Here is a 56,900-nt window from a genome sequence, read left to right as displayed (position 1 = left end):
GATCACGGTGAACAGCCCGCCGGTGATGGCGCTGATGGCGAAGAGGTAGAAGGCAAAAACGCTCATGTCTCATCGTCCCTTTTGTCGTCCAGGACCTCTTGCGCCAGCTCCAGCGCCCGGGTCATGGCCGGGATGCCGGCAAAGACCGACATCTGTCCGATCGTTTCAACGATCTCTTGTTTCTTCGCGCCCGCCTCGAGTGCGTGGCGCACGGTCTGGCGCAGGGCGGTATCCGCCTGTGCGCCCTGCATGGTCAGCCCCGCCAACGTCAAAAGCAGGCGGGTCTTGGCATCCAGACCGTCCTTGTTGACGGTCTTGCCGAACATCAGTTCCATGGCCTCTTTGGGCATGGTCGGCCACAGCGCCTCGAACCCTTTCATGGCCTCGGCAGGCGAGAAATGCTCAAGCGCCGGATTGAACGCTTTTGCCATCTCATGGGCCTGGGCCATCATGGCCTCGAAGGGGTTCTTTGGCGTCTCGGTCATGGTCCTATCACCGGTAGGGTGCGTCGATTTCCAGGTTGCGGGCGATTTCGGCTTCCCAGCGTTCCCCGTTCGAAAGCAGCTTTTCCTTGTCGTAGAACAGCTCTTCGCGGGTTTCGGTGGCGAATTCGAAGTTCGGCCCTTCCACGATGGCATCCACCGGGCAGGCTTCCTGGCAGAAACCGCAGTAGATGCATTTGGTCATGTCGATGTCGTAACGCGTGGTGCGGCGGCTGCCGTCCTCGCGCGGTTCGGCATCGATGGTGATCGCCTGCGCCGGGCAAACGGCCTCGCAGAGTTTGCAGGCAATGCAGCGTTCCTCGCCGTTGGGGTAACGGCGCAGGGCGTGCTCACCACGAAAGCGCGGGGACAGCGGGCCCTTTTCGTGCGGGTAGTTCAGGGTGGCCTTGGGGGCGAAGAAATACTTCAGTCCCAGTTTGAAGCCGACCCAGAAATCCTGCAGCAGGAAGTATTTGGCGGCGCGGGTGTAATCGATCTGCGTCATGATCAGCCCCCTGTTGTCCAGCGTGCGAAAGCACCCCAGAACCAGTCGAATTTTGCAGCGAAGGAGACGAAGACCACCCAGACGAGGCTGAAGGGCAGGAAGACCTTCCAGCCAAGGCGCATCAGCTGATCATAGCGATAGCGCGGGGTGATCGCCTTCACCATTGCGAAGAGGAAGAAGAAGAAGGCCATCTTGCCCACCATCCACAGAACACCGTCCGGCAGGCCGGGGATCGGGGAAAGCCAGCCGCCAAAGAACAGCAGCGTGGTCAGGGCGCACATCAGGAAGATGGCGATATATTCACCGGCCATGAACAGAAGGAAGGGCGTGGCCGAATATTCCACCTGATAGCCAGCCACCAGTTCCGATTCCGCTTCGGGCAGGTCGAACGGCGGGCGGTTGGTTTCCGCAAGCGCCGAGATGAAGAACAGGAAGACCATCGGGAAATGCGGCAGCCAGTACCAGTTGAACAGGCCCGCATTGCCATCCTGCGCGCGCACGATGTCACCGAAGTTCATCGAACCGGTCGACAGGATCACACCGATGATGATCAACCCGATGGAGACCTCGTAGGAAATCATCTGCGCGGCAGAGCGCAAGGAGCCAAGGAAGGGATATTTCGAGTTCGACGCCCAGCCGCCCATGATGACGCCGTAGACCTCGAGGCTGGACACCGCAAAGACGTAGAGGATCGCGACGTTGATATCGCTCAGCACCCAGCCATCGTTGAAGGGGATCACCGCCCAGGCGATCATCGCCAGCACGAATGAGGTGAGCGGCGCCAGGATGAAGACGGCGCGGTCCGCACCGGCGGGGATCACGACCTCTTTCACCACGTATTTCAACGCATCGGCCACCGATTGCAGCAGGCCATAGACGCCCACCACGTTGGGGCCCCGGCGCATCTGCACCGCCGCCCAGATCTTGCGGTCCCCGTAGACCAGGAACAGGAGCGAAATCATGACAAAGGCAACAACTGCAAGAACTTGCGCCAATATCAGAACGGCGATGCCGCCTGGGGTGTTAAAGAAGTCAGCCATAGGTCCTCACACCGTGGGTATTCCGTTTGCCTTGCAGTCCGCCACCACGACTTCGGCGTCGATGGTGCGCAGACCGCGCGGGAGGGCAGGCGAGATGGTGTAGACAGCATCTGCAGTCTGATTGCCACCCTCTTGTTTCATTTTTGTACGCACGTGACGCGCAAACCCGTAACCCCGGATCAGCGCATATTGCGCGGCGGCACATTCGGCATAGTCATCCAGCTCCGCCTTAGCGCGGGCGCCGGACATCGTGACGTTGAACTGCACCAGATCGCCGCCCAGCAGGCTGGTCTTCACCCCTTTGTATTGGGGAGAAGTCTCACCGGTGCCGGGCGCCTGCGCACAGGCCCCCAGCATCAGGGACGATATGAGTGCCGCGCGGATCACTCTGCCGCGATCTTGTCTGTGTTGCGGGCCTTCGCATTGGCCGAAAGTTCGGCCATCAGCTGCGACGCACGCGCAATCGGGTTGGTCAGGTAGAAATCCTTCACCGCAGGCAGGAAGTCCGCCTTGCCCAGCGGTTCGCTCTCCAGTGCCACGACTTCGTTCTCGGCAACCTCGCCCACTTTCGCCAGATGCGGCACCTCTGCGACCAGCGCCTTGCGCAGCTGCGCCAGCGAGTCATAGGGCAGTGTCGCTCCGAGTTCGGCGCTGAGCGCGCGCAGGATGGCCCAGTTCTCTTTCGCGTCACCCGGAGCAAAGCCGGCGCGGAACGCAAGTTGCGGGCGGCCTTCGGTGTTGACGAAGAGACCGTTCTCCTCGGTATAGGCGGCGCCCGGCAGGATCACATCGGCGCGATGCGCGCCGCGGTCACCATGGCTGCCCTGATAGATCACGAAGGCACCCGGATCGATCTCGACCTCATCGGCGCCGAGGTTGTAGATCACCTCTGCCCCGTCGATGGCCGCAGCCATGCCGCCCTCGGTCACGGCCCCGATATCCATGGCGCCCACGCGGGCTGCTGCGGAATGCAGCACCAGCACCTTGGCGCCGGATTTGGCGGCCAGCTCCTGAACCTTGGCCATCACGGCCAGACCGTCCGCCTCGCGCAGGGCGCCCTGGCCAACGATGATCACCGGCGCCTTATCCGCGATGTCATGGGCGTTCTGGGCCGCGGCCTCCAGCGCGGCACGATCGGTGCCGATATGCTCGTAGTCATAGGTCAGATCCGCAGCGACGCCGATCAGACCAACGTTGGCCCCATTCAGCCAGGCCTTGCGGATCCGGGCGTTCAGCACCGGCGCCTCGTCGCGCGGGTTGGTGCCGACCAGCAGGATCGCCTGTGCCGCATCGATATCCTCGATCGCGGCGGTGCCCACATAGGCAGACCGGTTTCCGATCGCGAGACGGGCATTGTCGGTGCGGCACTCCACGGCGCCCCCCTGCCCTTCGATCAACTGTTTCAGCGCGAATGCCGCTTCGACCGGAACCAGGTCGCCGATCAGACCGGCAACCTTCTTGCCCTTCATCGCAGAGGCAACCGCGGCCAGGGCCTCGGGCCAGGTGGCGGGCTTCAGCTTGCCGTCGACGCGCACGTAAGGACGATCCAGACGCTGGCGGCGCAGGCCGTCCCAGACGAAACGGGTCTTGTCCGAAATCCACTCTTCATTCACGCCGTCGTTGTTGCGCGGCAGGATGCGCATCACTTCGCGGCCCTTGGTGTCGACGCGGATGTTGGAGCCAAGCGCATCCATCACGTCGATGGTCTCGGTCTTGGTCAGTTCCCAGGGGCGGGCCGTAAACGCATAGGGTTTCGAGGTCAGCGCCCCGACCGGGCACAGGTCGATGATATTGCCCTGCAGGTTCGAATCCAGTGTCTCGTTCAGGTAACTGGTGATTTCTGCATCTTCGCCGCGACCGGTCTGGCCCATCTGGGTGATGCCCGCCACCTCGGTGGTGAAACGCACGCAGCGGGTGCAGCTGATGCAGCGGGTCATGGCGGTGCCCACCAGCGGGCCGAGGTCCAGGTCATCCACCGCGCGCTTGGCTTCACGGAAGCGGCTGAAATCAACACCATAGGCCATCGCCTGATCCTGCAGGTCGCACTCGCCGCCCTGATCGCAGATCGGGCAATCCAGCGGGTGGTTGATCAGCAGGAACTCCATCACGCCTTCGCGGGCCTTCTTCACCATCGGTGAATTGGTCTTCACCACCGGCGCCTGACCTTCGGGACCGGGGCGCAGGTCGCGCACCTGCATGGCACAGGAGGCTGCGGGTTTCGGCGGGCCACCGACGACTTCGACCAGACACATACGGCAGTTGCCGGCAATGGACAGACGCTCGTGATAGCAGAACCGCGGGATCTCTACCCCGGCGACTTCACAGGCCTGGATCAGGGTCATCGCCCCGTCCACCTCGATCTCGGTTCCGTCAATGTTGATCTTGCGGAGGTCAGACATGGTCTATTTCGCCCTCAGTAACACGCCGATCGCGCTGTTTTTCTTGATTTCCGCGCGACCAAACGCACAGAACGTTTCCGGTTTGTCGTAAGAGACGCCACGACTGTTAAAAAGCGCCTCACCCTTTGCCCGCATCCGGGCCTTTTCACTGTCCGAGCCGATGTAGGCACGGATTTCCTGGTCGGAATAGCCAAGCTCGTTGGCCCGCGCGCGCAGGCGGCGCAACTCTGCCACCCCCTTCCAGAACCGGGCGGCAAGGCTGTCGCAATGATCGGCGACCTCCTTGGCAACGGCCACGGCAAAGAGCGGTTCTTCAATCTCGGCCACGCTGCGCAGAGGCGGTTTTGCCAGCAGCGCCGACGGGGTCAGTGCCACGACGGCAGCGGACAACAGCGACAGGACAATCTGTTTCATGCATCTCTCTCCAGAAAAGGAGTGTGCAGTGAACAGACCGAAGCATCCGCTATGCAATAACGGTGCGCCGGAGCCGGGATATGACACTGTTGCACTCACGAGTCACAGGTCCCGTGGAAAACGGCGGTATCCCCCTCAAGGCGCAGTTCCGCCTCGGGATCATAGGGATCCACGTCCCAGATGATTTCGGAGGTGCCGTAGCCAGCCTCGGTCAGGCAATAGGTGACGCCTGCGTGATGGGCGGCCAGCCGCGCACCTTTGTAGGACTGCGACGCTTTGGAGACTTCCACACGGAAGTCCGCCCGCGTGACTTTCTTGTCCACGGCTTTGGCCTTCGCCTTGAAGGGCACGCCATCGTAGAGCACGCGATCGCTTGACCCACGGCCACAGCCAGCAACGCTGGCAGCGATCAGCACAAGAACAGGTACGAGCTTCATTTTAGTCATCATCACAGATCCTCTCCCCAAAGGCGAAACGGGGCGCAGGATCCCTGCCCCGGTTGACGCAGATGGCCCAAGCGCCCGCGACCGATGTCAGCGGTTGCGCCCGCTGCGGTCCGATCTTGCCTGTCGCTGTGGATGGGGAAGTAAACCATGAGCCTAACGATCTGCCTATCTCTACCGCTACTCGGCCGCCATCGCGCCGATGCTGCCCGATTTCTGCGCCTTGATGCGGTCTTCGATTTCTTCGCGGAAGTTCTTGATCAGGCCCTGGATCGGCCAGGCCGCCGCGTCGCCAAGGGCGCAGATGGTGTGGCCTTCGACCTGTTTGGTCACATCCCACAGCATGTCGATCTCTTCCAGCTCGGCCTCACCTTTGACCAGGCGGTCCATGACGCGCATCATCCAGCCGGTGCCTTCACGGCAGGGGGTGCACTGGCCGCAGCTTTCGTGCTTGTAGAACTTCGACAGGCGCCAGATCGCCTTGATGATATCGGTCTGCTTGTCCATGACGATCACTGCCGCGGTACCAAGGCCAGAGCCCAGCTCGCCGCGCAGGTAGTCGAAATCCATGATCGCGTCGCGCATGTTTTCACCGCGCACGCAAGGCACGGACGAGCCGCCGGGGATCACCGCCAAAAGGTTGTCCCAACCGCCACGAATACCGCCGCAATGCTTTTCGATCAATTCCTCGAAGGAGATCGACATCGCCTCTTCGACGACGCAGGGGTTGTTCACATGGCCCGAGATCGCAAACAGCTTGGTGCCCGCATTGTTGGGGCGACCAAAGCCTGCAAACCATTCGGCGCCGCGGCGCAGGATGGTGGGCACCACGGCGATGGATTCAACATTGTTCACCGTGGTCGGGCAGCCATAAAGACCCGCACCCGCCGGGAACGGCGGCTTCATGCGGGGCATGCCCTTCTTGCCTTCAAGGCTTTCGATCAGCGCGGTTTCCTCGCCGCAGATATAGGCGCCGGCACCGTGGTGCAGGAAGACGTCAAAGTCCCAACCGGAACCAGCAGCGTTCTTGCCCAGAAGGCCCTTGTCATAGCATTCGTCGATGGCCGCCTGCAGCGCCTCGCGCTCGCGGATATATTCCCCGCGCAGGTAGATATAGCAGGTATGAGCATTCATCGCGAAAGACGCGATCAGCGCGCCTTCGATCAGCGTGTGCGGATCGTGACGCATGATTTCGCGGTCCTTGCAGGTACCGGGTTCGGATTCATCGGCGTTGATCACCAGATAGGCCGGGCGGCCATCGCTTTCCTTGGGCATGAAGGACCATTTCAGGCCGGTGGGGAAGCCCGCACCGCCACGGCCGCGCAGACCGGAATCCTTCATGGTCTGGATGATCCAGTCCCGCCCCTTTTCGATCAGACCGGCGGTGCCATCCCAATGGCCGCGCGCCTGAGCGCCTTTGAGCGTCCGCTCATGCATACCGTACAGGTTGGTAAAGATCCGGTCCTGGTCCTTCAGCATGTCTGCCTACCTTTGGTTGTCCTGGCGCATGCGCCAGAGTTGAACGATGTTGACCCCTGCATAGATCATCCCCGCCAGTGCGAGGAAATCGAACAGAAGCGCATAGCGGCCCGGCAATCCGATGGCCGGACCAATGAACAGGGTCAAAGCGAGCCAGGCCAGCATGGTCCCGGCAATCACAAGGGAAATATGGCGTCCCTTGGCGGCAATGGCTTTGTTCTGTTCGGCGCTCATTGGGTCCCAATCTCAGTGCCCCGCCCCGGCTATCCGGGGCAGATGGCGTATTAATCTTCGTAGCGGCCGTCTTCCTTGGCCTTCTTGGCGAATTCGGTCTCTTCCCCGGAGGCCAGCTGTGCGGCCTGGGCGATCCAGCCATCGCGTTCGATGCGGCCCTTGAACTTCAGGCGGCTATCGACCCATGCGACTTCGGCCTCGGTCCATTTGGCGATCTGGTCAAAGTGGAAGAAGCCCAGCTCGTTCAGGGTCTGCTCCAGCTTGGGGCCGACGCCCTTCAGCAGTTTCAGATCATCCGCCTGGCCACCGCGCGCCGCTTTCAGCGTCTCGGGTGCGGCCTCTGCCACGGGTTCTGCGGCTTCGGCTTTCTTGGCGGGCGCCTTCTTAGCCGGTGCCTTCTTCGGCGCGGGCTTGGCTTCGGCAGCCTGTTTGGCAGCGGGTTTCGCAGCCTCAGGTGCCTTCGGGGGCTGGCCCTCGGCGGCACGGCCCGCGACCACACCGTCCTTGCCGATCCACGGCGTCAGGATCGGCACCTCGTCGCCCTGGATGCGCTTGACGCTGTCCCCCAGATCGACCGCCAACTGCGCAGAGGCGTTATACTGCGTCTTGCCGCTGTCATATTCGGTGAGCGAGGTCAGGCCCGATTTCGGCTCTGCCGCGTAACGGCCATTCTGCGGCCCAGGTACAACCGGTTTACCTGCCGCCAGATCGTCCAGGATCTTGGTAAAGCTTTCGGTGGTCAGGTCCTCGAAATAGTCCTTGCCGATCTGCGCCATGGGGGCGTTGGTGCAGGAGCCGAGGCATTCGACCTCTTCCCACGTGTATTTGCCATCCGCCGACAGGGTAAAAGGCTTCTCGGCAATCTTTTCCTTGCAGACCGCAATCAGGTCCTCGGCGCCGCAGATCATGCAGGAGGTCGTGCCGCAGATCTGCACATGCGCCACCGAGCCCGTGGGCTGAAGCTGGAACATGAAATAGAAGGAGGCCACTTCCAGAACGCGGATATAGGCCATGCCCAGCATGTCGGCGATATATTCGATCGCGGGCTTGCTGACCCAGCCTTCCTGTTCCTGCGCACGCCACAGCAGCGGGATCACGGCAGAGGCCTGGCGGCCTTCGGGGTATTTGGTCACTTGCGCTTCGGCCCATTTCTGGTTGTCGGGCGTGAAGGCAAAGCTATCGGGCTGTTCGGAATGCAGACGACGGAGCATTAGCGGTCAATCTCTCCAAATACGACGTCCATGGTGCCGATGATGGCAGCCACGTCGGCAAGTTGGTGACCCTTGGCCACATGGTCCATGGCTTGCAGGTGCAGGAAGCCCGGCGCGCGCAGCTTGGCGCGGTAGGGTTTGTTGCTCCCGTCCGCCACAAGGTAGACGCCGAATTCGCCCTTGGGCGCCTCGACGGCGGCGTAGACTTCGCCTGCAGGCACGTGGAAGCCTTCGGTGTAAAGCTTGAAGTGGTGGATCAGGCTTTCCATCGAGGTTTTCATGTCACCGCGTTTCGGCGGGGTCAGCTTGCCACGGCCCAGCACGTCGCCGGTGGCTTCGCGCAGCTTGTGGATGGCCTGACGGATGATCGACAGAGACTGGCGCATCTCTTCCATGCGGACAAGGTAGCGGTCATAGCAGTCGCCGTTCTTGCCGACCGGGATCTGGAAGTCGAATTCGTCGTAACACTCATAGGGCTGCGCGCGGCGCAGGTCCCATGCGAGGCCCGATCCCCGCACCATCACGCCGGAGAATCCGTAGTCCTGGATCTCTTCCTCGCTGACGACGCCGATGTCGCAGTTACGCTGCTTGAAGATGCGGTTCTCGGTCAAAAGCCCGTCGATATCAGAGAGAACATTGGGGAATTCGATCGCCCATTCCTCGATATCGTCGATCAGTTCATCCGGCAGATCCTGATGCACGCCGCCGGGGCGGAAGTAGGCCGCGTGAAGGCGGGCACCACAGGCGCGCTCGTAGAAGATCATCAGCTTCTCGCGCTCTTCAAACCCCCACAACGGCGGGGTCAGCGCGCCAACGTCCATCGCCTGCGTGGTGACGTTCAAGAGGTGGTTCAGGATGCGGCCGATTTCCGAGTACAGAACCCGGATCAGCGAGGCCCGGCGGGGCACTTCGACACCGCAGAGCTTTTCGATGGCCAGACACCATGCATGTTCCTGGTTCATCGGCGCCACATAGTCGAGGCGATCGAAGTACGGCAGGTTCTGCAGGTAGGTGCGGCTTTCCATCAGCTTTTCGGTGCCACGGTGAAGCAGGCCGATGTGCGGATCGCAGCGTTCGACGATCTCACCGTCGAGTTCGAGCACCAGACGCAGCACGCCGTGCGCGGCCGGGTGCTGCGGACCGAAGTTGATGTTGAAGTTGCGGATCTTCTGTTCGCCGGTCAGGGCGTCGTCGAAACCTTTGGAGCCGTCCATCATTTCGCCCCCTCTTTTTCATCGCCGGGCAGGATGTATTCGGCACCCTCCCACGGGGACATGAAGTCAAACTGGCGGTATTCCTGCACCAGGCTGACGGGTTCGTAGACCACGCGCTTTTGCGCCTCGTCATAGCGGACCTCGGTATAGCCGGTGGTCGGGAAGTCCTTGCGCAGCGGATGGCCGCGGAACCCATAGTCGGTCAGGATGCGGCGCAGGTCCGGGTGGCCGGTGAAGAGGATCCCGAACATGTCGAAGACCTCGCGCTCGAACCAGTTGGCCGAGGGGTGCACATCGACGATCGAGGGCACCATTTCATCCTCGCGCACAGAGACCCGCAGGCGGATACGCTGGTTCTGGTACATCGATAGGAAGTGATAGACCACGTCGAACCGCTTGGCTCGTTCCGGGTAGTCGACCGCGGTGATGTCCACCAAGGTGGAAAACTTGCAGGTCGGATCGGTCTTCAGGAACTCGACCAGCTCGGCGATATTGGCGGGCGCCACATCCACGTTCAGCTCATCGTGGGTGACATCCCAGGACAGCACGCATTCGGTGCGCTTGGCGGCGATCTGCGATCCGAGTTCGTTCAGTGCTTCAGTCATCATCCATTCTCCAACCAAAGCCGTTCAGCGGACCAGGGTGCCGGTGCGGCGGATCTTGCGCTGCAGCTGCATCAGACCATAAAGCAGCGCCTCTGCCGTCGGCGGGCAGCCGGGCACATAGACATCCACCGGAACGATGCGGTCACAGCCGCGCACAACCGAGTAGCTGTAGTGATAATAGCCGCCACCATTGGCGCAGGAGCCCATCGAGATCACGTAGCGCGGCTCGGGCATCTGGTCGTAGACCTTGCGCAGCGCGGGCGCCATCTTGTTGGTCAGCGTCCCGGCCACGATCATCACGTCCGACTGGCGCGGAGAGGCGCGCGGCGCGATGCCAAACCGCTCGGCATCATAGCGGGGCATCGAGGTGTGCATCATCTCGACCGCGCAGCAGGCCAGACCAAAGGTCATCCAGTGCAGGGAGCCGGTGCGGGCCCAGTTGATGATATCCTCGGCCGAGGTCAGCAAAAACCCCTTGTCCTGCAGTTCAGCGTTCAGGGCCTGGGTCACGACTTCCTTGTCGATGCCCGCCGTGTTGGCTCCGGTCATCACTCCCATTCCAGGGCCCCCTTCTTCCATTCATAGGCAAAGCCGGCTGTGAGCACGCCCAGGAACACCATCATCGACCAGAAGGCCACATCGCTGAGATCCGCAAAGCCCACGGCCCAGGGGAACAGGAAGGCGATTTCCAGATCGAAAATGATGAACAGAATCGACACCAGGTAAAACCGCACATCGAATTTCATACGGGCGTCATCGAAAGCGTTGAAACCACATTCGTAAGCGCTGACTTTTTCCGGGTCGGGGTTGCGCACCGCCAGCACAACGGCCGCCAGAATCAAAACAATTCCAAGACCGATGGCGACAGCCAGAAACACGAGGATCGGTAGGTATTCCCGCAACATCTCTTCCACGAGTGGCTCCTTTCCGCGCGCGCGAAATCTCGCGCGTCGTCAATTGGCGTGTTGACTTGGGCCGTGTCTACTCCCCTGCCCCCCTACCGTCAACACAGGCATTTGGTTTGGATTACCCTTACTTTAACAGCGCGGCGCAGGCACATCACATTGCCGCGCAAACGCATCAACATATGCGTATTTGTCTATATATTTCAAAAGATAAGCGCGCCCGAATTTCGGACGCGCCTGATCAAAATGCTCAACTTTTCTAGGTCGTGCACAGCCCGCGCAAATCCCCCGCAAAACGGGCCTTCGGAGCCTGTCAGTGCGGCTCCGAAAACGGTTTCTCAGGACTGCCAGCTGGGCTTGCGTTTCTCGAAAAACGCCGCGATCCCTTCCGAGGCCTCGCCACCTTCCCAGCGCGCCACCAGCGCCTCGATGGTGTGGTCGATGGTGGCGTCATCCAGGCGCGGCCCCAGGTCGCGGGTCAGTTTCTTGGCCGCGGCAACCGCCCCCGGCGCGCAGGCCATGTAGGGCGCCACTTCCGCCTCGACCGCTTCGGCCAGTTGGTCGGCGGGAACGATTCTCGCCAGGAGGCCCAGATCCACCGCTTCGGCCGCGCCGAACAGACGCGCCGACATGAAGACGCGGCGGGCGCGCGCTTCGCCCATGCGGGCAATCACATAGGGGCCGATGGTGGCCGGGATCAGGCCCAACTTGGTCTCGGTGAGGCCCATTTTCAGGCTATCGACACCGATCGCCACGTCGCAGACCGAGGCCATGCCGACACCGCCGCCAAAGGCATTGCCCTGGATCGCGCCGATCAGGGGCTTGGGCAGGGTGTTCAGCAGCATCAGCATCTCGGCCAGAACGCGGGCCTCCTTGGCGCGGGTCTCGGCATCGGCGGTCATCTGCGCCTGCATCCAGCCCAGATCGCCGCCTGCACAGAAACTCTTGCCCGCTCCGGTCAGCACCACCACGCGCACAGCATCGTCAGCAGCCAGATCCTGCGCGGCCTGTTTCAGCTCCAGCAGCATCTCGCCCGACATGGCATTGTGTTTCTCGGGCCGGTTCAGAGTCAGGGTTGCGACGCCGCGGTCGTCCGTTTCCAAAGTGATTGTGTTGAACATGGTTTCGCTCTCTTTCCTAATCCTGTCAGTCCGCCGTGCCGCGCATGGCACGGGCAATCCCAGCGGCCTCTGCCAGCACATCCGCATCAAGCCCGGTGTCATGGCCAAGCGCCGTCAGATGCGCATGCACAGCTTCGGTCGCCACATTGCCTGCTGCCCCCGGCGCGTATGGGCAACCGCCCAGCCCGCCGACGGCAGCATCGAACACCCGCACGCCCTGGGCCAGCGAGGCATCGATATTGGCAATCGCCCGCCCGGCGGTGTCGTGATAATGGCCGGCCAGTTTTTCAACCGGCACGCGGGATTTCACCGCCTCCAGCATTTTCGTGATCGTCTCAGGCCTGCCCTGTCCGATGGTATCCCCCAGCGAGATTTCATAGCAGCCAAGGTCAAACAGCCGCTCCGCCACCTCGGCCACCTTCTCGGGCGGGGTCGCGCCATCATAGGGGCAATCGGTCACGCAGGAGACATAACCCCGCACTGGCAGGTCGATCTGTTTTGCCGCCTCAAGGATCGGCACGAAGCGTTCGATGCTTTCGGCGATGGTGGCGTTGATATTGGCCTTGGAGAACCCTTCGGAGGCTGCGGCAAAGACCGCGATCTCGTCCGCTTTGGCCGCCACAGCGTCCTCGTAGCCGCGCATGTTCGGGGTCAGCGCCGCATAGGATACGCCCGGCGCGCGCGTGATACCTGCCAGCACCTCGCCACTGCCCGCCATCTGCGGCACCCATTTGGGAGAGACAAAACTCGCCACCTCAATCCGGCGGAAGCCCGCGCGCGACAGGCAATCCACCAGCGCAATTTTCTCGGCGATGGGAATCGCCCGTTTTTCATTCTGCAGCCCGTCGCGCGGACCCATCTCGAAAATTTCAACGCTGTGCGTCATGGCGCGCCCTCCCTTGGCGATCCGGCCATCTCATCCGGCCTGGCGACAGACTGCCGCCAAGGCTTTTGCTTTTCTACTGCAGATCAGTCTTCCGCTGCGTCGAGGCGCACCAGCGCCGCGCCGGCCTCCACCTGATCGCCAGCGGCGGCCAGAACCTCGGCGACGGTGCCATCACGCGCAGCCAAGAGCGAATGCTCCATCTTCATGGCTTCGAGAATGGCTAGACGGTCGCCCTCTTTCACCTCTTGGCCTGCTTCGGCAAAGACCGCCTTCACAAGACCCGGCATCGGCGCTTCGATCACGTTCATGTCGCCGCCAGCGGCAGAGGCCCGATCCAGCGGATCGATGACATCGAACTGAATGCCGTAGCCATCGAAGACAGTGATTGTGTTCTCCGCCTGGGAGATCGGCGGCAGTCGGTCACCCCCCAGAACCCAAGCGCCACCGATGCGGTTTGCCATGACCTGGTCCTCGCCGATGACCCAGACCTGGCGATCCGGCCCGTCCACCTCGACCAGTGCCTCAAACGCCTCGCCCTCGTAGCTCAGGTGAACCGAGCGGTGCAGGTCGGACCACAGCGTAAACCCTGTGTCCCAAGCGGTGTCGATCAGGCCAAGCGCCTGCATGGCTGCGGCGGCCTTATGCGCGGGTGTCACCTCTGGCGCCTGCACTAGCTGGTCGAGGTCCCGTGCAATCAGGCCGGTGTCCACCTCCCCTGCCGAGAACCCGTCATGCGCGGCCAGCGCGCCGAGGAAGGCAAGGTTGGTCACGGTGCCACCCACCTGCGTTTCCGCCAGCGCCTGTGACAGGCGCGACAGGGCGACCGCGCGGGTGGGACCATGCACGATCACCTTGGAGATCATCGGATCATACCAGGGGCTGATCGTGTCCCCTGCCCGCACGCCGCTGTCGGCGCGGCAGCTGGCCGGGAATTGCAGATGCGTCAGCGTGCCGGTCGCGGGCAGGAAGCCCTTCGGTACGTCCTCGGCATAAAGGCGCGCTTCGAAGGCATGGCCGGTGATGGTCAGTTCACCCTGCTGTTTCGGCAGGCTTTCACCCGACGCCACGCGCAGCTGCCATTCCACCAGATCGACGCCGGTGATCAGTTCGGTGACCGGGTGCTCCACCTGCAGGCGGGTGTTCATCTCCATGAACCAGAACCCGTCGGGGCGCAGACCATTCGACCCATCGACGATGAATTCCACCGTACCGGCGCCCTTGTAGCCAATCGCCTCGGCGGCGCGCACACCGGCGCGGCCCATGGCCTCGCGCATCTCTTCGGTCATGCCGGGCGCGGGCGCCTCCTCGATGACCTTCTGGTGACGACGCTGCAGCGAGCAGTCGCGCTCGAACAGGTGCACCGCCGTGGTGCCATCGCCAAAGACCTGCACCTCAATATGGCGGGGCTGCTGGATGTATTTCTCGATCAACACATCCGGGTTGCCAAAGGCCGTGGTGGCTTCACCCTGTGCGCTTTTCAGCGCCTCCATGAAATCCCCGGCACGCTCCACCAGGCGCATGCCTTTGCCGCCGCCGCCCGCGACCGCCTTGATCAGGACGGGATAGCCGATGGCATCGGCCGCACCGGACAGATGCTCGGGATCCTGGTTCTTGCCGTGATAGCCGGGCACGACGGGCACGCCCGCCTCCTCCATCAGAGCCTTGGCGGCGTCTTTCAGGCCCATCTTGCGGATCGCATCCGCCGAGGGGCCGATGAAGGTGAGGCCAGCCGCCTCTACCGCGTCCACGAACTCGGGGTTTTCCGACAGGAAGCCATAGCCGGGATGGATTGCCTCGGCGCCGGTTGCCTTGGCGATGGCGATGATCTCATCCCCCAGAAGGTAGCTGTCGGCGGGCGCCGAACCGGTGCCGATGTGGCAGGCCTCATCCGCCATCGCCACATGTTTCGATGCGCGGTCGGCGTCTGAGTAGATGGCCACGGTCTTCACGCCCATGGCGCGGGCGGTTTCCATAACGCGGCAGGCGATCTCGCCTCGGTTTGCGATCAGAATTTTGTCAAACATGGTTCGTCCTCACATCCGGAACACGCCAAAGCGCGTGTCTTCAATCGGGGCATTGAGGGCGGCGCTCAGCGACAGGGCCAGCACCTCGCGGGATTTGCGCGGGTCGATGATGCCATCGTCCCAAAGCCGCGCCGAGGCATAGAGCGGATGGCTCTGTTCCTCGAACATCTCGATGGTGGGGCGCTTGAACTCGGCCTCTTCCTCGGCCGACCACGCCCCGCCCTGGCGTTCGATGGCGTCGCGTTTCACGGTGGCAAGAACGCCTGCCGCCTGTTCGCCGCCCATCACGGAAATGCGGCTGTTCGGCCAGGTCCACAGGAAGCGCGGCTGATAGGCCCGCCCCGACATGCCGTAGTTCCCGGCCCCGAACGAGCCGCCGACCAGCATGGTGACTTTCGGCACATTGGTCGTCGCCACCGCTGTCACCATCTTGGCGCCATGGCGGGCGATGCCTTCGTTCTCGTACTTGCGGCCCACCATGAAGCCGGTGATGTTCTGCAGGAAGACCAGCGGGATCTTGCGCTGGGAGCACAACTCCACAAAATGCGCACCCTTCTGCGCGGCCTCGGAGAACAGCACGCCATTGTTGGCGATGATGCCGACCGGGCAGCCCTTCACATGGGCAAAGCCCGTGACCAAAGTCTCACCAAAGCGCGGCTTGAATTCGTCAAAGCGCGAGCCGTCGACCAGCCGCGCGATCACCTCGCGGATATCATAAGGCGTGCGCAGATCGCCCGGTACCACGCCAAGGATTTCCTCGGGGTCATAAGCGGGTTCCTCAGGGAAGGCCCAGTTCACGGTCAGGGGTTTGGTGATGTTGAGCGACTGCACCGCACGGCGTGCCAGCGCCAGCGCATGGGCGTCATCCTCGGCCAGATAGTCAGCGACACCAGAGAGGCGCGTGTGCACATCGCCACCGCCCAGATCCTCGGCGCTGACCACCTCTCCGGTGGCCGCCTTCACCAGCGGCGGGCCGGCCAGGAAGATGGTGCCCTGTTCCTTGACGATGATGGTGACATCCGACATCGCGGGCACATAGGCGCCGCCCGCGGTACAGGAGCCCATGACCACGGCGATCTGCGGGATGCCCTTGGCCGACATGCGCGCCTGATTGTAGAAGATCCGGCCAAAGTGGTCGCGGTCCGGGAAGACCTCGTCCTGGTTGGGCAGGTTGGCCCCGCCAGAGTCCACCAGATAGATGCACGGCAGGCGGTTTTCCTCAGCGATCTCCTGCGCGCGCAGGTGTTTCTTGACCGTCATCGGATAATAGGTGCCGCCCTTCACGGTGGCGTCATTGCAGACCACCATCACCTCTTGCCCGTGCACCCGGCCAATGCCCGCAATGACGCCCGCCGCAGGGGCGGCACCGTCATACATGTTGTGGGCCGCCGTCGCGCCGACCTCAAGGAAGGGAGAGCCCGGATCCAAGAGGTTCGCAACCCGCCGACGCGGCAGCATCTTGCCCCGGCTTTCGTGGCGGGCGCGGGATTTCTCGCCGCCGCCCATGCGCGCCGCCTCTGCCGCCGCATCGATCTGCGCCAGCGCCTCAAGATGCGCGGCCTTATTGGCCTTGAACCCTTCGGAAGAGGGCATTGCCTTGGATTGAAGTTTCATTCGGAAGACTCCTGTTCAGCGGCCGCGCGGGCCTTCAACTCTTTGCGGATCACCTTGCCGGTCACGGTCATCGGCAGAGCGTCCAGAAATGCGATTTCGCGGGGGTAGGAATAATGGGCCAGACGGTCCTTGACGTAGTCCTGCAGCTCTTTCTCCGTCGCTGTAGCGCCCTCTTTCAGCACCACATAGGCCTTGACGATCTCGGTGCGCATCGGGTCGGGCTTGCCGACGACGCCGACCGTGGCGACGCTTGGATGGGTCAGCAGGCAGTCCTCGATCTCCGCCGGGCCGATGCGATAGCCGGAGGAGGTGATGACATCATCCTCGCGGCCGACAAAGCGCAGGTAATCGCCCTCCCAGATGCCGCGATCGCCGGTCACCAGCCAGTCGCCGTGGAATTTCTCCGCCGTCTCCTTGGGGCGGTTCCAGTATTCCAGCATCATCGAGGCAGAGCCGCGCCGGATGGCCACATCGCCTTCCTGATCGGTGGGGTTGCCATCGGCGTCGATCACGGCGACCTGATGCCCCGGCACCGCCTTGCCGATGCAGCCCGGACGTGGCGCAAAATCCACCCCGCAGGAGGAGGCAACCATGTTGCATTCGGTCTGCCCGTAGAATTCGTTGATGGTGAGGCCGAATGCCTCCTGCCCCCAGGCGAGCATCTCGGCCCCCAAGGGCTCACCGCCCGAGGCGACCGAGCGCAGGCCGGGAACGGCCTTGCCAGCAGCCTTGAGCATGCGCAGTGCCGTGGGCGGGAAGAAGATATTGCGTACGCCGCCGCGTGCGATCAGATCGACGCAGGCCTCAGGCGTGAATTTGTCGAGCCGCGCGGCAACCACCGGCACGCCCAGCGCCAGACCGGGCATCAGGACATCGAACAGGCCACCGATCCAGGCCCAGTCCGCCGGGGTCCAGATGCAGTCACCCGGCTGGCCGAGGTGATCGTGGCTGATGGCAACACCTGGCAGGTGACCGGTCAGCACCCGGTGGGCATGCAGCGCCCCCTTGGGGCTGCCGGTGGTGCCGGAGGTATATATAAGGACAGCGGGAGTTTCCGAGGTGGTCTCGGCAAAAGGGACCGGAGCGCCCGCGACGCCTGCCTCCTGCACCATCACCGCCTCGGCCAGATCACCCAGCAGCAGCGCGCCCTCGGGGTCGGTCAGCACGAAACGCACCCCCGCATCGCCCGCGCGCGAAGCCAGCGCATCGTGTTTGAACAGCTTGAACAGCGGCACCGATATGGCGCCGACCTTCCAGATCGCCAGATGGGCCGCAGCGCACCAGGGCGATTGGCTCAGGAGAACCCCGACGCGGTCGCCCGGCTTGATCCGCGACAGGAGATAGCGCGCCAGCCCGTCGACCATTTCCGACAGCTCACCATATGAGATGTCGCGCCGTTCAGGCCCGGTCAGGTCGATCAGCGCGCAGGCTTCGGGATCATGATCCAGGGCCTGCGCCGCCATGTTCAGCCCCTGCGGCACATCCCAGCGCCCCTCAGGCGTCAATCCAGGCGAATGGTACATCTTTCCCACGCTCAGCCCTTCCCAAAACGCATAGCTGCTATGCGGTTTTTTCCAGTCATTTCAGCGACAAAGCCGGAGGCAAGTTGACTCAGATCAGAGACTCCGCCGCAGCCCGGGCGCATAAGGGCGTCAATCACTACAAAGAAGGGACGCCCCCCATGATGAAACGCATCGCAACCGCTCTTGCCCTGTCCACCGCGCTTGCCGCGCCTGCCTTTGCACAGTCGCAGGGCGATTGGACCTTTGGCGCCGGTATCATCAACGTGAACCCCAAATCGGACAACGGCACCCTTGCGGGCGCTGCCGCGACGCTCAACGACGACACGCAGATCTCGCTCACGGTCGAATACTTCATCCGCGACAACCTTGGCATCGAACTGCTGGCCGCAACCCCGTTCGAGCATGATATCGCGCTCGCGGGCGCCTATGCGGGCACCACCAAGCAACTGCCGCCCACCCTGTCGCTGAACTACCACTTCCCCACCAAGGGCAAGATCAAGCCCTTCCTGGGGGTCGGCCTGAACTACACCACCTTCTTTGAGGAAAGCTCGCCCCTGGGCACGCTCTCCCTGGATGACAGCTGGGGTCTGGCGCTGAACGCCGGTGCGGACTGGCAGGTGTCGGACAAAGGAGCGCTGCGCCTCAATGTGCGCTACATCGATATCGACAGCGAAGCCTTCCTGAACGGCGCCTCGATCGGCACCGCCGAGATTGATCCGCTGATTGTGGGTGTAGCCTACGTCCACCGCTTCTGATCCCCTGATCCGGTTTTCGGGCGGGCCGCCAAGCCTGCCCGAACCACAAAGAAGCCCGCGCGCCTTCCCTCGGTCGCGCGGGCGTTCTGTTTTTACATGGTGCCCATCAGCTCGCGACCGATCAGCATCCGACGGATTTCCGAGGTGCCCGCGCCGATCTCCATCAGCTTGGCATCGCGGAAGATCCGGCCAACAGGGTTATCGCTGAGGTAACCGGCACCGCCAAAAGCCTGCACCGCCTGATGCGCCTGCACCATCGCCTGCTCGGAGGCATATAGACAGCAGGCCGCCGCATCCTGGCGCGTCACCGTGCCGGCATCGCAGGCCTTGGCCACCTCGTAGATATAGGCGCGGGCCGAGTTCATCGCCGTGTACATATCGGCGATCTTGCCCTGCATCAGCTGGAAGTTCCCGATCGGCTGGCCGAACTGCTTGCGCTCTTTCATGTAGGGCATCATCTCGTCCATGCAGGCCGCCATGATACCGGTGCCGATCCCGGCCAGAACAACGCGCTCGTAGTCGAGGCCGGACATCAGAACCTTGACGCCCTTGCCCTCTTCACCCAGCACGTTTTCAAACGGCACTTCGCAGTCTTCAAAGATCAGCTCGGCGGTGTTGGAGCCACGCATGCCCAGCTTGTCGAAGTGCACCGAGGTCGAGAACCCCTTGAATTCCTTTTCGATCAGGAAGGCGGTGATGCCCTTGGAGCCCGCTTCGGGGTCGGTCTTGGCATAAACCACCAGGGTGTCGGCGTCGGGGCCGTTGGTGATCCAGTACTTGTTGCCATTGAGACGGTAATGATCGTTGCGCTTTTCGGCGCGCAGGGACATCGAGACCACATCGGAACCGGCGCCCGCTTCGGACATGGCCAGGGCGCCCACATGTTCGCCGGAAATCAGGCGCGGCAGGTATTTCTGCTTCTGCTCCTCATTGGCGTTCAGCTTGATCTGGTTGACGCAGAGGTTGGAATGCGCGCCATAGGACAGCGAAACGGATGCGCTGGCGCGGGCGATTTCCTCGACCGCGATGGTATGGGCCAGGTAGGACATGCCCGCGCCGCCGAACTCTTCGGGAACCGTGATGCCAAGCAGGCCGAGATCGCCCATCTCTTTCCACAGCTCGGCAGGGAATTCGTTCTTTTGGTCGATCTCCTGCGCCATGGGCTTGACGCGCTCCTGCGCCCAGCGGTGCACCATATCGCGCAGCGCATTCACATCTTCACCCAGATCAAAGGTCATGCTTGCGTTGAACATCCCGCGTCTCCTCCCGAGTCATCGCGAATTATTTGAACATGCGTTCATTTATCACCATCACCCCCTTCTCCGTCAAGCACCTGATCATCCAAAAGCGCATTTCCGGCAGCTTGGCGCCGACCCACCGATGGTATCACAGGGATCCTCTGCCCCGCCTGCACCCCAGGCGAAATACCCGCAGCAAGCGATGGACAGGCGCCCATCGCCCCCCTATCCTGGGGCGCAACCCCTTCTGATCGCATAAGAAAACCAAGTTCCGCCCGATGACCAAGATCGTCCTTCATCTCAAAGCGAGCGACCTGCAAAATGGCTTTCGCGGTCGTCACCTTGAGTTTTATCGCATCCTGAACGACCTGATGGCGGCCCATGGCATTCAGGTCGAAAGCCGCCAACGCGACGGCGATATCCGCATCGGCACGCGGGAATGTCCGGACGACCGCTTTGACGACGGCAACCTGCACATCATTGATGATCGCTCGCTGAGGGCGCCCAATGTGCTCAATGCAGGCGCGGCTTATTTCTGGCGGTTCTGGCAGCTGGATCCCCAAGGCGTGAAGGCCTTCAGTTCAACCGGCACCGCGCCCTATGACCCTGCCGAGATGCCGCTGCGCCGGGCGCAGAGCTTCTTTGACAACATGCTCAAACGCTATGTGCAGTCCCGCAAATCGAAATATGCCCAGCCTGACGCCCCGCAGCGGTTTCCAAAGGGTGCGATCTCGGTCTTCTACCAGGGCGATTATCCCGTCACCTCCGGCGCCACATCGACCACGGATATCGAGATGCTGAAGGCGGTTCAGGCCGGTGCCGGGGACCGACCCATCCTCGTCAAGCCACACCCGCTGGCCAGCCGCATCCCGGATATCGCCGAAACCCTATCCCTGGCCGAGACAGACAGCCGGATCACTGTGACCGACGCCAATGTGCATGACATCCTCAGCGCCTGCTGCGCCACGGTTTCGATCAACTCGACCGTCGCCCTTGAAGGCTTCCTGCACCGAAAGCCCGCGATCCTGTTTGGCCGCTCGGACTTTCACCACCTGGCAGGCCAGGTGCACGACCCGCAGGAGTTTGCCACCGTGTTTGGTCGGGAACTTGAGCGCGACGAAGGCTATGAGCAATTCCTGGCCTGGTATTTCCTCAAGAAGTGCCTGCCACTCAACAGTGCCCGCCTGGAACAGCGGATCTGGCAGATCTTCTCCGATGCGGGCTTTCCGCAATCCCGCTTTATGTGACAGCTTTGCCCTGAAACACCGCGCCGACCTCGGCGCGGATGATGCGGGCAATCTGGGCGCAGTCTTCCAGAGAAAAGGTCAGAGGCACCCGCATATCGATGATCCCGGCCAGAATTCGGTCGCTGTTGGGCAGCGCGGGGGACTCGGCGTAGCGCCAGCTGTCATAGCGCGAGGTAAAAGCAACCGGTTCGGGGGTGCCGAACCACTTCAGCTCCACCCCACGATCCGCGCAACGCCGCAGCACCTCCTGCACCCGCTCCGCCGCCCAGTCGAGCAGCAGGAACTGGATCGAGGAACCGACGTAAACCTCCGCTTCCGGACGCTCCACCACGGTCAGACCGGGCGTGCCACGCAGACCCGCCTCGACCGTGCGGTAGCGCTCGTTCCAACGCGCCACCTGCGCCTGCAGATCGCGCAGCTGCGGCCGCAGGATGGCCGCGCGCAGATTGTCCATCCGCCCCGAGATATTGGGGGTCTCGTATTTCACCTGCTCGAAAACTTCGGGATCCGGCGCCGCCAGATGCCGCCCATAAAGCATATAGGAGCCCGACAGCATGATCGCTCGCGCGGCAAGCTCAGCATCGTCTGTGATCAGCAAGCCGCCCTCGCCCGAATTCACATGCTTGTAGGTCTGGCAGGAGTAGCAGCCCACCGCCCCGTGCCGCCCTGAAGGCACACCGTTCCAGGCCGCCCCCATGGTATGGGCGCAATCCTCGATCACGGTGATCCCGGCTGCGTTGCAGATCTCCATCAGCCGGTCCATGTCGCACAGATGGCCACGCATATGGCTCAGCATCAGGACACGCGCCTGATCCGCCTTGGCCGCAAGATCCTCCAAATCGATGGTAAGGTCTTCACTCACATCCACATAGACGGGCGTTGCCCCTACGGCGGCGATGGAGCCCGGCACCGGTGCCAGGGTAAAGGCATTGGTCAGCACCCGATCGCCATGCCCCACGCCGACAGCCCGCAGCGCCGTTGCCAGCGCATAGCCGCCCGAGGCCACCGCCAGACAGTATTTCGGCCCCATCTGATCGGCGAATTCACGTTCCAGCAACGCGGTCTCGCCCACTTCGCCTTCCGCCACATTATAGCGGTGCAGGCGCCCGTGGCGCATCACCTCCACCGCCGCGGCAATCGCCTCGTCGGGGATTGGTTCCTGCTGGGTGAAACTGCCGGTGAAAATCTCGCTCATGCTGTGTTTGTGAGCCTGCCCCGCCCCATGGTCAAGGGGGAAGCCACGTCCAGTCTCACCCCATCAGGGCAGCAGGTCGGCGACCACAGCTGGCAGATCCTCATAGCGGTGCAGCAGCGCTTCGGGCTTGAGCGCCGCCATATCCTCGCCCGAGGGGCCGAAGGTGACCAGTACCGAAGGCACCCCAGCCGCCGCCGAGGTATTGCGGTCGGTGTCGCTGTCACCGATCAGGATGGTGCGCGCAGGGTCACCGCCCGCGCGACGGGCTGCCTCGAACAGGGGGGCAGGATCGGGTTTGCGCACGGGCAGCGTATCCGCCCCCACGAGCGAGGCAAAGGCATCCCGCACGCCCAAGGACCGCATCAGCTGCTCGGCCAGGGCCTCGGGCTTGTTGGTGCAGATGCCGACGCCATAGCCCGCGGTTTTCAGCGCCTCCACCGCGTCCATCGCGCCGGGATAGAGGAAGGTATGCAGGTCGATCGCCTCGCGGTAGGCCTCCAGCAGGACGGGGTAATAATCTTCGACCATGGTCTCCTGATATGCGCCGACGCGTTTCAACCCCTCGGTCAGCATCCGCTTGCCGCCACGCAGGGCGATGCCCGCATCACCGGGCTGGGTCAGCACATCACCATGCCCCATCTGGCGGAAACAGGCATTGGCCGCCGCCAGAAGATCCCCCGAGGTATCGGCCAGAGTTCCGTCCAGATCGAAGATCACCGTTCGCATATTGCCCCCTTTCGGCGCATTTCCGCCGCATGATGTTGCAAGCCGCAACCTAGTTTGATGGCCGAATGGCTTGCGCGCCTTTTGTTAGCGGATAAAACGGGGGCGCTGAAAAGACAAAGAGAAACATCACATGAGCACAGCTCTCGTCATCCTGGCCGCAGGCAAAGGCACGCGGATGAATTCGGACCTGCCCAAGGTTCTCCACCCCATCGCGCAGGCGCCGATGCTGGAACATGCCATGGCGGCGGGCCGCGCTTTGGAGCCCGAGCGGATCGTGGTCGTCGCGGGACATGGGGCCGAGGCCGTGCGCGCCGCAGTGGCCGAGTTCGACGAGAGCGCCGAAGTCGTGCTGCAGGACGAACAGCTTGGCACCGCCCATGCGGTGGATCAGGCGCGGGGTGCGCTGGCGGGCTTCGCTGGCGATGTGGTGGTTCTTTACGGCGACACGCCTTTTGTCAGCGGCGACACCATCGCGCGCATGATCGAGGCGCGCGCAGAGGCCGATCTGGTGGTTCTGGGGTTCGAGGCCGCCGATCCCGGCCGCTATGGGCGGCTGGTAATGGAAGGCGACAGCCTGGAGCGGATCGTGGAGTTCAAGGACGCCAGCGAAGCCGAGCGCGCGATCACCTTCTGCAACTCCGGTCTGATGGCCTGTGCCTCGCCCGTGATGTTCGAGCTGATCACGCAGGTGGGCAACGAAAACGCCTCGGGCGAATACTACCTCACGGATCTGGTGGCATTGGCCCGCGCCAAGGGCCTGCGCGTCACTGCCGTGGCCTGCGACGAGAGCGAAACGCTCGGCATCAATTCGCGCGCCGAACTGGCCCGTGCCGATGCACTGTTCCAGACCCGCGCCCGTGCCGAGGCGCTGGAAAACGGTGTCACACTGATGGCCCCCGAAACCGTCTATTTCGCCTTTGACACGGTGGTGGGTCGCGACACGGTGATCGAACCCAACGTGGTCTTCGGCCCCAGTGTGACGGTGGAAAGCGGCGCCCTGATCCGCGCCTTTTCGCATCTGGAGGGCTGCCATGTCAGCCGTGGCGCCAAGGTCGGCCCCTACGCCCGCCTGCGTCCCGGCGCCGAGCTGGCCGAGGACACCCATATCGGCAACTTCGTCGAGATCAAGAACGCCGAAATCAAGGCGGGCGCCAAGGTCAATCACCTGTCTTACGTCGGCGATGCCTCGGTCGGCGAAGCCAGCAATATCGGCGCAGGGACCATCACCTGCAACTACGACGGCGTGATGAAGCACCGCACCGAGATCGGCGCGCGCAGCTTCATCGGATCGAACACCCTCCTGGTCGCCCCGGTGCGTGTCGGCGATGAGGCGATGACCGCCAGCGGTACCGTGGTCACCAAGAACGTCGATGACGGAGATCTGGCGATCTCGCGCAGCGCCCAGGAAAACAAGCCGGGGCGGGCGCGCAAACTGATGGACATGCTGCGCGCCAAGAAGGCCCGCAAGGCAAAAGGAGCCGAGTAATGTGCGGTATCGTCGGAGTTCTTGGTAATCATGAGGCAGCCCCGCTGCTGGTGGAGGCGCTGAAGCGGCTGGAATATCGCGGCTATGACAGCGCCGGGATTGCCACCATCAACGAGGGCAAGCTGGGGCGGCGCCGCGCCGTGGGCAAGCTGGTGAACCTCAGCGATCTGCTGGTGCATGACCCCCTGCCCGGAAAATCCGGCATCGGTCACACCCGCTGGGCCACCCATGGCGCGCCTTCGGTGGGCAATGCCCATCCCCATCGCGCCGGCGCCGTCGCCGTGGTGCACAATGGCATCATCGAGAATTACCGCGATCTGCGCGCCGAACTGGCCCAGGCGGGGATCAAGTTCCAGACCGAAACCGATACCGAAACCGTCGCCCTGATGACCGAACACTACATGCAGGGCGGGCTTGCCCCGGCCGAGGCGGCGCAGAAAACCCTGTCACGTCTGGAGGGGGCCTTTGCCCTCGCCTTCCTGTTCGACGGCGAAGAAGACCTGATGATCGCCGCCCGCAAGGGTTCTCCGCTGGCAATCGGCCACGGGAAGGGCGAGATGTTCGTGGGCTCTGACGCCATCGCGCTGGCCCCGCTGACCGACCGGATCACCTATCTGGAAGAAGGCGATTGCGCCATGCTGACCCGCACCAGCCTGGAAATCCGCGACGCAAACGGCAAACTGGCCAACCGCGCCATAAAGACCATCCAGATCGACGCCACGCAGGTGGACAAGGGCGGCCACAAGCATTTCATGGCCAAGGAAATCGCCGAGCAGCCCACCGTCATTGCCGAAGCCATTCGCCACTACCTGCCAGTGGGAGAAGACGCGGTGCATCTCCCCGGCGAAGGCATCGACTTCACCCAGATCGACCGGCTGACTCTGGTGGCCTGCGGCACCGCCTTCTATGCCTGCCTCACCGCCAAATACTGGTTCGAAAAACTGGCGCGCATCCCGGTCGAGGTCGATATCGCATCTGAATTCCGCTATCGCGAACCGCCGATCCCGGCGCGCACGGCAGCGCTGTTCGTCTCCCAATCGGGCGAGACCGCCGACACACTGGCCGCGCTGCGCTATTGCCAGGGCAAGGCAGACCGCATCCTGTCGGTGGTCAATGTCCCCGAAAGCTCCATCGCGCGCGAAAGCGACCTGGCGCTGCCGATCCATGCCGGTGTCGAAATCGGCGTTGCCTCGACCAAGGCCTTCACCTGCCAGCTGAGCGTCCTTTTGATGCTGGCGCTGAAGGCCGCGACCGACCGGGGCGAGATCAGCGACGAGGACCTGCAGGCGCATATCTCCGCCCTGCGCGGTCTGCCCAATGTGCTGTCTTCGGCGCTGGAGCAGAACGAGGCGATCCGGCAAGCCTCGCTGAAACTCAGCGAAGCCCGCGATGTGCTGTTCCTGGGCCGCGGGTTGATGTTCCCGCTGGCGCTGGAAGGCGCACTGAAGCTGAAGGAGATCAGCTATATCCACGCCGAGGCCTATGCCTCGGGCGAGCTGAAACACGGACCCATCGCGTTGATCGACGCCAATATGCCGGTGGTGGTGCTGGCCCCGCGTGACGACCTGTTCGACAAATCCGTTTCGAACATGCAGGAGGTCATGGCGCGCAAGGGCAAGGTCATGCTGGTCTCGGACGCAGAAGGGCTGGCCGAAGCCGGTGACGAGGTCTGGCAGGCAATCCGCATGCCGCAGGTCCACGACAGCCTGTCGCCGATCCTTTATGCCCTGCCCGCCCAGATGCTGGCCTATCACACCGCCGTGGCCAAGGGCACCGATGTGGACCAGCCGCGCAACCTGGCAAAATCCGTGACGGTGGAATAACTCATGACCCTGGCAGAGGCGCTGGAGCAGATGGAGGCCCTGATAGAGCCGGGCCGCGCGGACCAGATGGCCGCCTATCACAAACAGGCCCGCAGTGTTCTTGGCATTCCCAACCCGGCCCTCAACGATCTCACCAAGCGCTGGCGGCAGTCCTTGTCGGTCGAAGAGCGCGTCACCCTGGCTGGCGCGCTCTGGGACACCGACATATTCGAAGCCCGCATTGCGGCGGCCAAGCTGCTGACCCAGGCGCGTATCAAGGGGGACGCGGCCGCGTGGCAGCTGATCGCCTCCTGGGTGCCCCAGTTTGACAGCTGGGCGATTGCCGATCATGTCTGCATGGCGGCCCAGAAACGGTTGGTCGCCGACCCCTCCCGGCTTGACGAGGTCGAAAGCTGGACGCAGTCCGATCACATGTGGACCCGCCGCGCCGCCCTGGTCGCGACCCTGCCCTGGGCCAAGCTGAACAATATCAAACCCGAAGATCAGGCGCGAAGAACCCGCATCCTGAACTGGGCCGCGTCCTATGTGCCCGACCGGGACTGGTTCATGCAGAAAGCCATTGCCTGGTGGCTGCGCGACCTCAGCAAACACGAGGCCGAAGCCACCCGCGCCTTTCTTGCCGCCCATGGAAAGGATATGAAGCCCTTCGCGCGCAAGGAAGCCGGGAAATACCTGCAGAACTCTGTGCCAGAGGCAGACTAGGCTAGTTCGCCGGGCGCACCTGCAGCTCCACCAGTTCGGTCAGGGGCACGCCAAGGGCCCGCATTGCCGCGATGGAGACCCGCGCGCTGCCTGCGCTTGGCGAGGGCTTCAGGGTCACGACAACCTCGGCACCACTGGCGCTGCGCAACAGGGCCTTTTGTTCATTGCTGACAAGGGATGTCTCCATCCAAAGGCCCGGCACTGCCGGATCCCCCAGCGAGGCAACCACCTGCTTGGAGCCGGTAAAGACCGTTTCCGGGGCAATCTCCTGTTCGGGCGCTTCCTCGACCAGGTCGGGCACATCCAGGGCGCCGCCGGTTGCATCCAATGGTGCCTGTGGTCCCGCCGGTGTTGCCGGTGCCGCCACGGGTGCGGGCGGCTCTTTCTTGAGGCTCGGCAATGTTGGCAAGGCAATGTCTCCGCAGCCGCCAAGCAACAGCACAGACAGGACAGAAGATGTGAAAAATGTCATACGCATGGGGCAAACCTACGTCCCCATCCGCCCCGTGACCAGACGCAAAATCGGCCTTCGGTTAAGGAAAACACACTCTCCCCTTGCCGGAGCGCAAAGCGCGCTTTACCTATTCTGGCATGACTGCTCCGCTGATTGATCCTTTCGCCCGCGCCATCACCTACCTGCGCGTCTCGGTGACCGACCGCTGCGATTTCCGCTGCGTCTATTGCATGTCGGAAAACATGACCTTTCTGCCCAAGAAGGAACTCCTGACGCTGGAAGAGCTGGACCGTCTCTGCTCCACCTTTGTCGGCATGGGCGTGGAAAAGCTGCGTATCACCGGCGGCGAACCCCTGGTGCGGCGCGATATCATGACCTTCTTCCGTGCGATGACGCGGCACCTGGACAGCGGCGCATTGAAAGAGCTGACGCTCACCACCAATGGTTCGCAGCTGGAGAAATACGCCCAGGAGCTGTTCGAAGCGGGCGTGCGCCGGGTCAATGTCTCGCTGGATACGCTGGACGAGCAGAAATTCGCGGATGTGACCCGTTGGGGCCGCCTGCCGCAGGTCCTGCGCGGCATCGATGCCGCCCAGAAAGCGGGTCTCAGGATCAAGATCAACGCGGTGGCGCTGAAAGGCTTCAACGAACCCGAACTTCCCCAGATCACCCGCTGGTGCGCCGAGCGCGACATCGACCTCACCTGGATCGAGGTCATGCCCATGGGCGATATCGGCAACGAGGACCGGCTGGATCAGTATTGGTCGCTGAAGGACGTGCGCCGCGAGTACGAGAACCACTACACCGTCACCGATCTGGCCGAACGCACCGGCGGCCCGGCCCGCTATGTGCGTCTGGAGGAGACGGGCCAGAAGATCGGCTTCATCACCCCGCTCAGCCATAATTTCTGCGAAAGCTGCAACCGGGTGCGCCTCACCTGCACGGGCGAACTTTACATGTGCCTCGGGCAGGAAGACATGGCGGATCTGCGCGCGCCCCTGCGCGATCACCCCGGTACCGAGGCCCCGCTGGAAGAGGCGATCCGCGCCGCCATCAACCTCAAGCCCAAGGGGCATGATTTCGATTATTCCCGGCAGAAGCCCGGCGGACAGATGTCCCGCCACATGAGCCATACCGGCGGCTGAGATGACCAGCCGGACCTCGGGCGGCGCGGCTACGCCCCTGTTTTACGCCTATCGCGCCATTACCGCGCTGATTGCGCCCTTGGCCTATCGCAAGGTGGCTGCAAAACTGGCCGCGCAAGGTGTTGCCGAGGCGCGCCAGCGTGAACGCCTGGGGCATGCCAGCCTGCCGCGCCCGGTACTGCCCCCCGACGCACCCTTGATCTGGTTTCACGGCGCCTCGGTCGGGGAAAGCCAGGCTGCCATGACCCTGATCAACCGTCTGTCCGAACGCCTGCCACAGGCGCGGTTCCTGCTGACCTCGGGCACGGCGACCTCTGCCGCGCTGGCCGCAAAACGCCTGCCGGGCAATGCCCTGCACCAATTCGCGCCCCTGGACGCCGCAGCGCCGGTGCGCCGCTTCCTTGCACATTGGCGCCCGGATGCGGGGATCTTTGTGGAAAGTGAGCTGTGGCCGGTGACACTGGCAGCAGCCCATAAGGCCGGTACGCGGCTGGCGCTGGTCAATGCCCGCCTCTCTGCGCGTTCGGTCAAGGGCTGGCAGAAACGCGCCGCCACGGCCCGTTTCATCCTGTCCCGATTTGATCTGCTGCTGAGCCAGAATGACCAGATGGCCCAGACCCTGATTGCATTGGGCGCTGATCCGGCACGGGTTCTGCCTGGCGGCAACCTCAAGGCCGGCGCACCGCCCCTGCCGGTGGACGAAACTGCCCTAACAGCTCTGCGCGGCGCTCTGGGAGATCGCCCGGTCTGGATTGCCTCCTCGACCCATCAGGGCGAAGAAGAGACGATCCTCTCTGCCCATAACGCCCTCTTGAAGCAGCACCCTGACCTCTGCCTGGTACTGATCCCGCGCCACCCTGAGCGTGCGGATGAGATCCTCGGGCTGATCGATGCCGCGGATCTGACATCTGCGCGCCGCAGCACGGGCGATGCACTTACCCCGCAGGTCCAAGTCTATCTTGCTGACACACTGGGCGAGCTCGGCACCTTTTATGCGCTCTCCCCGATCGTGTTCCTGGGCGGCTCGCTGCGGCCCATTGGCGGGCATAATCCCTTCGAGGTCGCCAGTGCAGGCGCCGCCGTGATCACCGGCCCCGGCACCAGCAATTTCTCCGAGACCTTTCCTCCCCTGATCGCAGCCGGTGGCGCGGTGGAGGTGAGCGATTCAAAAGGCCTGGCGCAGACCGTCGCCCATTGGCTGGAGGACAAAAGTGCCCTGGACCAAGCCCGCGCGGCGGCAAGGCAGTTTGCTGCGGACCAGGCGCGGCAGTTGGATGGGGTGACGGACATGCTGATCGACCGGCTGGGCCTGACAGCTGCGGATGCGAGCCGCGATGCCTGATCTTTTTGTCACCAACTTCAACCGCAATTTCACCGGCGTTTCCGCCACGGCCGCCAATGTGATCCGCCAGCAGGCCCGGACCCATGATCTGCGCCTGGTGGGTCAGCCCCTGCCCGGCTGCCCTGCCCCCATCACCACATCCGAGGCACGGCGCCTATGCAAACAGGCCCCAGACGGCAAGCCCTTTGCGATCTGGCATGTGCGCCGCAACACGGAAATGCGCGCGGCGATCTGGGCGCGGGACGTGCTGCGCCTGCCGATCCGCATTGTCTTCACCTCGGCGGCACAGCGGCGGCACTCGGCCTTTCCGCGCTGGCTGATCAGCCGCATGGATGCGGTTGTGGCCACCACCGAAAAGGCCGCCGAGTTCGTCCCCCATGTGCGTGCCGTGGTGCCCCATGGCGTGGATACCGATCTGTTTCAGCCAGCCGAGAGTCGCGAAACGGCCTGGGCCGCTCTGGGCTATGGCGGCAGTCTCGGGATCGCCACGGTTGGGCGTATCCGCCCCGAAAAGGGCACCGATGTCTTTGTCGATGCGATGATCGACCTTCTGCCCTCCCTGCCCGGCGCCGTGGCTTTGATCATTGGCCGGGCCGCGCGGGAACATCAAGGCTTCCTGAAGGATTTGAAATCCCGCATTGCGGATGCGGGCCTGACAGATCGGATCCTGTTTCCCGGCGAAATCCCAGCCGCCGACCTGCCCCAGATCATGCGCGCCCTGTCGCTGGTGATGCAACTGCCCCGCTACGAGGGCTACGGTATGGCCCCGCTGGAAGGCATGGCCAGCGGCGTGCCCTTTGTCGGCTCCGAAGCAGGGTACTACCGCGCCTTTTCCGCACAGGGCAAAAGCGGGCTGATTGTCCCGCTGGAGGCCGGAGCAGCTGCGGCGCAGGCGGCCCAAAGCATCCTGAGCGATCCGGGGCGCCACGCGCAGATGGCCCAAGACGCCCGCGAGATCGCCCTGCACAGTTTCAGCGCAAGGTCCGAGGCCGAGGGGATCGAAGCCGTCTATCAGGCTCTCTGGTCCGAGGGCTGAGCATCAAAAAAGGCCCGGCGGAGAACCGGGCCTTTTCGTTTCACATCAAGATCGCCTTACGCGGCAGGCATGCGCTGTTCGACGATACCGGCCCACCAGCTGCAGCCCGCGGGGATGGCCTCGTCGTTGAAGTTGTATTCCGGGTGGTGCACATCGGCGCTGTCGCCATTGCCGACCAGGATATAGGCGCCAGGGCGCTCTTCCAGCATATAGGCGAAATCCTCACCGCCCATGACCAGCGGCGCCTCTTCGCAATTGCCGGAAATGTCGCTGGCAACCTTGGCCGCGAATTCGGTCTGCTCCTCGTGGTTCACCATTACCGGGTAGCCGCGGTTGTAGGTGACATCCGCGGTGCCGCCATAGGTCGCCGCCACACCGGCGCAGATCTCCTTGATCCGCTTTTCGGCCAGATCGCGCATTTCCTTGGACATGGTGCGCACAGTGCCCTTGATCTGCACCCGCTGCGGGATCACGTTGAACGCCTTCGAGGAGGTCTCGAAGGAGGTCACCGAGACCACGATACGATCCACGGGATCGGCATTGCGCGAGGCGATGGTCTGCAGCGCCAGTACCGCCTGGGCGGTCATCACGGTGGTGTCGATGGTCTCATGCGGTTTCGCCGCATGGCCGCCGCGCCCTTCAAAGGTGATGTCAAAGGTATCGGTCGCCGCAAAGAAGGCACCGGGGCGGATCGCAAAGCTGCCGATCGGTTTACCCGGCCAGTTGTGCATGCCGTAGACCTCCTGGATGTTCCAGCGGTCCATCATGCCATCGTCGCACATCTCCTTGCCGCCGCCGCCGCCTTCTTCGGCGGGCTGGAAGATCACCACGACGGTGCCATCGAAGTTGCGCGTCTCCGACAGGTATTTGGCAGCACCCAGCAGCATCGCGGTGTGGCCGTCATGGCCGCAGGCATGCATGGCGTTGGCGGTCTTGGAGGCATAGTCCAGCCCGGTCTGTTCGTGGATCGGCAGCGCGTCCATGTCGGCGCGCAACCCGATGACCTTGCCCGAGGTGTCAGCCTTGCCCTTGATCACGCCGACAACGCCGGTGCGGCCAATGCCGGTGACGATCTCGTCGCAGCCGAATTCCTTCAGCTTTTCCGCCACCAGCGCCGAGGTGCGGTGGGTTTCGAACAGGATCTCGGGGTTTTCGTGGATATCACGGCGCCAGGCGGTGATTTCCTCCTGAAGCTCGGCAAAACGGTTCTTGACCGGCATTTCATTCACTCCTTTTGTTATATCGGTCCGGCGCTGCCTGCGCCGGTGGGACCCGGGGCCTGTTCAGGCCACAGGCATTCTTCGTTCAACGAGTTCCGCGAACCAGCTGATACCGGCCGGGATGATCTCGTCGTTGAAATCGTATTCGGGATGGTGGAGACCCGCGCTGTCGCCATTGCCGAGGCGGATCATGGCGCCGGGGCGCTCCATCAGCATGAAGGAGAAATCCTCTCCGCCCATCAGGATCGGCACATCCCCGCAGGTGGTGACAGCCTCTGCAGCCTCGCGCGCGTATTCGGTGGCGGCGTCATCGTTGATGGTGACGGGCACGCCGATGCGCATCTTGACCTCGACCAAGCCGCCGAATGTTTCGGCCACGCCTTCGGCGATCTCCTTGATGCGCTGCGGGATCATTGCGCGCACCTCTTCGGAATGGGTGCGGATGGTGCCGCGCACCTCTGCCTTGTCGGGGATCACGTTGAAGGCCTTGGAGGAGGTCTCCGCACTGGTCAGCGTCATCACCGCCTTCTCGATCGGATCCATGTTGCGCGACACGATGCTCTGCAGGGCGGCGATCATATGGCACATCATCACCGTGGTATCGACCACATCCTCCGGGTGGGCCGCATGGCCGCCCTTGCCCTGCAGCAGGAGGGAAAACTCGTCCACCGACGCCAGGATCGGCCCGGGGCGGATCGCGAACTTGCCCGCCTCGATGCCGGGGCTGTTGTGGATCGCGTAGACCTCATCGATGCCGAAGCGATCCATCATGCCGTCCTTGCACATGGCCTCGCCGCCATTGCCGCCCTCTTCGGCGGGCTGGAAGATCACCACGGCGGTGCCATCGAAGTTACGGGTCTCGGCCAGGTATTTCGCGGCCCCCAAGAGCATCGCCGTGTGCCCGTCATGGCCGCAGGCATGCATGGCTTGCGGGATCTTGGAGGCATGCGGCAGGCCGGTCTGTTCCTGCATCGGCAGCGCGTCCATATCGGCCCGCAGGCCAATGGCGCGGCCCTTGGTATCGGTGCGTCCCCGTATCACGGCAACAACGCCGGTGCGCCCGATGCCCGTCACCACCTCGTCGCAGCCAAAGCTTTGCAGCTTTTCCGCCACCAGGGCCGAGGTCCGGTGCGTATCATAGAGGATCTCGGGGTGTTCGTGGATATCGCGGCGCCAGCCAGCGACCTCTTCCTGGAACTCTGCGGCGCGGTTCTTGACGGGCATTCTTGTCTCCTCAGGCGGCGGGCATTCGTCGTTCGACCAGTTCGGCAAACCAGCTGCATCCCAAGGGGATCGCCTCGTCATCGAACACATAGGCCGGATGGTGGCACATGGCCGTGTCGCCATTGCCAAGGAAGATATAGGCGCCGGGGCGTTCTTCCAGCATATAGGCGAAATCTTCCGAGGGCATGATGGGATCGGTGTCGTCATTCACATCCGGCGACACCGCCCGCGCGGCCTCGACCGCATATTGGGTTTCATCGGGCGTGTTGATCGTCACCGGATAGCCCGGAGACCAGTCGACCTCTGCCGTGGCCCCAAAGGCGGCGGCGGTGTTTTCCACGACCCGGCGCACCCAGGTTTCGGCCTGTTCGCGATACTCGGTATCCAGCGTGCGCACGGTGCCCTTCAGCCGCACCGTATGGGCAATGACATTCGAGGCCGCACTGTCGGTTTCAAAGGTACCCACGGTCAGCACCACCCGTTTGATCGGATTGACGTTGCGCGACACGATCGCATGCAGCGAGACCACGATCTGCGAGGCCACCAGCGTGGTGTCGATCGCATCATGGGGTGCTGCGGCATGACCGCCCTTGCCGGTGACCGTGATTTCGAACTCATCGGCAGAGGCCAGAAGCCCACCGGGGCGGGTGGCGAACTGACCGACCGGCAGGCCCGGCATGTTGTGCAGCCCATAGACCTCCTGGATGCCCCAGCGCTCCATCAATCCATCGTCGCACATGGCCTTGCCACCGGCACCACCCTCTTCGGCAGGTTGGAAGATCAGCACCACGGTGCCGTCGAAATTGCGCGTCTCGGAGAGGTATTTCGCAGCGCCCAGCAGGATGGCGGTATGGCCGTCATGGCCGCAGGCATGCATGACACCGGGCGTCTTGGAGGCATAGTCTACACCGGACGCCTCATGAATGGGCAAGGCATCCATATCGGCGCGCAGGCCAATCACCCGCCCCGAGGTATTGGTCTTGCCCTCGATCACCGCAACCACGCCGGTGCGGCCGATGCCGGTGGTGATGGCACTGTCCTCGAGGCCGATCTCCTTCAACCGATCCACCACAAAGGCCGCGGTCTTGTGCACCTCATAAAGCAGTTCGGGATTCTCATGCAGGTGGCGGCGCCACTTGGTGATTTCCGTCTGCATCTCGGCAAAACGATTCTTGACTGGCATCCTTCACCTCATGGTTTGCAGTGCTGCGTCATTTGTTCACGGGCACTCTCAGACAATTCACTTGCCTTAGCAAGTATCTGCGAGCAGCCAAGACATCTCCCGGATCGCATTTCCGTGAACAGGGTCGCGCGCAACCCGAACAGGCTATTTGTTTCAAGTGCTTACGGAGCACCAATCCAATCGAGTTTCAATATCCGCGCTCAGGAAGTCTCAGAAAAATATTTCCATGTGCACAGATATTGACCTCGGCCCCTGCCGGAGCAGCCTGTGTCAGGCTGTCCCGCCACAGGCAAACACAGTGATCAGGCCGCCAGGCGATCCACCAGCTGACGCATGAAGTCATGACCGGCATTGAACTGCGCCACGGTGATGAATTCATTGGGCTGATGCGCCTGGGCGATATCGCCGGGACCGCAGATCACCGCCGAATATCCCGCCTCCTGAAACTGTCCCGCCTCGGTGCCGTAGCTGACCACATGGGTGCCGTTGTCACCCGTGATCGCGCGCACCAGCGTTTCCGCCGCGCCATCCTGTTCAGGGACAAGGCCCGGCACGTTGAACTTCTTGTTGATCTCGATGCGGGTGTCGGGATGGATCGCCTGCATCTCTGCCTCGACCCGAGCCACCTCGGCCAGGTAAGCCGCCTCCCAGTCAGAGGCCTGCTCTCCAGGCACCACCCGGAAATCCATCACGAAGCGGCAGTCCTTGGCGGTGATATTATGGGCGGTGCCGCCTTCGATCATGCCGACGTGGCAGGTGGTATAGGGGGGCGTGAACATCGCCGGGATCTCGCCCGGCTCCGCTACCATATTCTCGGCATTGCGGTGATTGGCCCAGTCGATCAGCCGCGCGCCCTGCATGATGGCGCTGACCCCGGTGTGCATCAGGGAGCTGTGCACCTCGAAGCCCACCAGATGGGTGTCATAGCCGATACCGCCCTTGTGGCCGGTCACCGCCTTCATCATCGAAGGCTCCCCCACGATCACGGAGCTACCCTTGGGCAGCACGGGCTGCATGGCCTCGATCATCGGCGGCGCGCCGGTGCAGCCGATCTCCTCATCAAAGGAGAGCGCCAGTTGCAGCGGGCGCTTGACACCACGCCGGTGCGCCTCGACCAGCGCCCAGATGGCGAGGGCATCAAAGCCCTTCATGTCGCAGCAGCCACGCCCGTAGTATTTGCCGTTCCGTTCCACCACGGTGAAGGGATCGCTGTCCCAGGGCTGGCCATCCACGGGCACCACATCGGTATGGCCCGACAGGACCACGGCGCCTTCGACCATCGGCCCAACATGGGCAAAGACCGCCGCCTTGTGCAGCTGATCCGGATCGGTCCAGCGGTGCGGGGTGATGCCATGGGAAGAGAGATACGCCTCCACCCATTCCACCAGCGGCAGGTTGGTGTCCCGGCTGACCGTCGGGAAAGACACCAGTTTCTCCATCAGCTGGAGCGGCGATAGCACTTCAGCCACGGGATCAATACCCGCTGTCGGTGGTCAGAACAAAGTGACCCGGCTCCAGCTCAAGGTATTCCGACGGCTCCGGCTTGTAGCCGACCGGGTGAATCGGAGAGGGAATCGGTTTGAAGTTCAGATCCTTCTCGCTCTTGCGCTGGCGCGGGTCGGCAATCGGAACCGCCTTCATCAAGGCCTGAGTATAGGCATGGAGCGGATTGGCAAAAACGCGGTCGCGCGGGCCGATCTCGACGATGCGGCCCAGGTACATCACGCCGACCTGGTGGCTGACGCGCTCCACCACCGCCATGTCATGGCTGATGAACAGGAAGGAGAGTCCCAGTTCGGACTGCAGCTCCATCATCAGGTTCAGCACCTGCGCCTGCACCGACACATCCAGCGCCGACACGGCCTCGTCCGCGACGATCAGCTTGGGGTTCAGGGCCAGGGCGCGGGCAATGGCGATCCGCTGACGCTGACCGCCGGACATTTCATGCGGGAAGCGGCGCATGAAGCTGCGCGGCAGGTGCACCCGGTCAAACAGCGAGGCCACCCGATCCTGCAATTCCGACCCCGAGGCCAACCCGTAGTTGCGCATCGGTTCGGCCACCTGATCCATCAGCTGCATCTGCGGGTTCAGCGAAGCAAATGGATCCTGGAAGATCATCTGCATATCGAGCCGCGCCTCGTGCAGCTGAGACTGGTTCAGCTTCAGAATATCGCGGCCCTCGAAGTTCACCTCTCCCGACATCGGCTCCACCAGGCGCAGGATCGAACGGCCGGCGCTGGACTTGCCGCAGCCGGATTCGCCCACCAGGGACAGGGTCTGGCCCTTGAAGACCTTGAAGGAGACATCTTCGACCGCGTGCACATTGGCAACGGTGCGACGCAAAAGACCGCCCTTGACCGGGAAACGGGTGGTCAGGTGCTTCACCTCGAGCAGCACCTCGTCAGTGCCCTTGATCGGCTCGATCTTCTGATCCTCGACGCCCATCAGCTTCATCGGCTCGGGGTAGTCCTTGCCGACCATCTCGCCCAGCTTGGGCACGGCGGCCAGCAGGGCCTTGGTGTAATCGTGCTGCGGGTTCTCGAAGATCTCGGTGACGGTGCCCTCTTCGACCTTGTTGCCGCGGAACATGACCACGACCCGGTCGGCCATCTGCGCCACCACGGCCATGTCGTGGGTGATGAACATCACCGCCGTGCCGGTCTCGCGCTTGAGGCGATCCATCAGCGCAAGGATCTCGGCCTGGATGGTCACATCCAGCGCGGTGGTGGGTTCGTCCGCGATCAAGAGGCGCGGCTCGCAGGCCATGGCCATGGCGATCACCACCCGCTGGCGCATCCCACCCGAGAGTTCGTGCGGATATTGCTTCAGGCGTCGCTCCGGTTCCGGGATGCGGACCTGGCGCAGCAGCTCCAGCGCGCGGTCCTCGGCCTGCTTCTTGGTCATGTTCTTGTGGATACGCAGACCTTCGGTCAACTGGCGACCCACGGTGAACACCGGATTCAAAGCGGTCATCGGCTCCTGGAAGATCATGCCGATCTCATTGCCGCGAATCTGCTTCATCATCTCCTGTTCGGCCTGGGCCAGATCGGTGCTTTCGCCACCGCGCCCATTGAACAGAAGCTCGCCACCGGCAATTTCGCCGCCACCAAATTCCACCAGCCGCATCAGGGACAGGGACGACACCGATTTTCCGGAGCCGGATTCGCCCACGATACAGACGGTTTCGCCCGGGTTGACGTCGAACGAGACGTTCTCCACCCCCACGACGGGTCCATCCTTGGTCTGAAATTCGACCCGCAAGCCTCTTATTTGTGCAATCGGTTGGTCCAGCACCCCAGTCGTCCCCTTATGGCTTTATTCTTATCCACTGCGTCAATGGCAGGGTTTCAAGGCCGTGATGTAAGCTGATCGAAGAACCTTCGTCAAACCTATGCAAGGGGGATAGGGGAAATTTTGGATCCAAAGGCTTGCAATTTCCGCAAACTCTGTTTCGATACCCTCAGTGTCCGCCAGGGGGATTGGGGCGACGCAAGGTCACTTGCAGCCCGATATGGTGCTATAATTATCAAGCACTTATCTCCCTCTTGGTGGTGCGACAAACCATCCGCAACCCTGCGGCAACAGGCTGGGTAGACAATGCCCGGCCGCAATAAACACGAAGAGCACTGATTCTGTGTTCGACAAGGAGAGTGTGAAATGAAGATCAAAACCCTTTTGATGGGGGCCATTGCATCGGCAGCGCTTGCTCCGGCAGCTTTTGCTGAGCGCGGCGCCGACGGCCAGGTGAGCATCATCTACTGGCAGGCCCCGTCGATTCTGAACCCGTTCCTGTCCGGCGGCACCAAGGACGTCGAGGCCTCCTCGCTGGTCATCGAACCCCTGGCGCGCTACGACCCCAATGGTCAGATGGTGCCCTTCCTGGCGGAAGAGATCCCGACCGTTGCCAATGGCGGCGTCAGCGAAGACCTGACCTCCATCACCTGGAAGATCAAATCCGGTCTAACCTGGTCCGATGGAAGCCCCTTCACCTCCAAGGACGTGAAGTTCACCTATGACTATTGCACCCACCCCGAAGGTGGTTGTGCGCAGGTGACCAAATTCGAAGGCGTAACTTCCGTTGAAACCCCGGACGATCTGACCGTCAAGGTCACCTTCGGCGGCCCGACCCCCTTCCCCTATGGCCCCTTCGTGGGCGGTGAAAGCCCGATCATCCAGGCCGCGCAATTCGCCGACTGCCTGGGTGCCAAGGCGCCCGAGTGCACCGAGGCCAACTTCAACCCGATCGGCACCGGCCCCTTCGTGGTCGACGAGTTCAAGCCGAACGACGTGATCACCTTCTCGGCCAACCCGAACTACCGTGACCCGGCCAAGCCCGCCTTCGGCAAGGTCCTGTTCAAAGGTGGCGGTGACGCAACCGCAGCCGGCCGTGCCGTGATGGAAACCGGTGAATTCGACTACGCCTGGAACCTGCAGCTGGCGCCCGACGTCATCGCGCAGATGGAAGCAGGCGGCAAAGGCAAGGCGATCGCAGGCTTCGGCCCGCTGGTCGAGCGCCTGATGCTGAACAACACCAACCCCGATCCGGCGCTTGGCCCGGACGAGCGTTCGGTTGTGCGCCCGCACCCCTTCCTGAGCGATCCGGCTGTCTACAAAGCCATGTCCATGGCCATCGACCGCCCGCTGCTGGTCGAAATCGGCTACGGCAAGGCTGGTAAAGTGACCTGTAACTGGGTTCCCGCACCTGCCGTTTACGCCGCCGACATCGCAGGCTGTGACGTGCAGGACATCGCCGGCGCCAACAAGATGCTGGATGATGCAGGCTACAAGGACACCAACGGTGACGGCGTTCGCGAGACCCCGGACGGCAAGCCGATGAAGATCCTGTACCAAACCTCGACCAACGCCGTGCGTCAGGACTTCCAGGCCCTGATTAAACAGTGGTGGAGCGAGATCGGTATCGAAACCGAACTGCGCAACATCAACGCATCGGTCTTCTTCGGTGGTGACCCGGGCTCCCCGGATACCTTCCAGAAGTTCTATGCCGACGTTGAAATGTACGCCAACACCTTCAACGGCACCGACCCGCAGTCCTACTTCGGCAACGGTCTGTGCGACAAGGCACCGAGCCCGGCGTCCCAGTGGCAGGGTGAGAACATCTCCCGCTTCTGCGATGAAGAGTTCGACGCGCTGCACGCTGAGCTGACCAAGACCGCCGACGCTGCCAAGCGCGCCGAAATCGGTCAACAGCTGAACGCGATGATCGTGGAAAAAGGCGGCATGATCCCGCTGGTTCACCGCGGCCGTCTGTCCGGTCAGGCCCTGTCCCTTGGTGGTCACGTCCTGAACGTCTGGGACAGCGAACTGTGGGATGCAGCCGACTGGCACCGCATCAAGTAAGCGGCTCTAGGCCCCTCGAGGCCCCGGTTCAGCACCGGGGCCTCTTGCCATTTCCGTCCCGTTCCGCTTTAGGGCGCCGGACGAATTTGGAGCATAGGCGGACAACCGTCGCTCCATCCTGACACAAACGAACATCCAAAGGCGCCTCCCTGATGCTGACCTTTACAATCAGGCGACTGATCCTATCAGTCCCGACGTTGCTATTTATCAGCCTGGTGATCTTCATGCTGCTGGAACTCGCCCCTGGCGATCCGATGGCACAGGTCCCGCTGACCGTCCCCCCCGAAGTGAAAGAAAAGATGCGCGAGGCCCTGGGCCTTGGCCAACCGGCCCATATCCGGTTCTGGAAATGGCTGGTGCAGTTCTTCTGGATCGAACCGCAGGTTCTGATCGACCACTACTTCGGCACAACCTTCTCCGCAGGCGATCTGCGCGTGATCTCCTGGCAGACCCGTTCACCGGTGATGGACATCGTGATCCAGCGTATGCCGCAGACCCTGTGGGTCGTAGGCACCGCCTATGTGGTTGCAATCCTGATCGCCCTGCCGATCGGCATCTACTCGGCCTATCGCCAGTACAGCTGGTTCGACCAGATGGGGACCTTCGTGTCCATGGTCGGCTTCTCGGTGCCGCCGTTCTTCTCGGGCGTGCTGGTCATCGTGATCTTCTCGGTACAGCTGGGCTGGTTCCCCTCGATCTATGACACCACCCTGGTGGTCGACAGCTGGGACAGCTTTGTCAAACAGCTGCAGCAGATGATCATGCCGGTAATGGTGCTGGCGCTGCAGATCACCGCGCAGCTGAGCCGCTTCATGCGCGCCTCGATGCTGGACAACCTCAACCAGGACTACGTGCGCACCGCCCGCGCCAAGGGTCTGAGCGAATATGTGGTTGTCATGGTCCACGTGCTGCGCAACTCGATGATCCCGGTGGTCACCGTGATCGCGCTGGGGATCCCGTCGATCTTTGGCGGCGCCATCATCACCGAACAGGTGTTCAAGGTGAACGGCATCGGCCAGTTGCTGATCGGCGCCATCCAGGCCAACGACCTGCCGATGGTACAGACCCTGACCTTCATCTTTGCCGTGTTGATCGTGCTGTTCAACCTGATCGCCGACGTGCTTTACGGCATTCTTGACCCGAGGATCCGCTATGACTGATGCTGCCAAAGACAAGACCCTGCAGCACTCCAGCGTTCAGCAGGAAGCCGGAAAGCCCGCCCGCAGCCAATGGCGCGACATCTGGGACCAGTTCAAGTCCCACCGCGGCGCCCTGTTCGGCGGCTGCCTGTTCCTGTTGATCTGCCTTGGCGTGATCGTTGGGCCCTATGTGTACTGGAATGACGCGCAATTCGTACCGACGGGCCGCGACTTCATCAAGCTGCGCGACATGCGGCCGATCTACCACATGCTGTGGGACCCGTCCGCCAAGATGGACTGGGCCTACCCCCTGGGCACCGACAACCTGGGCCGTGACACCCTGGCCCGCCTAATGTTCGGTGGTCGTGTGTCGCTGGCGGTTGGCATGGCCGCGATGATCCTGGCGCTCTTGCTGGGCTCCTTCGTGGGCGTGATCGCGGGCTATTTCAAGAAGCTCGACGGGCTCTTGATGCGCCTCACCGACCTGTTCCTGGCGCTGCCGCTGTTGCCGATGATCCTGGTGGCTGCGGTGCTGTTCCGCGAATCCCTGTCCAAGAGCATCGGCCCCGAAGGCGGTGTCTTCGTGCTGATCGTCTGCCTCATTGGGATCACCTCCTGGATGCCCACGGCGCGGATCGTGCGCGGCGATGTGCTGGCGATCAAGGAACGCGAGTTCGTGCTGGCGGCCCGCTCCATCGGCACCAAGCCGCGCAGCATCATCTCGCGACACATCCTGCCCAACGTGCTGTCGCCCATCATGGTCTCGGCCACGCTGGGGATTGCAACCGCGATCATCACGGAATCGGCGCTGTCCTTCCTGGGCTTCGGCTTCCCGCCGGATTTCCCGACCTGGGGACGGCTGCTCAATGACGCGGTGGACCGGATGACGCTCTTCCCCGAGCGTGTGCTCTGGCCCGGTATCCTGATCTCGCTGACCGTGCTGAGCGTGAACTATCTGGGCGATGGTCTCCGCGATGCATTGGATCCCCGTATCCGGGGCCGCTGATCGGGTAACACCCGCACATATTCAAATAAGAACATAGCCACTGGCCGCCCCACATTGGGCGGCCAGTTTGTTTTCAGGCGCACCCCACGGCAAAACGGACTTCCCGATCACGACCCCATCACGGAACTTTGTTCCAGCCAACACCGCGCGCCCTGCGGCGCTTCCCCTTGCCGGAGCGGGTTTTTCTCTTCATTTCGGGAAAATGTTCCGATTTTCCGATGGAGACCATCATGTTCGAAACACTTGGTTTTGAAGAGACCACCGCCCGAGAGGCTTCTGTTCTCCTGGCCCTTGCCCTGGGCCTTGTCTTTGGTGTGCTGGCTCAGCTCACCAGCTTCTGCCTGCGCCGTACCATCACCGGCAGCGATCGCCGTCAGGCGGCGGGTGTCTGGGCCCTGGCGCTGGCGGTTGCCGTGCTTGGCACTCAAGGCGCGGTCTCGCAAGGCTGGATCAGCTTTGAAGAGCACCGCCTGCTGGCGGCTGACCTGCCCATTCTTGCGGTTGTCGCCGGGGGCCTGATGTTCGGGGCAGGCATGATCCTGACCCGCGGCTGCGTCTCCCGCCTGATGGTGCTGAGCGGCACCGGCAACCTGCGCGCACTCCTGGTGATCGGCGTCTTTGCGATCACCGCCCATGCCACGCTCAAAGGCGTTCTGGCACCGCTGCGCACCAGCCTCGGTTCGGTGACCCTGCCCCTGGGCGATGCGGTCTCGCTGGCTTCCTTGAGTGGCGGCGGGATGGTCTGGGCCGTGTTGATCAGCCTTGCAGCGCTGGTGATTGCCTTGCGCTCTGGCAACCGCCTGCCTGCGCTGATCGGCGCCGCTGTCATCGGTCTGCTGGTGCCGCTGGCCTGGGTTGGCACCGGTTTCGTGCTCTATGACGACTTCGATCCCATCGCGATGGAGAGCCTGTCCTTCACCGCACCCTCTGCCGATTCGCTGTTCTACCTGGTGGCTTCCAGCGCGGTGTCGGGCAGCTTTGGCACTGGCCTTGTGGGCGGTGTGCTGGCGGGCGCCTTGATTGCGGCCCTGGTCACCGGTCGCTTCCAGTGGCAGAGCTTTGAAAGCCCCGCCCAGACCGGACGCTACCTGCTGGGTGCGGTTCTGATGGGTGTCGGCGGGGTGCTGGCCGGAGGCTGCACCGTGGGCGCGGGCCTTGCCGGCATTCCGACCCTGGGTGTCGCTGCCATTCTGGCCTTTGCCTCGATCATCGCAGGCGGCATTGCCATGCATGCTGCCCTTAATGCAGCTTCTTCCGGATCCGCCGCACGGCAAGCCACACCAGCGCCACAACCGGCAGAGTGATCAGCGCCGTCATCATCCCCTTGCTGAGGCCCAGCGGCCCGGCAAGGGGATAAAGCGCATAAGCGGCAAGCGAGACGGCGTAGTAGCTGATCGCCACCACCGACAGCCCCTCCACCGTATGCTGCAGACGCAGCGCCGTATCGGCGCGGCGATCCATGCTGGCCAGCAGCTCCTGGTTCTGGGCGCTGCGTTCCACATCCACACGGGTTCTGAGCAGCTCCCCTGCCCTGCGCGCCCGATCGGCGAGGGTCGCCAGCCGTTTCTCCGTCGATTTCACCGTGCGCATCGCAGGCTCATAGCGGCGCAGCATGAATTCCGAGAAGGTCTGATAGCCTTCAAGCCGCTCCTCGCGCAGCAGTTTGATCCGCTGGTTCACAAGCGCCTCATAGGCGCCAGTTGCACCAAATCGAAAGGCCGCGCGGGCCGCCATCGCCTCCAGCTCGGCCGAGACGGTCAGAAGATGCGACAGGGTCTGCTCTGCGGCTGCGCTGCTGCCGGTCATCTCCACCATGATTTCGCTCAGGTGGGTGTCCAGATCCCCGATGCTGGGCGACAGGCTGCGGGCGCGGGAAAACCCGAGCATCGACATGGCGCGGTAGGTTTCAATCTCGCAGAGACGCTGCACGATGCGGCCAATGCGGCGGCTGCCGGTGCCCGGGCTCACGAAGGCGGCAAACCGCATGTGCCCCGCCGGATCGATCCGGAAATCCCCGGCCACTACCGCATTGTCGTCCAGCACCCGTGACATGGCCATGCTCTCCGGCACCAGCCAGTCCTGCAACAGGGACTGGATCTCGCCCGTCTCAGGGCGGGGCAACACCCGCACCATCAGCGAGGTGATCCGCTGCCCCGGTGCCTGCTCCAGCCAGTCTGCGGGGAAGACCTCGAAATCCACCGGATCGAAGGGCCGTTCGCTGACCCCGTCGCTGTAAAGCGTGTAGCTCACGAATTCGGTGTGTTGCTCCCATTTCAGCACATGGCGGCCCAGCTTGGCCGCGTGATGGGTGGCGCCGGGTTTGGGATGGGCCGCGCCGTGGCGATCCAGAAGATCGACCAGATGGGCGATATCCAGGCTGCGGTCCCGGTGCACCGCTTCTTCGGGCTGTTTCACCGCCAGATACACCACGGTGCTGGGGCATGTCATGGTCGGGAACGGGCGGGCATGCAGCTCATTGGCAAGCTGATAGCGCAACGGGTGATCCTGGATCTGCGGCATTGCGGGGCTCCATTGGGGTGATCCGACCATAGACGAGGCCACAGACCCTGTAAAGAACTCCATTAATTCAGACACTTACGTGAATACAACGGCATACAATACAGCTGAGACAGACCCCTGATTGAAAAAGGCGCCCCCGAGGGAGCGCCTTTGCCATGGTTTGCGTCTGAAGCAGATCAGCTGATCTTGGTCAGCAGATCGTCCAGCGACTTCTTGGCGTCGCCGTAGAACATGCGGGTGTTCTCTTTGTAGAACAGCGGGTTCTCGATGCCCGAGTAGCCGGTGCCCTGACCGCGCTTGGAGACGAAGACCTGCTTGGCCTTCCAGCATTCCAGAACCGGCATGCCGGCGATGGGGCTGTTGGGGTCTTCCTGCGCCGCCGGGTTCACGATGTCGTTGGAGCCAATGACGATGGCCACATCTGTGTCCGGGAAGTCCTCGTTGATCTCGTCCATTTCCAGAACGATATCGTAAGGCACCTTGGCTTCGGCCAGCAGCACGTTCATGTGGCCCGGCAGACGACCCGCAACCGGGTGGATCGCGAAACGCACGTTCTTGCCCTTGGCGCGCAGACGGCGGGTCAGTTCGGCCACATTGGCCTGTGCCTGTGCAACCGCCATGCCGTAGCCAGGGATGATGATGATGCTGTCGGCCTCGTCCAGCGCGGTGGCAACGCCATCCGCATCGATCGCAACCTGTTCGCCCTCGACCTCCATCGCAGGACCCGTGGCGCCACCAAAGCCGCCCAGGATCACCGAGACGAAGGAGCGGTTCATCGCCTTACACATGATGTACGACAGGATCGCACCCGAGGAGCCCACAAGCGCACCCACAACGATCAGAAGGTCGTTGCCAAGGGAGAAGCCGATCGCCGCAGCCGCCCAGCCTGAGTAGCTGTTCAGCATCGAGACAACCACCGGCATGTCGGCGCCGCCGATACCCATGATCAGGTGATAGCCGATGAACAGCGCAGCAATGGTCAGGATCAACAGCGGCAGCAGGGCGCCGGAGCTGAGATACCAGATCAGGCAGAGCACCGAGAGGCCGGCCGCCCCTGCATTGAGCAGATGACCGCCCGGCAGTTTGGTGGCAGCCGAGGTCACACGACCCGATAGCTTGCCATAGGCGATGACCGAGCCGGTGAAGGTCACGGCACCGATCCAGATACCCAGCGAGGCTTCGACGCGCAGGATATTGATCTCGACCGCGTCTTTCTTGGCCAGAAGCGCGGCAAAGCCTTCAAGCGACTTTTTCGCGGCCTCGTCCATGGCCATGACATTGCCCAGTTCGAAATGGGCGTTGTAGCCCACGAAGACCGCCGCCAGACCGACCAGCGCGTGCATGCCGGCCACAAGCTCCGGCATCTGGGTCATTTCGACCTTGCTGGCCAGCTGATAGCCGATCAGGCCACCGGCCGCGATCAGCACCAGCGACAAGATCCAGAAGCCCGAACCCGGTCCGATCAGGGTTGCAAAGACCGCGATGGCCATGCCGACAATGCCGTACCAGACCGCGCGTTTTGCGCTTTCCTGCCCCGAAAGGCCACCCAGCGAGAGGATGAAGAGCACAGCCGCGACCACATAGGCCGCCGTGGTGAATCCGTATTCCATCTACCTGTACTCCTTAGGATTTCTGGAACATGGCGAGCATGCGCCGTGTCACGAGGAAGCCGCCGAAAATATTGATCCCGGCCATGAAGACCGACAGCGCCGCCAAGACGATCACCAGGAAGGAGCCAGAGCCGATCTGCATCAGCGCGCCCAGGATGATGATCGAGGAGATCGCATTGGTCACCGCCATCAGCGGGGTGTGCAGGCTGTGCGCCACGCCCCAGATGACCTGGAAGCCAACAAAGACCGCCAGCACGAAGACGATGAAATGCTGCATGAAGCTGGCCGGTGCGACCAGGCCGACGCCCAGCAGAAGCGCGGCACCGATCACCAGCAGGGTGACCTGGCTCTTGGTCTGCGCCTTGAAGGCGGCGATTTCCTGCGCGCGCTTCTCTTCCGGGGTCAGCTCTTTCGGCGCATCGGGTTTCTTCTGCGCGGCAATGGCCTGGATCTTTGGCGGCGGCGGCGGGAAGGTGATTTCCTTCTCGAAGGTGACCGTTGCACCGCGGATCACGTCGTCTTCCATGTTGTGCACGATCTGACCGTCCTTTTCCGGGGTCAGGTCGGTCATCATGTGACGGATGTTGGTGGCATAAAGGGTCGAGGACTGCGCCGCCATCCGGCTGGGGAAGTCGGTGTAGCCGATGATGGTGACCCCGTTGTCGGTCACGACCTTCTCGTCCATCACGGTGCCTTCGACGTTGCCGCCCTTTTCGGCCGCAAGGTCGACGATCACCGAGCCCGGCTTCATCGCCGCAACCATGTCCTCAAGCCACAGCTTGGGCGCTTCGCGGTTCGGGATCAGCGCGGTGGTGATGACGATGTCCACTTCCGGCGCCAGTTCACGGAACTTCGCCAGCTGGGCTTCGCGGAATTCAGGCGAGGAAACAGAAGCGTAACCGCCGGTCGCCGCACCGTCCTGCTGTTCTTCCTCGAAGTCGAGGTAGACGAACTCGGCGCCCATGGATTCGACCTGCTCGGCCACTTCGGGGCGCACGTCAAAGGCGTAGGTCACGGCGCCAAGGCTGGTGGAGGCACCAATGGCGGCCAGACCGGCAACACCTGCACCCACGACCAGAACCTTGGCCGGGGGCACCTTGCCCGCAGCGGTGATCTGACCGGTGAAGAAGCGGCCAAAGTTGTTGCCCGCCTCGATCACGGCACGGTAGCCCGCAATGTTCGCCATCGAGGACAGCGCGTCCATCTTCTGGGCGCGGCTGATGCGCGGCACCATTTCCATGGCGATGACATTGGCACCCTTGGAGCGAGCCAGTTCCAGCCCCTCTTCGTTGGCACCGGGATTGAAGAAGGAGATCAGCGTCTTGCCCGCTGTCATCCGCTTCAGCTCTGCCTCGGTCGGAATGCGGACCTTAGCGACGATGTCGCAGGCCTTCCACAGGGCGGCAGCGGTCTTGATGATCTCGACTCCTGCCTCTTCATAGGCGGCATCGCTGAAACCGGCCAATTGACCCGCGCCAGTCTCGATCGCGCAGTCATAGCCCAGCTTTTGCAGCTGCCTGGCCGAATCCGGCGTCATCGCGACGCGCGCTTCGCCCTTCATTACTTCTTTTGGTGTACCTATCTTCACCTTGTCGGTCCCCCTCGTCTTGCCCGTGCCAGCAAAGCACCGGGTACGGATCGCAAATATTTTGATTATATTGCGCAACATTTTTGCGCAAGCGTTTCGCCGCGTCGCCGCATCACTTTGCCGCGCCGCCGCATGATTGTCACACCCAGCGGCGCACCTTTCCTTCGTAGCGTGCCCAGTCCTGTCGGAAGGTCCGGCGCATCCGGTTTTCCTCCGGTTCGATGAATCGTCGTTCCAGGATCCAGACGAAGATCGGGATCAGCGGCAAGGACAACACTGCGTCAAACCGGAGGATCAGCCCGGCCAGGACCAGAACATCGCCCAGGTAGATCGGATTGCGGCTGCGGCTGAAGATCCCCGATTGCACCAGGCGGCTTGGCGTCTGATGCGGAATGATCGTGGTGCGCTGGCGCCGCATTTCGACCACCGCCAGCAGCATCAAGAGGATGCCGCCGCCAACCAGCAGCCCGCCCAGGAAATCCGCCCAGGGCCCGCCAAAGGTCAGCCCATAGGACAGATGGCTCGCCTGGAGCCAGGCCAGGACAAGACAGGCAACAAGCCAGACGGGGGGCAGATCAATCCAACGCATCAGGCGCGTACCCTCGCGAGTTCCAGAATTGAGTACAAGGTCATCCAGCGCAAAGTCCCCTTATCCGGCCACGGGGTCCAGCCCCCCATGCAGGCACGCCTGAAGAAAAGGACAGAATGTCCCGAATGGCCCCGAAACGGCGAATCCGTTCCGGGATGCGGCACGATCCTGCACGAATCTACGGATTCTTCTACGTATACTTTGGCATGCCATCCCTGCGGGCCCTATTCCCACTCCATTTCCTCAAAGACACGGCCCGCATTCTTGGTCGCCAGCTCTTCGAAGGTGTCCAGCCCCTTCCAACGCTCCTGATCCACGTAATAGGCGCCCGCCAAGTCACCGCCCTCCTCGATATGGGCGCCGATCTTTTCGCGCAGGTCGCTGAGGTAGTCATAGGTGTAACGCCGCACCTGGGCGAGATTGGTGGGATGGCCATGGCCCGGGATCACATAGGTCGGGTTCAAGGGCTCCATCTTTTCCTCCCAGGTCTCCAGCCAGCAGGAGGTGCAGATGCCTTCGAAGATCGGCAGCATGCGTTCATGAAAGGCGATATCGCCGGCGATCAGCAGGTTCCACTGCGGCAGCCAGACCTGGGTGTCGCCCGGATCATGGGCCGGTCCCATGTGCATCACCTCGAACTCGACCCCGCCGAGGGTGCGGCTGTAGCTGTCCTCGAATGTGAGATTCGGCGTCACGATCCGGGTGCCTTCCGCCTTGTCCCGGTTATAGCGCTGCATACCCTGCAGGATGAAATCGGCCTCTTCCGTGAAGGCCTCGATCGCGTCCACATGGGCAAGGATATCAACCCCCTGATCCACCCAGTAGGAATTTCCGAGCATGGCATGGCCCTGGCCGTTCTCGTTGATCACCAGCACCACCGGCTGATCGGTGATGGCCTTGATCTCATCATGCAAGGCAGCCGCCAGCCGCGCCGAAGCCCCGCCATTGACCACCACGACACCCTCGTCCGTGACCACAAAGGACAGGTTGTTGTTGTGGCCCGAGTTTTCATAGGTCGGCGGCGCGGTGGCCCCGATCGCCGAAAACACATGCGGGATCACTTCGACCGGCTTGGAATATAGCTCGGACTGCGGGTATTGGTCGGCGATATCTTCGCTGGCAAATGCGGCGCCCGCAGCAAAGGTGGCGGCCAGCAGGCTGGTGAACAATGGCTTCATGGTGTCCTCCCGGAAAAGCTGCGCAATAATTCACACCTTTGAATATGATTGTAAATGGGCAGCCGGAAAAAGCTGCGTCAAACACCATCTGACGCCCGATGTGACGGAACGGCTTTCTTGCCCTGCCCCGGCCGGTCGGTAGGCTGGCGGCAAATCAGGGAGGAAACGAGACATGACATCACAAAGTTCTGAAACGCTGAAAGGCAAACACGCGCTGGTCACCGGCGGCGGCACCGGCATTGGCCTGGCCATTGCCCGCGCCCTGGCCGAGCAGGGCGCCGAAGTGACCATCACCGGGCGCCGCCAGGAGGTTCTGGAAGAGGTCGCCACCAAGGGGCTGCACCCGATGGCCATGGATGTGCGCGATGAGGATGACATCGTGACAAAGATCCAGGCCGCTGTCGATGCCCGCGGCCCGATCCAGATCTGCGTCGCCAATGCCGGCATTGCCGAAGGCAAGTCGCTGCACAAGACCACGCTCGACTTCTGGCGCAACATGATGGCCACCAATCTGGACGGCGCCTTCCTGACAATCCGCGAAAGCCTGAAATCCATGCGCACCACCGATTGGGGCCGGGTGATCACCGTCTCCTCTATCGCGGGGCTGCGCGGTCTCAAGGGCGGCGCCTGCTATTCGGCCAGCAAACACGGGATGATCGGCCTGACCCGCGCGCTGAGCGAGGATTACATGGGCACGCCCTTCACCTTCAACGCGATCTGCCCCGGCTATGTGGACACGCCGATCGTGGAGCGCAACATCACCTCGATCTCGGAGCGCGCCGGCGTCAGCGAGGACGAGGCGTTGAAGATGATGACCCATGCCAACCGCCACCAGCGCCTGATCGAACCCGATGAGGTCTCTGCTGCCACCCTGTGGCTGGTGGGCCCCGGATCCCAATCGATCAATGGCCAGACCATCCAGATTGCCGGCGGACAGATCTGAACCGTCCCACTTTGGTTTCCAGCGAACGCCGCCAGGATCTGGCGGCGTTTTCGTTTCCATGCCGCGCGCGCCCCGAAACAAGTCTGGACAGGATTTTGAATATTGGATACAAAATGCGAAATCTACGAAACCAGACGATCCGCGACATCCATCCTGCTCCCGCTCATGAGGCTCCGATGACCGATTTTGCCGCCACCAAGGCCCTGTTCGACCTGCCCGAAGGGGTGATCTATCTCGATGGCAACTCCTTGGGCCCGCTGCCCAAATCCGCCACGGCCCGCGTGTCTGCCATGATGACCGAGGAATGGGGCAAGATGCTGATCACCGGCTGGAACAAGGCCGGCTGGATGCAGAAATCCACCGCTGTCGGAAACCGCATCGCGCGGCTGATCGGCGCTGAAGCGGACCATGTGATCATGGGCGACACCCTGTCGATCAAGGTCTATCAGGCGGTCGCCTCGGCGCTGGAGATGAACAAGGGCCGCAAGGTGGTTCTGTCGGACAATGGCAACTTCCCCTCGGACCTTTACATCGTGCAAGGGCTGCTGAAATCCCTTGGCGAAGACTATGAGCTGCGTGTCGTGGACCCCAAGGCGGTGGAAGACAATATCACCGAGGAGATCGCGGTGCTGATGCTGACCGAGGTGGATTACCGCACCGGGCGCAAGCACGACATGAAGGCGCTCACCGCCAAGGCCCATGACATGGGCGCACTCACGGTCTGGGATCTGGCCCATTCGGCCGGCGCCCTGCCGGTGGATCTGGCAGGCTGCAAGGCGGATTTCGCCGTGGGCTGCACCTACAAGTATCTCAACAGTGGTCCCGGCGGCCCAGCCTTCATCTATGTCGCCCCGCGCCACGCCGAAGTGGCCCGCCCCGCCCTGTCCGGCTGGCTAGGGCACGAGGCCCCCTTTGCCTTTGATCTGGATTATCGTCCCGGGCGCGGGATCGAGCGGATGCGCGTCGGCACCCCGCCTGTGATCCAGCTCACGTCGCTCGAAGCCTCGATGGACATCTGGGACGGGGTCGACATGCAAGCCCTGCGCGCCAAGTCGATTGCCCTGTGTGATCTGTTCATTTCGGAGGTCGAAGCCGCCTGCCCTGCGCTGGAACTGGCCTCGCCCCGCGATGGCAGCCAGCGCGGCAGCCAGGTCTCCTTCCGCTTCCACGAAGGCTATGCCGCGATGCAGGCGCTGATCGCGCGCGGCGTGATCGGCGATTTCCGCGCCCCCGACATCATGCGCTTTGGCTTCACGCCGCTGTTCATCGACGAAGACGACGTGCGCGGCGCGGTCGCCATCCTGAAAGACGTGATGGACAATGCCCTTTGGGACCGCCCCGAATACAAGCAGCGCGCCGCTGTCACCTGAGATGAGCCATCACGCCCGTCATATTCCCCTGTGCAGCCCCGCGGGCTGGGTGGCGCTGTGGCGCCGCCTGGCACAATGCGGCTGTCTAAACCGGAGGACGCTTTCCCTTCCCTGATATATGATACCCCTAGGAACAGGAAAGATCCGATGACCAAATGCCCCATCTCCACCCCGTTTGACCCAGCCGAGGACGGCGCCGAAATGTCCTTTGACGGGCGTATGTCCTATGGCGACTACCTGAAGCTCGACAGCCTCCTGACCGCGCAAAAGCCGCTGAGCGATGCCCATGACGAGATGCTCTTCATCATCCAGCACCAGACCAGCGAATTGTGGATGCGCCTGGCGGTGCACGAGCTGAACGCGGCGCGCGATTGCCTGCTGGCGGGCAACTCCCGCCCGGCCTTCAAGATGCTGGCCCGCGTGGCGCGGATCTTCGAGCAGCTCAACTCCGCCTGGGACGTGCTGCGCACAATGACCCCGTCCGATTACACGCACTTCCGGGACTCGCTGGGGCAAAGCTCGGGCTTTCAGTCACATCAGTACCGGCTGATCGAATTCATCCTGGGCAACCGGAACAAGGCCATGATGCGCCCCCACGCCCATGATCCGGCCATCACCGCACAGTTGGAGGCGGAACTGACGCAGCCTTCGCTCTATGATGTGGCCCTGCGCCTGCTGGCCAACGTGGTGCCGCTGCCGGATGAGGTGATCAGCCGCGATGTGTCTGAGCCCTATCAGCCCCGCGATGCGGTGATGGATGCCTGGACCAAGGTCTACCAAGCGCCGGAAACCCATTGGGAACTTTATGAACTGGCTGAAAAGCTGGTGGATTTCGAGGATTACTTCCGTCGCTGGCGCTTCAACCACGTCACCACCGTGGAACGAGTGATCGGCTTTAAGCGCGGCACCGGCGGCACCGGCGGCGTCAGCTATCTCAAACGGATGCTCGATGTGGAGCTGTTTCCTGAGCTTTGGCATCTGCGCACCGAACTGTAGAGAGAGCGCCACAACGCAGGCCCTCCCGCCCGGCCTCTGGGGTCTTGCGACCCCCTCGCCCCGTTGGGCCCGGCGCCGCGCCTTTGGCGCGGCGCCGGGCCCAAGGCTGCAAGCAGGCTCTGCCACAGGCAGAGCATGCTTCAGGCGCGGGAGCCTCCCCGCCAACCTGGCCCATCCCTGAAAGACAATCACGTCCCCTGCAACGCCCGCGCCATCAATGCGGCCAATTGCAATACCCGCTGGCGATAGCCCGCATAATCCGCCGAGGTATGCTTGATACCCTTGAGTGCGGAACAAAAGACCTGCGCGACCTCCTCGGCCGGCCCCACGGTCGCGGGCAACTCTCTTTGCGCCAGCCAACCCGCATAGAGGCCCGCCAGAGCCGCCTCACCAGCCTGGATCGCCTCCGGCGCCACGCTCATGCTGGCCTCGAACAGCTCCAACCCATGGGCCGAAGACATCATCGCCTCCATCGTCGGGCCACCGTGGGCCTCAAAGGCACGCGACAGGCGCTCTGCCAGGGTGCCGCGCTGGTCCAGCGCCGCCTGCACGTCGTGCAGCGCCTGGGTGTAATAGGCCTCTACCAGGGCGGTGAAAATCGCTTCCTTGTTGCGAAAGTGCAGATAGACCGCCGGGCGGGACATTCCCGCGCCGCGCGCTATGTCATCCATCGAGGTCTTGCGAAACCCATAGGCGGAAAAGGCCTGCCAGGCAGAGTGCAGAATGGTCTCAGCTTTGGGATCAGGCGACAATTGGTTCATGCCAATGGCTAGTGACATTATTGCGGAAATTTGTCAATTGACACCCTGACACTTTGCGGCCACTTTGTCAGAAGCCAGATACGGAGGTCAGCCCCATGCCAACCACGCTGAGAATCAACGGAACCGACCATGAGCTCGACCTGCCGCAGGATGTGCCCCTCCTGTGGGTTCTGCGAGACGAGATCGGCCTCACCGGCACCAAGTTCGGCTGCGGCGTTGCCGCCTGTGGCGCCTGCACCGTGCATATCGATGGCGAGGCGGCACGCTCTTGCCAGGTTGCGCTTGGCGATGTCTGGGGCGAAATCACCACCATCGAAGGCGTCGGCACTCCCGATGCCATGGCGGCGATCCAGCAGGCCTGGGTCGACCACCAGGTAGCGCAATGCGGCTATTGCCAGTCCGGCCAGATCATGCAGGCCGCCAGTCTCCTGAAGGACAACCCCTCCCCCAGCGACAGCGAGATCGACGAGGCCATGCAGGGCAACCTCTGCCGCTGCGGCACCTACCCGCGCATGCGTGCTGCCATCCATGCCGCCGCCAAGATGATGCAGGAGGCTTGAACCATGGCCAGCATCAAGAAAATCGCCCGCCGCAGCTTCCTGATCGGCTCTGCCGCCATCCTGGGCGGGGTGGCCTTTGGCACCTACAAGTACCAACAGCCCGCGCCGAACCCGCTGTCGCCCAAGGAAGGTCAGGCCGCGCTCAACCCCTTCGTCATGGTGGACCAATCCGGCGTGACCCTGGTGGCCCCGCGCGCCGAGATGGGTCAGGGTGTGGAAACCTCCTGGGTCGCGCTGATCGCCGAAGAACTGGATGTGCGCCCGGAGACGGTCAAGGTGATCCATGGCCCCGCCGCCAAGGCCTATTACAACAGCGCCATGATGGCCGAGGCCCTGCCCGGTCGTGGCTATAACGCCAGCAACTTCCAGCATTCCCTGGGTCAGGTCGTCGGGCATATGTCGAAATTCCTCGACCTGCAGGTGACCGGTGGGTCGTCGTCCATGAAGGACGGGTTCGAGCGGATGCGGATGGCCGGGGCCACCGCGCGCGAAACCCTGAAAGAGGCCGCCGCCCAGCGCCTTGGCTCCTCCCGCGCTTTGCTCAGCACCGAGGACGGCCATGTGATCGCACCGGACGGCAGCCGGATCCCCTATACCGATCTGGCGGAAGAGGCCGCCGGGGTTGAACCGCAGGACGCCGAGCTGCGCCCGGCCTCCCAGTGGAAATACGTCGGCAAGGACATGCCGCGGCTTGATATGGTAGCCAAGGTCACCGGCACCGCTGGCTTTGGCGTCGATGTGCGCCTTGAGGGCATGAAATTCGCCGCCATCCGACAAAGCCCGCATTTTGGCACCGGCAAGACCTCCTTTGATGCCAGCGCCGCCGAAACCATGCCGGGCGTGGAAAAGGTGCTGGATCTGGGCGATGCCGTTGCCGTGGTTGCGACGAATACCTGGCTCGCGCAACAGGCGGTGGACGCAATCGACGTCACATGGGAGCCCGCCCCCTATCCCGAAACCACCGATGCGATCTTTGCCGAGATCGCAAAGGCCTTTGACGAAAGCCCCAATTCGACCCTGCGCGACGATGGCGATGTGGACAGCCTGCCCGAGGGTGCCAAGGTGATCGAGGCCGAATACCGCCTGCCCTACCTCGCCCATGCCACTATGGAGCCGATGAACGCCACCGCGCTTTACACCGGTGATGCCTTGCAGATCTGGGCGCCCAACCAGGGGCCGACGGTGGTGCAGAAATCTGCGGCCAAGATCGCGGGCCTGCCGAAAGAAGCGGTCGAGGTGCACACAACCTATCTGGGCGGCGGCTTTGGTCGCAGGATCGAGATCGACTATGCCAATCGCGCGGTAGAGGTCGCCATGCAGATGCGCGGCACGCCCGTCCAGCTCACCTGGAGCCGCGAAGAGGACATGACCCATGACTTCTACCGCCCCGGCGCCATTGCGCGCTACCGAGCCGCAGTGAAAGACGGCAAGGCGGTGATGGTGCACGGCAAGATCGCCGCCCAGTCCACCACGGTGGAGGGCGCGGGCCGCATGCTGGGCCTGCCGATGTCGGGGCCGGACAAGGGTCATGTGGATGCGGCCTTCAACCAGCCGCTGGCAATCCCCAACTTCCGCGTCGAGGGCTACCTGGTGAAGCCGATGGTGCCGGTGGGCTTCTGGCGCTCGGTCGCGGCCTCCTTCAACGGGTTCTTCTCGGACACCATCCTTGACGAGATGGCCCATACCGCAGGCCGCGACCCGCTGGAGTTCCGGCTGGAGCTGGCCCGCGCTGAATGGGCGCCTGCCGCACAGGTGCTGGAGAAAGTGCGCGACATGTCCGGCTGGACCGGGAAGACGCCCGAGGGCGTGGGGCGCGGTGTCGCACTGGCCTATAGTTTCGGCACCCCCGTGGCCGAGGTGATCGAGGTGGTGGACGAAGACGGTCAGATCCGCATCAACAAGGCCTGGATCGCCGCCGACATCGGCTTGGCCGTGGATCCCCGCAACGTCGAGGCACAGCTGTTCAGCGGCCTCGCCTACGGCCTGTCAGCGGCCTGTTTTGGCGAGATCACCTTTGCGGGCGGCGCGGTGGAGCAGCAGAACTTCCCCGATTACGAGGCGATGCGCATGCACACCATGCCAGCGGTCGAGGTCGCGGTTTTGCAAAACCAGACCCACATGGGCGGCGCGGGCGAGCCCGGCACCCCCCCGGCAGCCCCGGCATTGGCCAATGCGCTGTTCGACCTCACCGGCAAACGCGCCCGCAGCCTGCCCCTGATGCATGAGTTCGACCTGCTGGTTTGAACCGGCGTGGCGAGACTATGAACAAGGAGAGCCCGCCACTGACCCGGCGGGCTTTTTGTGTGTGCTAGCCTTGTTGGTCGACAATGCGGAGAGGCTGTGTGAAAACTCCCTTGCTGATCTGAATGATGGTATGATTTCTGCATTCGGTGCGGAGGCATTTTAT

The 56,900-nt window shown here is 62.9% G+C and carries 52 protein-coding genes (1 of these 52 running past the window's edge); 17 read left to right on the top strand and 35 right to left on the bottom strand.

The genetic code is table 11. The annotated features are described in order from the left end of the window. The 20 genes from PXK07_RS10560 to PXK07_RS10465 all read right to left on the bottom strand — a co-directional run. Positions 1 to 66, bottom strand: the start of a protein-coding gene (locus tag PXK07_RS10560) for an NADH-quinone oxidoreductase subunit J (RefSeq protein WP_274848195.1). Its footprint begins 537 nt before the window's first position; only the first 66 of its 603 coding nucleotides appear in the window; it begins with the start codon at positions 64 to 66; its stop codon lies beyond the left edge, outside the window. Next, positions 63 to 485, bottom strand: a complete 423-nt coding sequence (locus PXK07_RS10555; RefSeq protein ID WP_274848194.1) for a carboxymuconolactone decarboxylase family protein — start codon at positions 483 to 485, stop codon at positions 63 to 65. Before PXK07_RS10555 ends, PXK07_RS10560 begins: the two co-directional genes overlap by 4 nt. 7 nt (positions 486 to 492) lie before the next feature. Continuing rightward, positions 493 to 987: an NADH-quinone oxidoreductase subunit NuoI gene (gene nuoI / locus PXK07_RS10550; protein WP_065267094.1), complete on the bottom strand. Its 495-nt coding sequence runs from the start codon at positions 985 to 987 to the stop codon at positions 493 to 495. A gap of 2 nt (positions 988 to 989) precedes the next feature. After that, the gene (gene nuoH, locus PXK07_RS10545) at positions 990 to 2,027 is read right to left on the bottom strand and encodes an NADH-quinone oxidoreductase subunit NuoH (protein WP_274848193.1); all 1,038 of its coding nucleotides are present in this window, start codon (positions 2,025 to 2,027) and stop codon (positions 990 to 992) included. Between the two features lie 6 nt (positions 2,028 to 2,033). Beyond that, positions 2,034 to 2,414: a hypothetical protein gene (locus PXK07_RS10540; protein ID WP_274848192.1), complete on the bottom strand. Its 381-nt coding sequence runs from the start codon at positions 2,412 to 2,414 to the stop codon at positions 2,034 to 2,036. Then, positions 2,411 to 4,426, bottom strand: coding sequence for an NADH-quinone oxidoreductase subunit NuoG (gene nuoG / locus PXK07_RS10535; protein WP_274848191.1), 2,016 nt, complete (start codon positions 4,424 to 4,426; stop codon positions 2,411 to 2,413). Before nuoG ends, PXK07_RS10540 begins: the two co-directional genes overlap by 4 nt. A 3-nt stretch (positions 4,427 to 4,429) precedes the next feature. Beyond that, entirely contained in the window at positions 4,430 to 4,840 is a 411-nt protein-coding gene (locus PXK07_RS10530; protein WP_274848190.1) for a DUF5333 domain-containing protein, read from the bottom strand. Between the two features lie 95 nt (positions 4,841 to 4,935). After that, entirely contained in the window at positions 4,936 to 5,277 is a 342-nt protein-coding gene (locus PXK07_RS10525; protein WP_274848189.1) for a hypothetical protein, read from the bottom strand. Between the two features lie 186 nt (positions 5,278 to 5,463). Further along, on the bottom strand, positions 5,464 to 6,762 hold the full coding sequence (gene nuoF / locus PXK07_RS10520) for an NADH-quinone oxidoreductase subunit NuoF (RefSeq protein ID WP_274848188.1): 1,299 nt from the start codon (positions 6,760 to 6,762) through the stop codon (positions 5,464 to 5,466). Between the two features lie 6 nt (positions 6,763 to 6,768). Then, on the bottom strand, positions 6,769 to 6,996 hold the full coding sequence (locus tag PXK07_RS10515; RefSeq protein ID WP_274848187.1) for a DUF5337 domain-containing protein: 228 nt from the start codon (positions 6,994 to 6,996) through the stop codon (positions 6,769 to 6,771). Positions 6,997 to 7,046: 50 nt separating this feature from the next. Next, positions 7,047 to 8,207, bottom strand: coding sequence for an NADH-quinone oxidoreductase subunit E (locus PXK07_RS10510; RefSeq protein ID WP_274848186.1), 1,161 nt, complete (start codon positions 8,205 to 8,207; stop codon positions 7,047 to 7,049). Then, positions 8,207 to 9,421, bottom strand: a complete 1,215-nt coding sequence (locus PXK07_RS10505) for an NADH-quinone oxidoreductase subunit D (protein ID WP_274848302.1) — start codon at positions 9,419 to 9,421, stop codon at positions 8,207 to 8,209. Before PXK07_RS10505 ends, PXK07_RS10510 begins: the two co-directional genes overlap by 1 nt. After that, positions 9,421 to 10,026 carry an NADH-quinone oxidoreductase subunit C gene (locus tag PXK07_RS10500; protein ID WP_274848300.1) on the bottom strand — a complete coding sequence of 202 codons (606 nt, stop codon included), beginning with the start codon at positions 10,024 to 10,026 and terminating at the stop codon, positions 9,421 to 9,423. The genes PXK07_RS10505 and PXK07_RS10500 overlap by 1 nt, the downstream gene beginning before the upstream one ends. A gap of 24 nt (positions 10,027 to 10,050) precedes the next feature. Beyond that, positions 10,051 to 10,584, bottom strand: a complete 534-nt coding sequence (locus PXK07_RS10495; protein ID WP_274848185.1) for a NuoB/complex I 20 kDa subunit family protein — start codon at positions 10,582 to 10,584, stop codon at positions 10,051 to 10,053. Further along, a complete protein-coding gene (locus tag PXK07_RS10490) occupies positions 10,575 to 10,940 on the bottom strand; it encodes an NADH-quinone oxidoreductase subunit A (RefSeq protein ID WP_274848184.1) in 366 nt (121 codons plus the stop codon). Before PXK07_RS10490 ends, PXK07_RS10495 begins: the two co-directional genes overlap by 10 nt. A 329-nt stretch (positions 10,941 to 11,269) precedes the next feature. Beyond that, the gene (locus tag PXK07_RS10485; protein ID WP_274848183.1) at positions 11,270 to 12,052 is read right to left on the bottom strand and encodes a crotonase/enoyl-CoA hydratase family protein; all 783 of its coding nucleotides are present in this window, start codon (positions 12,050 to 12,052) and stop codon (positions 11,270 to 11,272) included. A 25-nt stretch (positions 12,053 to 12,077) separates the two neighbouring features. Further along, the gene (locus tag PXK07_RS10480; RefSeq protein ID WP_274848182.1) at positions 12,078 to 12,938 is read right to left on the bottom strand and encodes a hydroxymethylglutaryl-CoA lyase; all 861 of its coding nucleotides are present in this window, start codon (positions 12,936 to 12,938) and stop codon (positions 12,078 to 12,080) included. Positions 12,939 to 13,021: 83 nt separating this feature from the next. After that, a complete protein-coding gene (locus PXK07_RS10475; protein ID WP_274848181.1) occupies positions 13,022 to 14,962 on the bottom strand; it encodes an acetyl/propionyl/methylcrotonyl-CoA carboxylase subunit alpha in 1,941 nt (646 codons plus the stop codon). A 9-nt stretch (positions 14,963 to 14,971) separates the two neighbouring features. Further along, a complete protein-coding gene (locus PXK07_RS10470) occupies positions 14,972 to 16,576 on the bottom strand; it encodes a carboxyl transferase domain-containing protein (RefSeq protein ID WP_274848180.1) in 1,605 nt (534 codons plus the stop codon). After that, a complete protein-coding gene (locus tag PXK07_RS10465; RefSeq protein WP_274848179.1) occupies positions 16,573 to 18,099 on the bottom strand; it encodes an AMP-binding protein in 1,527 nt (508 codons plus the stop codon). Before PXK07_RS10465 ends, PXK07_RS10470 begins: the two co-directional genes overlap by 4 nt. 161 nt (positions 18,100 to 18,260) lie before the next feature. On the opposite strand from PXK07_RS10465, the gene PXK07_RS10460 reads away from it, so the two are divergent. Next, positions 18,261 to 18,854, top strand: a complete 594-nt coding sequence (locus PXK07_RS10460; RefSeq protein WP_274848299.1) for an OmpW/AlkL family protein — start codon at positions 18,261 to 18,263, stop codon at positions 18,852 to 18,854. A 92-nt stretch (positions 18,855 to 18,946) separates the two neighbouring features. Here the strand turns inward: PXK07_RS10460 and PXK07_RS10455 are convergent, their stop codons facing one another. Beyond that, complete coding sequence (locus PXK07_RS10455) at positions 18,947 to 20,107, bottom strand: isovaleryl-CoA dehydrogenase (RefSeq protein ID WP_274848178.1); 1,161 nt, start codon at positions 20,105 to 20,107, stop codon at positions 18,947 to 18,949. 263 nt (positions 20,108 to 20,370) lie between these two features. Here PXK07_RS10455 and PXK07_RS10450 point away from each other — a divergent pair, with 263 nt between their 5' ends. Next, on the top strand, positions 20,371 to 21,339 hold the full coding sequence (locus PXK07_RS10450) for a capsular polysaccharide export protein, LipB/KpsS family (protein ID WP_274848177.1): 969 nt from the start codon (positions 20,371 to 20,373) through the stop codon (positions 21,337 to 21,339). Here the strand turns inward: PXK07_RS10450 and PXK07_RS10445 are convergent. Together PXK07_RS10445 and PXK07_RS10440 are read right to left on the bottom strand one after the other, a co-directional pair. Further along, on the bottom strand, positions 21,332 to 22,534 hold the full coding sequence (locus tag PXK07_RS10445; protein WP_274848176.1) for a DegT/DnrJ/EryC1/StrS family aminotransferase: 1,203 nt from the start codon (positions 22,532 to 22,534) through the stop codon (positions 21,332 to 21,334). The genes PXK07_RS10450 and PXK07_RS10445 overlap by 8 nt on opposite strands. Before the next feature lie 63 nt (positions 22,535 to 22,597). Continuing rightward, the gene (locus PXK07_RS10440; RefSeq protein WP_274848175.1) at positions 22,598 to 23,260 is read right to left on the bottom strand and encodes an HAD-IA family hydrolase; all 663 of its coding nucleotides are present in this window, start codon (positions 23,258 to 23,260) and stop codon (positions 22,598 to 22,600) included. Between the two features lie 130 nt (positions 23,261 to 23,390). Here PXK07_RS10440 and glmU point away from each other — a divergent pair, with 130 nt between their 5' ends. The 3 genes from glmU to PXK07_RS10425 are packed head-to-tail and all read left to right on the top strand — an operon-like array spanning position 23,391 to position 27,271. Next, positions 23,391 to 24,746, top strand: coding sequence for a bifunctional UDP-N-acetylglucosamine diphosphorylase/glucosamine-1-phosphate N-acetyltransferase GlmU (glmU, locus tag PXK07_RS10435; protein WP_274848174.1), 1,356 nt, complete (start codon positions 23,391 to 23,393; stop codon positions 24,744 to 24,746). After that, entirely contained in the window at positions 24,746 to 26,569 is a 1,824-nt protein-coding gene (gene glmS / locus PXK07_RS10430; protein WP_274848173.1) for a glutamine--fructose-6-phosphate transaminase (isomerizing), read from the top strand. Before glmU ends, glmS begins: the two co-directional genes overlap by 1 nt. A gap of 3 nt (positions 26,570 to 26,572) precedes the next feature. Beyond that, complete coding sequence (locus PXK07_RS10425) at positions 26,573 to 27,271, top strand: DNA alkylation repair protein (RefSeq protein ID WP_274848172.1); 699 nt, start codon at positions 26,573 to 26,575, stop codon at positions 27,269 to 27,271. 1 nt (position 27,272) lies between these two features. Here the strand turns inward: PXK07_RS10425 and PXK07_RS10420 are convergent, their stop codons facing one another. Continuing rightward, positions 27,273 to 27,749, bottom strand: a complete 477-nt coding sequence (locus tag PXK07_RS10420; protein ID WP_274848171.1) for a hypothetical protein — start codon at positions 27,747 to 27,749, stop codon at positions 27,273 to 27,275. Between the two features lie 113 nt (positions 27,750 to 27,862). Between PXK07_RS10420 and moaA the strand changes: the two genes are divergently transcribed. Genes moaA through PXK07_RS10405 form a run of 3 tightly spaced genes read left to right on the top strand, consistent with a single transcriptional unit; the run spans position 27,863 to position 31,248 of the window. Beyond that, positions 27,863 to 28,870, top strand: coding sequence for a GTP 3',8-cyclase MoaA (gene moaA, locus PXK07_RS10415; protein WP_274848297.1), 1,008 nt, complete (start codon positions 27,863 to 27,865; stop codon positions 28,868 to 28,870). A 1-nt stretch (position 28,871) separates the two neighbouring features. Beyond that, positions 28,872 to 30,212 (top strand): 3-deoxy-D-manno-octulosonic acid transferase, encoded by a 1,341-nt coding sequence (locus PXK07_RS10410; protein ID WP_274848170.1) that lies wholly within the window; start codon positions 28,872 to 28,874, stop codon positions 30,210 to 30,212. Further along, the gene (locus PXK07_RS10405; protein WP_274848169.1) at positions 30,205 to 31,248 is read left to right on the top strand and encodes a glycosyltransferase family 4 protein; all 1,044 of its coding nucleotides are present in this window, start codon (positions 30,205 to 30,207) and stop codon (positions 31,246 to 31,248) included. Before PXK07_RS10410 ends, PXK07_RS10405 begins: the two co-directional genes overlap by 8 nt. 56 nt (positions 31,249 to 31,304) lie before the next feature. On the opposite strand, the gene PXK07_RS10400 is transcribed toward PXK07_RS10405, so the two are convergent. The 5 genes from PXK07_RS10400 to PXK07_RS10380 all read right to left on the bottom strand — a co-directional run bounded on the left by PXK07_RS10400 (position 31,305) and on the right by PXK07_RS10380 (position 38,169). Next, positions 31,305 to 32,468, bottom strand: a complete 1,164-nt coding sequence (locus PXK07_RS10400; RefSeq protein WP_274848168.1) for a M20 aminoacylase family protein — start codon at positions 32,466 to 32,468, stop codon at positions 31,305 to 31,307. 63 nt (positions 32,469 to 32,531) lie between these two features. After that, positions 32,532 to 33,692: a M20 aminoacylase family protein gene (locus PXK07_RS10395; protein WP_274848167.1), complete on the bottom strand. Its 1,161-nt coding sequence runs from the start codon at positions 33,690 to 33,692 to the stop codon at positions 32,532 to 32,534. Positions 33,693 to 33,702: 10 nt separating this feature from the next. Then, entirely contained in the window at positions 33,703 to 34,875 is a 1,173-nt protein-coding gene (locus PXK07_RS10390) for a M20 aminoacylase family protein (protein WP_274848166.1), read from the bottom strand. 302 nt (positions 34,876 to 35,177) lie between these two features. After that, a complete protein-coding gene (gene argE, locus PXK07_RS10385) occupies positions 35,178 to 36,344 on the bottom strand; it encodes an acetylornithine deacetylase (RefSeq protein ID WP_274848165.1) in 1,167 nt (388 codons plus the stop codon). A 4-nt stretch (positions 36,345 to 36,348) separates the two neighbouring features. Further along, on the bottom strand, positions 36,349 to 38,169 hold the full coding sequence (locus PXK07_RS10380) for an ABC transporter ATP-binding protein (RefSeq protein WP_274848164.1): 1,821 nt from the start codon (positions 38,167 to 38,169) through the stop codon (positions 36,349 to 36,351). 363 nt (positions 38,170 to 38,532) lie between these two features. Between PXK07_RS10380 and PXK07_RS10375 the strand changes: the two genes are divergently transcribed. The 4 genes from PXK07_RS10375 (at position 38,533) to PXK07_RS10360 (ending at position 43,682) form a co-directional block, all read left to right on the top strand. Then, positions 38,533 to 40,233, top strand: a complete 1,701-nt coding sequence (locus tag PXK07_RS10375) for a peptide ABC transporter substrate-binding protein (RefSeq protein WP_274848163.1) — start codon at positions 38,533 to 38,535, stop codon at positions 40,231 to 40,233. 152 nt (positions 40,234 to 40,385) lie between these two features. Beyond that, on the top strand, positions 40,386 to 41,393 hold the full coding sequence (locus tag PXK07_RS10370; protein ID WP_274848162.1) for an ABC transporter permease: 1,008 nt from the start codon (positions 40,386 to 40,388) through the stop codon (positions 41,391 to 41,393). Beyond that, positions 41,386 to 42,378 carry an ABC transporter permease gene (locus PXK07_RS10365; protein WP_274848161.1) on the top strand — a complete coding sequence of 331 codons (993 nt, stop codon included), beginning with the start codon at positions 41,386 to 41,388 and terminating at the stop codon, positions 42,376 to 42,378. Before PXK07_RS10370 ends, PXK07_RS10365 begins: the two co-directional genes overlap by 8 nt. A gap of 230 nt (positions 42,379 to 42,608) precedes the next feature. Beyond that, entirely contained in the window at positions 42,609 to 43,682 is a 1,074-nt protein-coding gene (locus tag PXK07_RS10360) for a YeeE/YedE family protein (RefSeq protein ID WP_274848160.1), read from the top strand. Here PXK07_RS10360 and PXK07_RS10355 read toward each other — a convergent pair. The 5 genes from PXK07_RS10355 to PXK07_RS10335 all read right to left on the bottom strand — a co-directional run bounded on the left by PXK07_RS10355 (position 43,618) and on the right by PXK07_RS10335 (position 49,863). Next, positions 43,618 to 44,898 (bottom strand): DUF3422 family protein, encoded by a 1,281-nt coding sequence (locus PXK07_RS10355; RefSeq protein ID WP_274848159.1) that lies wholly within the window; start codon positions 44,896 to 44,898, stop codon positions 43,618 to 43,620. The two genes, PXK07_RS10360 and PXK07_RS10355, sit on opposite strands and share 65 nt — an antisense overlap. Positions 44,899 to 45,074: 176 nt before the next feature. Beyond that, the gene (locus PXK07_RS10350; RefSeq protein ID WP_274848158.1) at positions 45,075 to 46,508 is read right to left on the bottom strand and encodes an NAD(P)(+) transhydrogenase (Re/Si-specific) subunit beta; all 1,434 of its coding nucleotides are present in this window, start codon (positions 46,506 to 46,508) and stop codon (positions 45,075 to 45,077) included. Positions 46,509 to 46,521: 13 nt separating this feature from the next. Next, positions 46,522 to 48,096 carry a Re/Si-specific NAD(P)(+) transhydrogenase subunit alpha gene (locus tag PXK07_RS10345; protein WP_274848157.1) on the bottom strand — a complete coding sequence of 525 codons (1,575 nt, stop codon included), beginning with the start codon at positions 48,094 to 48,096 and terminating at the stop codon, positions 46,522 to 46,524. 139 nt (positions 48,097 to 48,235) lie between these two features. Beyond that, positions 48,236 to 48,685 (bottom strand): methyltransferase family protein, encoded by a 450-nt coding sequence (locus tag PXK07_RS10340; protein WP_274848156.1) that lies wholly within the window; start codon positions 48,683 to 48,685, stop codon positions 48,236 to 48,238. Between the two features lie 224 nt (positions 48,686 to 48,909). After that, positions 48,910 to 49,863 carry an MBL fold metallo-hydrolase gene (locus PXK07_RS10335; RefSeq protein WP_274848155.1) on the bottom strand — a complete coding sequence of 318 codons (954 nt, stop codon included), beginning with the start codon at positions 49,861 to 49,863 and terminating at the stop codon, positions 48,910 to 48,912. A gap of 172 nt (positions 49,864 to 50,035) precedes the next feature. On the opposite strand from PXK07_RS10335, the gene PXK07_RS10330 reads away from it, so the two are divergent. The 3 genes from PXK07_RS10330 to kynA all read left to right on the top strand — a co-directional run bounded on the left by PXK07_RS10330 (position 50,036) and on the right by kynA (position 53,172). Next, positions 50,036 to 50,806, top strand: a complete 771-nt coding sequence (locus PXK07_RS10330; protein WP_274848154.1) for an SDR family NAD(P)-dependent oxidoreductase — start codon at positions 50,036 to 50,038, stop codon at positions 50,804 to 50,806. A gap of 176 nt (positions 50,807 to 50,982) precedes the next feature. After that, positions 50,983 to 52,176 carry a kynureninase gene (gene kynU / locus PXK07_RS10325; RefSeq protein WP_274848153.1) on the top strand — a complete coding sequence of 398 codons (1,194 nt, stop codon included), beginning with the start codon at positions 50,983 to 50,985 and terminating at the stop codon, positions 52,174 to 52,176. 162 nt (positions 52,177 to 52,338) lie between these two features. After that, a complete protein-coding gene (gene kynA / locus PXK07_RS10320; RefSeq protein WP_274848296.1) occupies positions 52,339 to 53,172 on the top strand; it encodes a tryptophan 2,3-dioxygenase in 834 nt (277 codons plus the stop codon). Between the two features lie 188 nt (positions 53,173 to 53,360). Here the strand turns inward: kynA and PXK07_RS10315 are convergent, their stop codons facing one another. Further along, complete coding sequence (locus PXK07_RS10315; RefSeq protein WP_274848152.1) at positions 53,361 to 53,951, bottom strand: TetR/AcrR family transcriptional regulator; 591 nt, start codon at positions 53,949 to 53,951, stop codon at positions 53,361 to 53,363. Between the two features lie 77 nt (positions 53,952 to 54,028). On the opposite strand from PXK07_RS10315, the gene PXK07_RS10310 reads away from it, so the two are divergent. Further along, entirely contained in the window at positions 54,029 to 54,493 is a 465-nt protein-coding gene (locus PXK07_RS10310; RefSeq protein WP_274848151.1) for a (2Fe-2S)-binding protein, read from the top strand. Positions 54,494 to 54,496: 3 nt separating this feature from the next. After that, positions 54,497 to 56,737 (top strand): xanthine dehydrogenase family protein molybdopterin-binding subunit, encoded by a 2,241-nt coding sequence (locus tag PXK07_RS10305; RefSeq protein WP_274848150.1) that lies wholly within the window; start codon positions 54,497 to 54,499, stop codon positions 56,735 to 56,737. Positions 56,738 to 56,900: the final 163 nt, after the last annotated feature.

It is taken from the genome of Phaeobacter sp. QD34_24, from assembly GCF_028890115.1.
Lineage (GTDB): Bacteria > Pseudomonadota > Alphaproteobacteria > Rhodobacterales > Rhodobacteraceae > Phycobacter.
Note: the sequence above shows the minus strand (reverse complement) of the source record. Positions and strands in the feature narration are given on the sequence as shown.

Bases quoted from the DNA above. Each gene is read 5' to 3' on its own strand.
- PXK07_RS10505 (WP_274848302.1), bottom strand. From the start codon at position 9,421: ATGGACGGCTCCAAAGGTTTCGACGACGCCCTGACCGGCGAACAGAAG.
- moaA (WP_274848297.1), top strand. From the start codon at position 27,863: ATGACTGCTCCGCTGATTGATCCTTTCGCCCGCGCCATCACCTACCTG.
- PXK07_RS10360 (WP_274848160.1), top strand. From the start codon at position 42,609: ATGTTCGAAACACTTGGTTTTGAAGAGACCACCGCCCGAGAGGCTTCT.
- PXK07_RS10455 (WP_274848178.1), bottom strand. From the start codon at position 20,107: ATGTTCAACGCAAGCATGACCTTTGATCTGGGTGAAGATGTGAATGCG.
- PXK07_RS10555 (WP_274848194.1), bottom strand. From the start codon at position 485: ATGACCGAGACGCCAAAGAACCCCTTCGAGGCCATGATGGCCCAGGCC.
- nuoF (WP_274848188.1), bottom strand. From the start codon at position 6,762: ATGCTGAAGGACCAGGACCGGATCTTTACCAACCTGTACGGTATGCAT.
- PXK07_RS10495 (WP_274848185.1), bottom strand. From the start codon at position 10,584: ATGGGAGTGATGACCGGAGCCAACACGGCGGGCATCGACAAGGAAGTC.
- PXK07_RS10480 (WP_274848182.1), bottom strand. From the start codon at position 12,938: ATGACGCACAGCGTTGAAATTTTCGAGATGGGTCCGCGCGACGGGCTG.
- PXK07_RS10375 (WP_274848163.1), top strand. From the start codon at position 38,533: ATGAAGATCAAAACCCTTTTGATGGGGGCCATTGCATCGGCAGCGCTT.
- PXK07_RS10440 (WP_274848175.1), bottom strand. From the start codon at position 23,260: ATGCGAACGGTGATCTTCGATCTGGACGGAACTCTGGCCGATACCTCG.
- PXK07_RS10515 (WP_274848187.1), bottom strand. From the start codon at position 6,996: ATGAGCGCCGAACAGAACAAAGCCATTGCCGCCAAGGGACGCCATATT.
- PXK07_RS10405 (WP_274848169.1), top strand. From the start codon at position 30,205: ATGCCTGATCTTTTTGTCACCAACTTCAACCGCAATTTCACCGGCGTT.
- PXK07_RS10450 (WP_274848177.1), top strand. From the start codon at position 20,371: ATGACCAAGATCGTCCTTCATCTCAAAGCGAGCGACCTGCAAAATGGC.
- PXK07_RS10445 (WP_274848176.1), bottom strand. From the start codon at position 22,534: ATGAGCGAGATTTTCACCGGCAGTTTCACCCAGCAGGAACCAATCCCC.
- PXK07_RS10365 (WP_274848161.1), top strand. From the start codon at position 41,386: ATGACTGATGCTGCCAAAGACAAGACCCTGCAGCACTCCAGCGTTCAG.
- PXK07_RS10470 (WP_274848180.1), bottom strand. From the start codon at position 16,576: ATGAAACTTCAATCCAAGGCAATGCCCTCTTCCGAAGGGTTCAAGGCC.
- PXK07_RS10390 (WP_274848166.1), bottom strand. From the start codon at position 34,875: ATGCCAGTCAAGAATCGTTTTGCCGAGATGCAGACGGAAATCACCAAG.
- PXK07_RS10330 (WP_274848154.1), top strand. From the start codon at position 50,036: ATGACATCACAAAGTTCTGAAACGCTGAAAGGCAAACACGCGCTGGTC.
- PXK07_RS10340 (WP_274848156.1), bottom strand. From the start codon at position 48,685: ATGCGTTGGATTGATCTGCCCCCCGTCTGGCTTGTTGCCTGTCTTGTC.
- PXK07_RS10315 (WP_274848152.1), bottom strand. From the start codon at position 53,951: ATGTCACTAGCCATTGGCATGAACCAATTGTCGCCTGATCCCAAAGCT.
- PXK07_RS10395 (WP_274848167.1), bottom strand. From the start codon at position 33,692: ATGCCCGTCAAGAACCGCGCCGCAGAGTTCCAGGAAGAGGTCGCTGGC.
- PXK07_RS10420 (WP_274848171.1), bottom strand. From the start codon at position 27,749: ATGCGTATGACATTTTTCACATCTTCTGTCCTGTCTGTGCTGTTGCTT.
- PXK07_RS10530 (WP_274848190.1), bottom strand. From the start codon at position 4,840: ATGAAACAGATTGTCCTGTCGCTGTTGTCCGCTGCCGTCGTGGCACTG.
- PXK07_RS10355 (WP_274848159.1), bottom strand. From the start codon at position 44,898: ATGCCGCAGATCCAGGATCACCCGTTGCGCTATCAGCTTGCCAATGAG.
- nuoH (WP_274848193.1), bottom strand. From the start codon at position 2,027: ATGGCTGACTTCTTTAACACCCCAGGCGGCATCGCCGTTCTGATATTG.
- kynU (WP_274848153.1), top strand. From the start codon at position 50,983: ATGACCGATTTTGCCGCCACCAAGGCCCTGTTCGACCTGCCCGAAGGG.
- PXK07_RS10305 (WP_274848150.1), top strand. From the start codon at position 54,497: ATGGCCAGCATCAAGAAAATCGCCCGCCGCAGCTTCCTGATCGGCTCT.
- PXK07_RS10525 (WP_274848189.1), bottom strand. From the start codon at position 5,277: ATGAAGCTCGTACCTGTTCTTGTGCTGATCGCTGCCAGCGTTGCTGGC.
- PXK07_RS10510 (WP_274848186.1), bottom strand. From the start codon at position 8,207: ATGCTCCGTCGTCTGCATTCCGAACAGCCCGATAGCTTTGCCTTCACG.
- PXK07_RS10335 (WP_274848155.1), bottom strand. From the start codon at position 49,863: ATGAAGCCATTGTTCACCAGCCTGCTGGCCGCCACCTTTGCTGCGGGC.
- PXK07_RS10310 (WP_274848151.1), top strand. From the start codon at position 54,029: ATGCCAACCACGCTGAGAATCAACGGAACCGACCATGAGCTCGACCTG.
- PXK07_RS10400 (WP_274848168.1), bottom strand. From the start codon at position 32,468: ATGCCGGTCAAGAACCGTTTTGCCGAGCTTCAGGAGGAAATCACCGCC.
- PXK07_RS10475 (WP_274848181.1), bottom strand. From the start codon at position 14,962: ATGTTTGACAAAATTCTGATCGCAAACCGAGGCGAGATCGCCTGCCGC.
- PXK07_RS10370 (WP_274848162.1), top strand. From the start codon at position 40,386: ATGCTGACCTTTACAATCAGGCGACTGATCCTATCAGTCCCGACGTTG.
- PXK07_RS10410 (WP_274848170.1), top strand. From the start codon at position 28,872: ATGACCAGCCGGACCTCGGGCGGCGCGGCTACGCCCCTGTTTTACGCC.
- PXK07_RS10460 (WP_274848299.1), top strand. From the start codon at position 18,261: ATGAAACGCATCGCAACCGCTCTTGCCCTGTCCACCGCGCTTGCCGCG.
- nuoI (WP_065267094.1), bottom strand. From the start codon at position 987: ATGACGCAGATCGATTACACCCGCGCCGCCAAATACTTCCTGCTGCAG.
- nuoG (WP_274848191.1), bottom strand. From the start codon at position 4,426: ATGTCTGACCTCCGCAAGATCAACATTGACGGAACCGAGATCGAGGTG.
- glmS (WP_274848173.1), top strand. From the start codon at position 24,746: ATGTGCGGTATCGTCGGAGTTCTTGGTAATCATGAGGCAGCCCCGCTG.
- PXK07_RS10485 (WP_274848183.1), bottom strand. From the start codon at position 12,052: ATGTTCAACACAATCACTTTGGAAACGGACGACCGCGGCGTCGCAACC.
- glmU (WP_274848174.1), top strand. From the start codon at position 23,391: ATGAGCACAGCTCTCGTCATCCTGGCCGCAGGCAAAGGCACGCGGATG.
- PXK07_RS10425 (WP_274848172.1), top strand. From the start codon at position 26,573: ATGACCCTGGCAGAGGCGCTGGAGCAGATGGAGGCCCTGATAGAGCCG.
- PXK07_RS10465 (WP_274848179.1), bottom strand. From the start codon at position 18,099: ATGTACCATTCGCCTGGATTGACGCCTGAGGGGCGCTGGGATGTGCCG.
- PXK07_RS10350 (WP_274848158.1), bottom strand. From the start codon at position 46,508: ATGGAATACGGATTCACCACGGCGGCCTATGTGGTCGCGGCTGTGCTC.
- PXK07_RS10500 (WP_274848300.1), bottom strand. From the start codon at position 10,026: ATGACTGAAGCACTGAACGAACTCGGATCGCAGATCGCCGCCAAGCGC.